This window comes from Halarcobacter mediterraneus, assembly GCF_004116625.1.
GTDB classification, from domain to species: Bacteria; Campylobacterota; Campylobacteria; order Campylobacterales; family Arcobacteraceae; genus Halarcobacter; species Halarcobacter mediterraneus.
In genome coordinates this window covers 346,029-403,699 of record NZ_NXIE01000003.1, presented here as the reverse complement: position 1 = coordinate 403,699, position 57,671 = coordinate 346,029, and the positions used below count along the sequence as shown (strand labels likewise).

The window sequence follows — 57,671 nt, the reverse complement described above, 5'->3', positions numbered from 1 at the left end:
GCTTGTTCTCCCCATAAGTCTTTTACAGTAAATCTTTTTGATAACTCAACCCATTGCCAAGTATCAGACATTGATTCCCCTACAGGTAAAACTTGTTGTCTCCAATGTTGTGTTCTTCTTTCAGCATTACCATAAGCACCCCATTTTTCATAAATCATAGCACTTGGTAAAATAAGGTCTGAAACTTTTGCAGAAATTCCTGGGTAACCATCTGAAGTTACAATAAAGTTATCCATTTGTCTTGCTGCTTTAATCCAGTGTGTTGCACTTGCAGTGTCTTGATAAGGATTACAAACATTAACCCAAGCAAATTTCATAGTTCCATCTTCTAAATCTCTATGAATTTTCATAATATGTTGATGACCTTTAGGATTAATTGTTCCTTGAGGTACATTCCAAACTTTTTCAGTAATACTTCTATGTTTTGGATTTGCAACCATCATATCAGCTGGTAATCTATGGGCAAAAGTCCCTACTTCTCTTGCTGTACCACAAGCACTTGGTTGACCTGTTAAACTAAATGCACCAGAACCTGGTTTTGCTTGTTTATTTAATAGAAAGTGCACATTATAAGCTAAAGTATTTACCCAAGTTCCTCTTGTGTGTTGATTCATACCCATAGTCCAAAATGAAACTACTTTTCTATTTTTTTCAATATAAAGATTTGCTAAAGTTTGAAGTTTTTTCTTAAACTCATTTATATCTTCATCAGGATTACCTTTTGAAATTTCCGCAACATAATCTAAAGTATATGGTTCAAGAAATTTTTTATACTCTTCAAAAGAGATTTCCCAGTGTTTTAAACCAGCAGGGTTATTTTCCATAATATCACCCTCTTTATATCCATATGGAGCTAATGCAGGTGCTTCTTTTTTAGAAACTTCTTTTCTCATTTCTTTAGAAACGATTTCCATCTCTTTATCAGAATATTTCCCTTCTTTTACAGATTTTTCATCTGATCTTCTTAGTCCATATCCCATATTAACTGGACTTGCTGCAAAAACTATATGTTTTTTAACAAAATCCCAATCAATTGATTCAGGATGATTATAAACAATCTCTCTTGCAATATAATTCCAAAGTGCTAAATCAGTATTTGGAGTAAAGATAATTTCAATATCTGCCAAATCAGAAGTTCTATGTCTATATGTTGACATATTTATAATTTTTACATTTTCTGGGTCTGAAAGTTTTCTATCAGTAACTCTTGACCAAAGAATTGGGTGCATTTCTGCCATATTTGAACCCCAAGAAACAACTGTATCTGTAAGTTCAATATCGTCGTAACAACCACTTGGTTCATCAATTCCAAAAGTTTGATAGAATCCAACAACTGCTGAAGCCATACAGTGTCTTGCATTTGGATCAAGAGCATTTGATCTAAACCCTGCTTTCATCATTTTTTGAGCTGCATAACCTTCCATTACAGTATATTGCCCTGAAGCAAATACTCCAACACCTTCTGGACCAGACTCTTTTAATGCTTTTTTAATATGGACTTCCATTTCATCAAAAGCTCTTTCCCAAGAAACAGGGGCAAATTTACCATTTTTATCAAATTCACCTTTTGAGTTTACTCTTAGTAAAGGTTGTTTTAATCTATCTGCTCCGTACATTATTTTTGCATTAAAATAACCTTTAATACAATTAAGCCCTCTATTTACAGGTGCAGCAGGGTCACCTTTTACAGCAACAATTCTTCCATTTTTTGTTGCCATCATAATTCCACAACCTGTACCACAGAATCTACAGGCAGCCTTGTCCCATCTCCAACCTTTTTGTGCATTGTCTGCATTTGCTTGAAGTTGTGAGGGAACACTCATTCCAACAGCAGCTGCAGCTGAGGCTGCGGCAGAACTTTTAAGGAAATCTCTTCTTGAAAGTGACATCTTCTTCTCCTTATTAGATTTTGTTTTAATTTTAAACATTCTAATTCTAACACTAAGAAAAATTATCTTTCTTGACCTATGTCAAAAAAACAGACTTTTTTTAGATTTTACTTAAAAAAATAAATTTAAATTGATATTTAATATTAAAATTATCCTCCAGTATAATAGAACTCTCTTGACGAGATATTTTCCATATCAGTAGAATTATGATTCCATAGATTTTTCTCAGGTCTATTTTCAATAACTTCATTTAAAGTATTTAAAAGCTTTTCATCACTATCAAGTGATTCTTTTATGTTTATTGAGTCTTCATAATATAAACAAGGAATTAAATCTCCTTGTGCAGATAATCTTATTCTATTACAAGTTGAGCAAAAAGAGTCATCATAAGGTTCAATTATTCCAAAAATGAAACCTGTATTATCTTTATATAATTTTGCAGCTGAACTTTTTTTCATTTCAAGTTCTTCTATTGGATATTTTTTTGCAATTTGTTCCAATATATTTTTCCCACTTAAAGTTTTTAGCTTTTCATTTGCCCATTTATTTTGCATATATTCTATAAACCTTATTTGAATTCCTCTTTTTTTAGAATATTCATAAAGGTCTAAAATTTCATCATCATTAATACCTTTGATTACAACTGTATTTAATTTCACTTCAATATTTTGCTCCAAAGCTGCTTCTATTCCATCTTTTACTTTAGATAAAAGTCTTTTTTTAGTCAAATAAGAAAAAGTATCTTCATTTAAGGAATCAATAGAAATGTTTACTCTTTTTAATCCTGCTTCTTTTAACTTTTTAATTTGAGAGCTTAATAAATATCCATTTGTAGTTAAAGCTATATCAATATCATCTTTATATGAAGATATTTTTTCAATAAGTTTATATAAATCATCTCGTACAAGGGGTTCACCTCCTGTAATTCTTATTTTTTTTATTCCTTCATCAATTGCAACTTTTAAAAACTTAAATATCTCTTCATAAGATAAAAGTTCTTCTTTAGGTGTCCACTCAAAAGGTTTTTCAGGCATACAGTACTGACATCTAAAATTACATCTTTGCGTTACAGAAACTCGTATATAGTCAATTACTCTATCATATTTATCAATTAGCATATTCTCTCCTCTTAAGCTAAAATTCTTTATTTTTTAATTATAGTTTAATAAATAAAGTAATCCTTTGATTTAAATCAAAGTAAAAGAGTATGATTAATTTTTAGGTTTAATAATGCAAAAAGTAAAAGATATTTTAAAAAATATAAGTTTGTTTTCCCATTTTGAAGAAGATAAACTTGAAGTACTAACTGAAATTTCTACAATTTCAAACTATAAAAAGGATTCTATTCTTTATTATGAAACAGAATCCACTGATAAGTTATTATTTCTAATAGAAGGGCAAATAAAAGTATATAAAATAGATAAATATGATAATGAGATTTTTCTTTATTATATTTATTCTAATAGTATGATTTCAGAATTATCAAACCTAAATGAAAGTGAGATTCGCTGTTTCTCAAATGCTGAGTTTGTAAAAGATAGTTCTATTTTATCAATAGATTTCACAAAATTTAAGGAGTTGTTTTTATATAAAGATGCTTTATGTTTAAAATTTATTCAAGAGTTAATATATAAAAACCATCAACTTCAATGTATTGTAAATAGAGAACTAGTATTTGATGCAACATCAAAGGTAGCTTTTATGCTAATAAATGATTTAGAAATGTTTAATGAACTAAAAAGAGCAGAGGTATCTTTGTTATTGCATATTCAACCAGAAACTTTGTCCAGAGTTCTAAAAAAGCTTGCTAGAAACAGTTCAATTCTTATCGAAAAAGGTAAAATAAGAATTTTAAATTATGAAGAATTAAAAAGTATTTACTTAGGAATATAAATGAAAACAATTAGTATTAGTCAAAAAATAAAAGTAATAGGTTCATTACTTATTTTATCAATTTTCTTTGTTATTTCAGTGACAATTTTTTTAAATAACAAAAATAAAAAAGATGCAACAATTATTAATATTGCAGGGAAGCAAAGAATGTTAACTCAAAGAATTACAAAAAATATTTTCTATTTGTATCAAATTAAAGAAAATGATTTTTCTGAAATAGAAAAGGCTAGAAAGGAGTTTAATCAAGGTTTATCAACATTAATTAAAGGTAATGATTTATTAAAAATTTCTAAAGCTCCAACAAAAGAACTTGAAACTCAAATGCTAAAAGTAATGAACTTATGGAAAAATTTTGAAAAAAATGTAATTGATTTTCAAAAAGCTCTTTTAGAAAAGGATTCAGATAAACTAAATTCTATTATACTATTTATAGCTTCTTCAAATAATGAACTATTAAAAGAAGTGGATAAAATTGTATCTTTATATACTTCATATATTGAGGAAAAAACTGAATTTATCAAAAAATTCCAATATAGCTCTTTGGCTATAATGTTTTTATTAGCTTTATACTCTATTTTTCAATTAAAAAGAATAGAAAAAAATGCTAGAGAATTTATTGAAAAATCTAAAAAAATAACTTCATCAAATATAGAGGATATCCAACCAATTAATGTTAATACAGAAAAAGAATTTGTTGAAGTTGCTGATAATTTAAACTCTTTTATAAATAAGGTTTCTTCTGCTATGAACTATTCACAAACTGCTTTAGAGCAGTCAAAAAAAGCCTCTAAAAAACTTGAAAGTTTAACAGAAGAGTTTGATAGTTTAATTATTGAATTAGAGAATAAATCAGATGTTATTAAAGATTTAGATAGAAGTGAAGATATTATGATTGAATCAACTGATGATTTACTAAAAACAACTAAAAAATTGCAATCTTTAAAAACACAGCTTGATAATCTTTTAAAAAATTTTAGTAAAGAAAATACAAATTAAATTTTTTTAAATTTTATAATAAAATTTGCTCCTTTATAATTTGTATTTTCATAAATATATTCATCATTCATAACCGTAATTTGAGCATTATGGTGATTTGTTAAAATATCATGGGATAAAGAAAGTCCTATTCCAGTACCTACACTTTGATGTTTTGTTGTAAAGTAAGGTTCAAAAACTCTTGGTATTATCTCTTTTTTTATTCCTCCTGCATTATCTTTTATAGATACAGATAAACCTGTTGATGTCTCTTGTGTTTTAATAAAAATTAATCTAAGCTCTTCTGGTTTAAGATTGGTTTTTATTGCATCAATTGCATTATTTATAATATTTAAGAAAGATTGAACTACTTCATTTTTGAAACAATGTATTTTCATATCTTTTTGGAATTGTGTTTCTACTTTTATATAATTATTTTTTAAAGTAGCTTCACTCAAAGATAAAGTTTTTTCCAAAATTTGCACAATAGTTGTATCTTCTTTTGCTTTATCATTTTTAATATATGCTCTAAAATCATCTATTGTTTCTGATAAATATTTAGATTGACTTACAATTGCATCCATTGCCTTATGAAAATCTTCATCAGATAAAATTCCTAATTCTTTTTGTATTTTTAAACCACTAGCATTTGCAGTAATTACTGTCAAAGGTTGTCTCCATTGATGGGCAATATTACCTATCATTTCACCCATAGAAGCAAGTTTTTCTTGAGATTGGATATTCTTTAACTTTGTAATATCTCTACTTGTAATAATCATTCTTTGTTTATCAGACATTAAAGCAATATTCATACTTGTTTGAACATGTCTTCCATCTTTTACAATACAGATTTTTTCTAAATTTTCAATGTGTCCTTCCTTAAAGACAAGTTCTAATGCTTTTTTTGTAGACTCTATATCATCATAAGAAGTAAGGTCTAAACATGATTTTTTTAATAATTCTTCTTTTGTAAAACCTGTTAATTTTAAATAAGCATCATTAAAATTTAAAAAGTTTGTTTCTAAATCTACAATTGCAATAGCATCATTTGAATTATAAAATATTTTCTGAAACTCTTCTTTTTGTTGCTCAATCTTTTTTTGAGCCTCTTTTTGTAAAGTGATATTTGTATGAAATCCAATAACTCTTATGGGATTACCTTTTGAATCAAAAACTGCCCTACCTCTATCAAGAATCCAAACCCAACTACCATTTTTATGTTTCATTCTATGGATATTTTCATAAAAATCTGTTTCTGCTCTTAAGTGTTTTTGAATATCTTCAAGTGCTTTATCAATTTCGTCAGGATGAACTCTACTGCTCCACTCTTGTAAATCTTCTTTAATTTCATATTCTTCATACCCAAGCATTTCTTTCCAAGCTTTAGAAAAATAAACTTTATTAGTAATAGGGTTCCAATCCCATAGTCCATCTTTTGTAGTATCCATAGCTAATTCAAAGCGTTCATTACTTTTTTGTAGTTTTTCTGCTAAATTTCTTTTCTGCTTTAAAAAATAAATTAAAATTAATATAAAAAGAATTAGTAAAAGAGAACTTGCAATAAAAATTGTTACTATATCTTTTTTAGATTCTTCTATTTGAGATATTTGTAAAGTAACTTGTTCTTGGAGATTTTTATTAAAATTATCTAATAAATATTGATTTTCTAACCTATGAATAGTTGAAAAAAGCATATCTTTATTATTATATATAATAGGATAAGAAAAAACTTGAACTTTTTGTGTTGAACCATCTGCAAATCTGTGGTTGAAAATAAAATGGTCTCTATTTTCATCTTTTGCTTTTTGCATCTCTTCTTGTACTTGATCTTTAGTAAAAGTATTGATTTCTTTGATATTCATTGTTTTTAAAGTTTCTATATTATATCCATAAAAAAGTGCTGCACTTTTATTGACATTTATTATTTCTCCATTTTTAGGGTCAATAATTAACATAGGACTTTTACTATTTTTCATTAAAAAATCAAGATTTACAGTATTTGCATAAACTATCATTATAAAAATAGATAAAAAAAGTATTATTTTCTTCATATTAAAGCCTTTTTACTTTCTTATTACTAAGATTATATATAAAAGAAACTAAAGTTAGAGTTTAATTTCTATTAATTTACAAAAGATATAATTTTGACCATGAGATTTATTATTTTCGCAACAATTTTTTTTAGTGTTATGGCATTACTTACTTTTTTTATTTCAAAAAGATTTGTAGATAAAGTTCATTTTTCAAAAAGTGTAAAAAGATATTTTAATATTTTTTTACTCATCAACCTTTTTGGAGTCTTGGCATATATGTTTGTAAGATATAATCCTTTTGTTCCCAATTGGGTTTATTTTCTTTTATCTCTTCCTATTGGCGTAATCTTTCTTCTATTTATAGCAACAATCATTTATGAATTTTTTTCAAGAATTATTAATAAATCAGTTCCAAATGAAAAAAGAAGAGATTTCTTTAGAAAAAGTCTTGATATAGGTTCAATCCTTATAGCAAGTAGTGTAAATGCAAAAGCTATGTATAATGCTAGACATATAGAAATTGAAAAAGTTCAAATAAAAATAAATAAACTAAAACAAAAATATAAAATTATTCAATTAAGTGATATTCATATTGGAGGACTTGTAAATAAAAACTTTATTCATAATCTAGTAGAAAAAGTAAATAAGCTAAATGCTGACATCGTAGTTATTACAGGAGACTTAGTTGATACAAAATTAGATTATGCAAAAGCTGCTTTAGATGAATTAAAAAATTTAAAATCAAAATATGGTGTATATTTTATAGTTGGTAACCATGAGTACTTTCATGGAGTTAATGAAATTATTACCTATGTAAATAGTTTAAATATTAAAACTTTAGAAAATGAAAATGTGTTTATTGGAGAGCAAGAAGAAGGTTTCTACTTAGCTGGTGTTTATGATATTTTTGGGTATAAAGCTGATGCTTTCAAACCTGATTTAAAAAAGGCTTTAAATAAAACACAAAACTTCCCTAGAGTACTATTAGCACATCAACCAAAGTTTGTGAATGAGATTAAAGAAGATATCGATTTAATTCTTTGTGGGCATACACATGGAGGACAAATTGCTCCTTTTAATTTACTTGTCAGACTACAACAACCTTATATAAAAGGCTTGAACCAGCATACAAAAAACACTCAAGTTTATGTAAATAAAGGAACAGGTTTTTGGGGACCACCAATGAGGTTAGGTGCCAGTTCTGAAATTAGTGAGATAACTTTAACTCCTAACTAAATAGAGAACTTAATGCTTTTTCATCTTTAATTTCAATTTTACCTTTTTTATCATGTAAAATACCCTCTTTTTTCATTTGAGCTAATTTTCTTGAAAGAGTCTCTTGTCTAATATTCAATACTTCTGCAACTTTTACTTGTTTTAGATTTTTTATCTCTTCACTATTATCAAAAATAAATTTTGCAATTTTTGCATCAACATTTTCAACCATATTCGAACTAATAAAAACTTCCAAAGTCTTTATCTTTTTAGTCAAAGACTTTATAAAGATTAATAAAAATTCTTTTTTATTTAAAAAATACTCTTCAAATTTTTGATAATCGATAAAAATTATTTTAGAATCCATTTCACATCTACAGTTTGCAGGGTAATTAATATTTTCATAATTTGCTAACTCTGCTATAAATGTACCTGCTTTAAAGTTATGAATCACAACTTCATTATCTTTAAAATCATGTTTATATACAGTTACACAACCTGATACTAAAAGTAATAAATATTTAGACTTATCACCTTTATAAAATACAATTTCATCTTTTGAAAAACTTTTTTCAAAAGAAATACTCTCTAAAAGCTCCATATCCTTTTCACTTAAACCATTAAAAAGATAGTAGTTTTTTAATTTATTCATTATTGACTCCAGTCAATGTTTTTATAGACATTTTATGCAAAAATCATAAAAATAAATTTAAAAAGGCTTTTTTATGTTAATTAATAAAGAAAACCTACCTCTTGTTGCAGAAGATTTTATGAATGAAGTTCATTATGAAGATATTGATTTAATTAATACTTTACATAAAAACATATTAAAATTCATAGAAGAAGAATCAATTGAAAATAAAATGTTAGTAATAAATACTTATAAACAGTGGTATAGTCATACAGTTAATCACTTTAAAGGAGAAGAAGAAAAAATGCTTGAGCTTAATTTCCCTCCATATATAGTACATAAAAGTGAACATGATAACTGTTTACAAAGGATGGTTTATATTTTAGATTCATTTAAAAAAGACAATAATATAAAACAATTAAAAGAGTATCTTGAAAATGATGTTACTACTTGGTTAATTAATCATATACAAACTATGGATACAGTAACAGCAATGTTTTTTAAATCAGGGGTTAGCCCTTGTCATGCACAACATTAATTTAAAATTGAAACTATTATATTAGAGTTATTTTTTACTTCTTAAGTAAAAATAACCTTCTATAATAACTAAAGATATCATTACAGAAATAGCTATATTAAATAATATATCAATAGTAAAAAATTCTTTCATAATAAATACCTTAATAAATTATACATATTAAATTTTAACATAAGAGTGTCTCAAAACTGTCCCAAAATAAATAAATTTATAAATTCTTGACAATATTATATATATTTTATATAATATAGTAATATTTTATAGAGAAAGGATTATTATGAATGCAAAAGTATTAACAATAGAAAAATATGAAGAAGTAAGAAAAATTAAAAAAAAATATAATGTAAATAGAGTTTTAAATATAAAAGCTAAAAAGAATCTAAAGATTTTAGAAATTATAAGCTCTAATGGAATTTTTAGAGCTTATGGAAAAAGTAAAAAAGAAGCTTTTAAGAACTCTAAAAGAATTTTAAAAAAATATTTTTAGTTTTTAAACTTAATCTCCACGTTTTTTAAGTAGAATATTTTTAGCTTAAAGAAAAATTAATCACTTAGGAATATGCATGAAAAACCTAACAATCAAAAACAAACTTCTAATAATTGTAGTTTCTACAATTATTGCAGTTTCTGTTATACTGGCTTTTGAGGCCATATACTCAATAAATCATCTTAGTAAGAAAAGTATTGAGACTTATACAAAAGATGCCTATAAACACAAAGAAACAAATCTTAAAAATTATGTTTCAATAGCAATGAACACTGTAAAAGAGGAATATAATAAAATCTCTTCAGAAGGTATGGATGAAGAAACTGCTAAACAAAATGCTTTAATTGCAGTTAAAAAAATCAGATACGGTAAAGATGGTTATTTTTGGGTAAATGACTTAAAATTGAATATGTTAATGCACCCTGAATCAAAATCTTTAGAGAACACAAATGTTGCAAATATCAAAGATGCAAAAGGAAAATACTTTTTTAAAGAAATTGAAAAACAAGCTAAAAACAAAGGTTCAGGTCTAGTAACCTATGATTGGAATAAGCCTGGATATAATGAACCACAACCAAAATACACTTATCTTGAAGTTTTCAAACCTTGGGGATGGGTTATTGCCACAGGAAGTTATCTAGATGATGTTGAAGACAGAGTGGCACAAATGAAACAATTAAGCCAAGATGATACTAAAAATAGTATAACTATGATTACAATAAGTGTAATCTTACTTATTATAATCATCTCTTCTATAGTAATTTTTATTTCTCATAGAATGATTGTTAGCCCCTTATCTAAACTTACGGGAACAGTAAAAGCTCTTACAAAATTTTCTAGTGCTGATCAAAAAATAAATATTAACTCTAAAGATGAAATAGGAGATTTGGCAAGATACTTTAATGAATATTTAGAATCAATTAGAAAAGTTACAGCACAAGATCAAAAAATAGTAGAAGAGAGTGAAAAATCTATTGAAATGGTAAGAGCAGGTTTCTTTGAATATAAAGTAAAAGCCCAAACACAAAATAGATCAACTAATGATTTGAAAAATGCTATTAATGTTTTAATTGATGACTTTAAAGAACATTTAGGAGAAGTTAACAAAGCTTTAAATGAATACTCAAAGGGTAATTTTGAATATGACTTCAATGTAAAGAATGTAAGTGGAAATTTAGGTTCTGTTGTAAGAGGAACGAAATCTATTGGAGATAATATTTCTGAGATTTTAGCAACTATTATGGTAAGTGGTGAGCAGCTAGCAGAAAATATTCAAATACTAACAAACTCTGCGAACTCTTTATCAGATTCAGCAAATGCTCAAGCAGCTTCATTAGAAGAAACTGCTGCTGCAGTTGAAGAAATAAATAGTAATATTCAAAATAGTACTGAAAATATGGATAAAATGAAAGAATTAGATGATGTAGTTATGAACTCTGCTCAAAGAGGTCAAGAATTAGCCCATCAAACAGCTACCTCAATGGATGAAATTAATTCAGAAGTTGAATCTATTGCAGATGCAATTACAGTAATTGATCAAATTGCATTCCAAACAAATATACTTTCACTAAATGCAGCTGTTGAAGCAGCAACTGCTGGTGAAGCTGGAAAAGGCTTTGCTGTAGTTGCAGGAGAAGTTAGAAACCTAGCTTCAAGATCAGCAGAAGCAGCAAAAGAAATAAAAGACTTAGTTGAAAAAGCAACTTCAAAAGCAAACAATGGTAAGAATATTGCTGATACAATGATTAAAGGTTATGATGAACTTCAAGGTGCTATTGTTCAAACTAAAGAGATAATTGATAATGTAGCAAATGCTTCTAAAGAGCAAGGTTTAGGTATCTCTCAAATTAATGATGCCATTACAGTATTAGATAAAAATACTCAAGAAAATGCAAGTGATGCTACTAGTATTGCAAGCCTTGCAAAAGAAGTAAAAGATTTATCAGATAACTTAATTGCTGTAGCAAAAAATGCAAAATTTAAAAACTCTGCTAGAGAACAAATTGATGATACAGAATTAGTTCATGAATTAAATAATCTTAAATTACAACATATCCTTTTCAAAGAAAACAACTTTGCAAAAATAGCAGAAAATACAAAATTTACAGTTGTTGATGAAACTCAGTGTAATTTAGGTAAATGGATAATAAATGCAGAAAAAGAAGGAAAAGCCTTTACTAAAACTGAAAATTGGCAGGCACTTAAAGATGCACATAAAAGAGTACATGGTGGAGTTCAAAACTTCTTAGATAAAAACTTAGAAAATGCCTCAAATGATACTTTAATTGAAGTAGGAAATGGTGTAGAAACTGCAACAGCTGAAGTTTTCAAAGCTCTTGATGTTGTAAAAATTGAAAATGCAAAATTGAAAAAGGATTAAAATGAAAAAAATTGCAATTATTGATGATGAAAGTTCTATTTTAGAAATGTTAAAGAAATTTTTATCAAGAAAGAATTTATTTGAGATATCTACATATGATAATCCAGTTACAGCTTTAAATTCATTAAAAAGAAATAAATATGATTTAATTCTTTGCGATATTATGATGCCACAAATGACTGGAATTGATGTTGTAAAAGAGATAAAAAAAGAAATACCCAATCAAAAAATAATTATGATGACAGCTTTCTCAACAGAAGAAAAGATGATTGAGTGTGATGATTTGGAAGTAACAGATTATTTGACAAAACCATTTATTTCTATGAGAGATGTAGAAAATAAAGTTTTAACAAACTTAAATCTATAAAATAAGAGGAAAATTCCTCTTATTTATTATTTTATTTCAATTGTTTTTTTATTATTTTGTTCTTCAAGTTTAGGAATGACTACTTCTAAAACACCATTGTCACTTCTTGCTTCAATATTTTCAATATCTACATTTTCAGGAATTGTAAAACTTCTTGAAAATTTACCAAATGATGTTTCAACTTTATAATAATCTTCTTCTTTAATTTCTTCCTTAGTTTTTCTTTCTCCTGAAATAGTTAAGACATTTTTATTTATATCTACTTTAATATCTTCTTTTTTAACTCCTGGTAAATCCACATCAATATGAAATGCATTTTCACCTTCCCTTGTATTAACTACAGGAACAAAACTTCCTACACCTTCATTTGAAGATGGATAATTATAAAAATTTTTTTCTAACTCTCTCATTTGTTTAAATGGATCAAATTTTGTAAGTAACATTTTGACTCCTTTTTTTAATTTTATTAATTTACTTGATAGTTTAGTTATCAAGTTAATGAAATTATAACAAATATTTTTAGCACTTGTCAAGAATTAGTGCTAATATTTTTAGCATTTTATTTATTTTAGTGCTAATTAACTACTGTAATAAATGTTGTAAATATTGTTAATATATAGATAGTTATTACTATTGCATAATCTTTTTTATTTGTATTTATATTATTCATTTTTTCTCCTTTTAATAGGAGAAAAAATTCTCCTATTTAATTTTTTTAAATTTTAAAAGCCACCTCGACATATCATCGGACATATATTTTTCCCTTTTTTATTTTTTTGTAAAAAAAAGGGGAAGAAGCAAAAAGCTTCTTCCCCTTTCAAATAGATATTTAAAATTAAATTCTATTCGTCTGCGAATTTAGCCTTTTTTGCAGCTCTCTTTCTAACTGTTGGATCAAGTTCTCTTTTCCTTACTCTTACACTTAAAGGAGTAACTTCCACAAGTTCATCTTCTTCGATCCACTCTAAAGCATTTTCTAAGGACATCACTCTTGGTGGAACAAGTTTAATAGCATCATCTGCACCCGAAGATCTAACATTAGTAAGTTGCTTCCCTTTAATTGGATTCACATCTAGATCATTTGATTTTGCGTGTTCTCCAATTACCATTCCATTATAAACTTTATCTTGAGGTTTAATATACATTACACCTCTTTCTTGTAAATTGAAAATTGAATAACCTAAAGCTTCTCCATTTTCCATAGATACAAGTGCTCCATATTTTCTAGATTCAACTGTTCCTGAATGTGGTCTAAAATCTAAGAATGAGTGGTTCATAACACCCTCACCTTTTGTATCAGTTAAAAACTCTGTTCTTATACCAATAAGTCCACGTGCTGGAATTTCAAACTCTAATCTTGTAAATCCAGCACCCATAGGTACCATATTTGTCATATTAGCTTTTCTTTTCCCAAGCTTTTCAATAATTGTCCCAGAATAATCATCTGGAGTATCAATTACTAAATGCTCAAATGGTTCCATAGTTACACCATTTTCTTCTCTTGTAATAACTTCTGGTCTACCAATAGAGAACTCAAAACCTTCTCTTCTCATATTTTCAGCTAAAATAGTAATTTGAAGTTCACCTCTTCCGTTAACTTTAAATTTACCTTCACCAATTTGCTCATAATTCATAGCAATATTAGTATTCATTTCTGCTGCAAGTCTTTCATCAATTTTATTTGAAGTAACAAACTTACCTTCAGTTCCAGCTAATGGAGAATCATTAACAGCAAAAGTAACAGAAAGAGTTGGTTCTTCAATGTGCATTGGGTCTAGTGGCATTGGGTTAGCTGGATCACAAAGAGAGTCACCAACATCAATTGTTTCAAAACCAGCAACTGCACAGATATCACCTGCACCAGCAGTTTTAATTTCAACTCTCTCTAAACCTTTAAAACCAATAAGTTTTGTAACTCTACCTTTAACTTTTTCACCATCTGCTTTACATAAAAGAACTGTTTCACCTTGAGAAATAGTACCATTGAAAATTCTTGCAATACCAATCTTTCCAATAAAGTTATCATAATCAAGAGTAAATACTTGAAGTTGTAAACCTTCTTCTTCGCTTCCTTTTGGTTTTGGAACTTCATTTAAAATAGTTTCAAATAATGGCTGTAAATCTTTCTTCTCATCTTCTAGTGCATGCATTGCATAACCATCTCTAGCTGCTGCATATATTACTGGGAATTCAAGTTGCTCTTCATCTGCACCCATTTGGTCAAATAGGTCAAATACTTCATCAACAACTCTATCAGGTTCACCAGCTGGTTTATCAATTTTGTTTACAACAACAATTGGTCTATGTCCTAATTGAAGTGCTTTTTTAACAACAAATTTAGTTTGAGGCATTACACCTTCTTGTGCATCAACTAGTAATAAAACTGAATCAACCATTTTTAAAACCCTCTCAACTTCTCCACCAAAATCGGCGTGTCCTGGAGTATCAATAATGTTGATTCTTACACCTTCGTAATCAATAGCAGTATTTTTAGAAAGAATAGTAATTCCTCTTTCTTTCTCAATATCATTGCTATCCATAACCCTTTCATCAACCTCTTGGTGAGCTGCAAAAGTTCCAGACTGTTTTAGTAACTCATCAACAAGTGTTGTTTTACCATGGTCAACGTGTGCAATTACGGCAATATTTCTAATATCTCTCATTTACTCTCTTTATGATAATTTTCCGCGATTATACTAAAACTTAACTTAAATTTAGTTCTTTTTAAAATATGAACAAAAATTCATAAACTATTCATAACATGTTCATTAATACTTGATAAATTTCTATAATTAATAAAAAAAGGAAAAAAATGTCATACGCTTTTAAAGCCATAAAAGCAAATAGGCTAAAAACATCTCTTATTATATTAAGTTTGGTTTTATCAATTACTTCTATTTTCTTAATCACTTCTATTTCAAATGGAGTAATTTCTATGTACTCTTCAATGCTAAAAAGTGATGGAGATATCATAGTTACTCAAAAAAACATCTCTGATACTTTTTTCTCAAATGTTAATATAAATTTAATAGAGAAAATCAAAACTTTAGATGAAGTTACAAAAGCCTCAGCTCTTATAGTAGGAGCTTCTATGGTGGAAAAACTTCCTATTGTTGCAGTTTATGGAGTTACAAAAAATAGATTCAAAAACTACAAATTGATACAAGGTACTTACCCAAAAAAAAATGAAGTTCTTTTAGGAAAATCAATTTATGAAAACCTAGATAGAAAAGATGAAATAAAACTTTCAAATAAAACTTTTAAAGTCTCTGGCGTTTTTGAAAGCTCTATTGGTTTTGAAAATGGAGGAGCAGTTTTAAATATAAATGATGCTAGTAAAATCTTTAATAAAAGTGCTTCAATGATTATGGTTAACTGTAGAATTGACACAGATATTGAAAAACTAGCACTGAAAATAGACCTTTTTGATAAAGATATTGAAGCAAAATCAACTAGCAATTTTGTTGACAACTATAATCAATTTAAGATAATCAAAACCTCATCAAATGTGATTTCATTTATCTCTTTTTGTATGGGACTTTTAACTATTGCTTCAATTTTAAGTATCACTATAAATCAAAGAAAAAGCGAATTTGGTATTAAAAGAGCCATAGGAATCTCTATGAAGAAAATCATTTTACAAATAGTTAATGAAGCTGTTATTCTAGGAGTTGTTGGTTTTTTCATAGCTTTAATAATTTCAAACCTTGCACTATTTCTTATAAAAAACAACTCATTTTTACAAGGTTATGTAAATGGTGAGATCTCACTAGAGATAACTATTTTTATCTTCTTTACAACTCTTACAATCTCTATTTTAGGTTCTATTTTTCCTGCTTTAAATGCTTCAAAAACAGACCCAATTGTTTTAATCCAAGGAGATAAAATATGATTACTCTAAAAAATGTATGTAAAAAATATGATAGAGACTTTGCTTTAAAAAATATAAATCTAAATATCAAAAAAGGCTCTTTTGTAGCAATTACAGGAGAGAGTGGTAGCGGTAAAACAACTCTGCTTTCTATTTTATCAACTCTATTAAAACCAAACTCTGGGGAGATTGTTTTTGAAGAGACTCCGTATAAAGAGATTAAAAATATTGATAAGTTTAGACAAGAAAATATTGGCTTTGTTTTTCAATTTCACTATTTAATAAACTATCTAAACGTAAAAGAGAACATTCTTCTTGCAAATGAAAAAGCAAGCAAAGAAGAGATAGATAAACTACTTACTATCTTAGAAATCCAGAAACTAAAAAACTATTATCCAAATGAAATTTCAGGTGGTCAAAGACAAAGAGTTGCTATTGCAAGGGCTTTAATAAACAGTCCTAAAGTGATTTTTGCAGATGAACCAACTGGAAACTTAGATTCAAAAAACTCTTTAAATGTATTTAATCTTTTTAAAACACTTGCAAAAAGTGGTGTAACAATAATTGTTGCAACCCACGATAAAGAACTAGCAAAGCTTGCTGATATAACACTGGAGGTAAAAGATGGACAGCTTTAATATTTTTATAGAAAAACAGTTTAGAGTCTCTTTACTATTTTTCTTTTTAGGACTATTCTTTGGTATTTTATACTCAATAAATCTACTTGGGGTATTTATTGATTCAACAACACTAAACCCAGTAAATATAAGAAGCTTACATATCTCTCTTATGCTTTATGGTTTTATTCCACTTATGCTTTCATACTTACCTTTTTTACTTATAAATAAAGAGATTGGTTCTTGTAAAGATGGGCTTTTTTATTTAAATTTATATACTATTTTTTGGTATATCTTTTTAATATTTATGATTTCTTCACTTCTATTTGGAAATACAAGAGGTTTGGCTTTTTATGATTTTCCCTATGAACTAAATTTTATTTTAAGCCTTGCTGGAGTTTTTTATATCATTGCTTTATATAAATTCATCAAGCAGTACGGAGTAAAACCTTTATGGGTTAAAGTTTCTTTATACATAGTAATGACTGCTCCTTTTGCACTTTTAGTTCTTATGAATCCTACAATTGGTCAAGTTGAAAAAACAGTTACTGGACCACATGGAGACAATACACTTGGAATGAGCTTTGCTTTAATTCCTATTTATTTTTTAATCATCAAACTTCTAAGTAAAAATGAGTTTAAAGCTAGATGGAATATTCTTTGGATTACTCCTTTATTTTTTTATATTATCTCAGTTCTTTATAGAAGTTTTATAGGAGAGTTAACTTATAACCAAGAGTGGTTTTTTCAATATCTTACACTCCTTTATGTACCACTTTTATATAGATGGTATCAAGATGCAAAAATTGAAAGGTTTGCAAAACTAGCACTTCTTATTTCTATTGCTTCTTTTCTTTTTGTAGATATTGAAGGAAATATTCTATTTATTCCAGAAATTAGATGGATATTTCACAGAAATGATTTAATTGTAGCTCATGCTCACGTTGCTATGGGAATTTCAGTTTTCTTTATGGTGATTTCAATGTTTGTTTCTCATATAAAAGAGCTTCAAACATTAAAATTTTATAGCTTTTATCTTTTTGGTCTTATAGGGATTTTCACTGTTTTATCTCTAAGTGGATTTGTTCAAGCAGGAGTTTTAAATGCTTCTATTCATAATTTTTGGATTGCAAGAACTATCTTTGGTATTTTTGCTTTTCTTTCAGTACTAGCTTTTTTAAATATAAAATATCAATTTACTAACTTACAAAAGTATAACCTTTTTGGCTTTTTAAGTGATGGTTTAGGAGGAGTGTTTTTAATTCTTCTTGCTAGCTTTATCTATCCAAGTTTAAACTTTAGTTTTGAAGGAAAATATGAATATATAGTTTTTGCCTTTGTAAGTATGACAGGACTTATTCACTTCTTAGCTTTAAAGTATAAAGAGTATGAATCAATTCTTACAAAACTAACTGTTTTTATTAGAGTTTTTATTAGTTCACTATTTTTCTCTCTTTATACAGCAGGAACATTAGAAATTGTTGCACTATTTATATCAGCCTTTGATATTTCAATGGTGGTTTTTTATCTACTTTATTTTTATAAAAAGGAGCAGTTATGCAAAAATTAGCCCTAGTATTTTTTATTGCTTTTGAGTTATGTTATTACTTACTTATTGCACAAACAGGTATTGTTGAGCATTTAGCCTCAAATATCTTTGTTATAGCACCACTTCCTATTGGAGGTGTTATTGGTTCAATATTAAGTTTTTATATTAAAACCTCAAATAAAAACAAGATATTTTCATTTTTGCTTATTCAATTAGCAGTTAGTTTTTTTTATCCAAATTTAAATGCCCTACTTTTATTTATACTTGGTATAAGTGTTGGAGCTTTAGCACCGTTATTAATAAATGAACTAAAAAAAGCCTCAAATATACAATTAGGTTTTGCCCTTTGTATTTCATATGCTTTAGGAACTTTTCTTTTCACATATGAAGCTTCAAAAAGAGGTTCTATTGCAATAATCTTTACTATAATTGCCCTACTTTCATCACTATTTTTAAATCAAAAAGAGAATAAAGATTTAACAAGCAATAACTATTCATACTCACTATTTGTGATGGTTCTTTGGATTTTCCTTGATTCAACTTTGTTTGAAACTCTTTCAAGGGATTTAAGCACTTCTATTTGGAGAGATGGTTTTACTTTAGAAATAATTGTTTTTCACCTAATTGGAGTTGTTAGTGCTTTTTATATAAAGATAGAGAAAACACAAAAAGAGCTTTTAATTTTAACTCTTTTTGCCCTTTCATACCTACTTTATTTCTTACATGAAGCATTTATCTTATCACTTGTTTATCCTTTTGTAATCTCATTTTACAATGTAGTAATACTTCAAACAATTGTAAAAAAAGAGTTAAAAGTGCTTGGTATTTATATGGTATTTATAGGTTGGGCTGCATCTGGTGCTGGATTATTTGTGGCTTTAGAAAATTTAACGTACTTTGTTCCAGTTATATTCTTAGTATGCATAATCAAAATCTTAGCTACACAACAATCACAAAAAAAGGAGTTACCATGGTTAAATTAGTATATATATTCTTATTTACTGGGATTTTAAGTTTTGTAAATGCCCAAGACTTAAAATTTGTAGATGGAAAGATCAAAACACACACAGAGGTTTTTGGGGATAAAAACATCAATCCATCTACAAAAGATATTATTTCACATCTTACAATGAATGAAAAGTTAAGTTCATTAAAAGGAACTATCTCTTTAACAACTTTTTCACTACATAGTGACAATGAAAAAAGAGACTTGCATATGTATGAGACGCTACATTCAGAAACTTTCCCTCAAATATCATTTAGACTTAATTCTATAGAAAGACTTGATAATAGTTTTTTGATCAAAGGTTTTCTTACTTTAAATGGTTTAGAAAAAGAGATTAGTTCCCTTGCTCAAATAAAAGACAAAGATAACCATTTAGTTTTAGATGGAAACTTCTCTATTAAATTAACATCGTTCAATCTTGAACCACCAACAATGTTTTTTCTAACAGTTAGAGATCAAATAGATATCTCTTATCACTTAGATTATATAAAAGGATAGATTGATGAAAAAAATTATTCTACTTCTTACTTTTGTAATTTGTGCTTTTTCACATGAATTACTTGTAAATGAAAAAATATCTAACTTCTCTTTAGCTAACCAGTTTGATGAAAAGAAAACAATTGATGAAAATATAACTACAATAATTGTCTCTTTTGAAAAAGGAACAGGAAAAGAAGTAAATGAGTTTTTAGCTCAAAAAGACTCTAACTTTCTAAAAGAGCACAATGCTATTTTTATAGCAAATATCTCAGGTATGCCTATGTTTATTACAAAAATGTTCGCTTTACCTAAGATGAAAAACTATAAACATGAAATTCTTTTAATCTATGATGAAAAAGATGATAGATTTAAAGCAAAAGATGGAATGTCAACTCTTTATCGCCTGAAAAATGGTGTAATAAAAAGTATTGAATTTATTTCAAAAGATGATTTAGAAAAAGTTTTTCTATGAAACCAACAAAGTTAGAAATAAAAAATCTTAAAGTAAAAGCTAAGAATTTGCAGGGTTTGCAAATTCTTCACTTAAGTGACTTGCATATAAACAAAAAAACAAAAATAGAAGATATTAAAAAATTAGTAAGCTTTTGCAATGACATAGAATATGACTTTTTAGCTCTTACAGGAGATATTATTGATTGTAAAGCAGACAAAATAATACCTCAACTTGAAGCTTTAAATCTTTTGAAAAAGGTATTTTATATAAGTGGTAACCATGATATATTTTATGGACTAAAGAGATTAAAAACTCTTTTAACAAACTTTACTTTTCTAGATAATAAAACCATTTTTATAAAATACCAAAACAAAGAGATTGCCCTTGCTGGAATAAGTGACAGATTCTCAAAGTTTTTTAAAATACAAAGAGAAGAAAAAAAAGTCTTTGAATTTTTAAAAAACAATGAAGACTCAATCTTACTTGCCCATCAACCAAAAGATTACTCTTTAGCAGTAAATTCAAATACTAAACTTTTCTTATGTGGACATACCCATGGAGGTCAAATCTTCCCTTTTCATTATTTTGTAAAACTTTTCCAACCTTTTTTAGCAGGAATTTTTTATAAAAAAAACACTTGTATTTATGTAAATAAAGGGCTAGGAACTTGGGGTATTGATTTTAGATATAAAGCAGATAGTGAAATAACTCTTTTAAAGTTATGTTAATAGAAATATGAACAAAAATTCATAAAGTGTTAAATCTTTATTAACTCATAATTTCTTATTCATTAATGCTTATTCTATAAAATTTTTTTTAATTTAACAAAGGAACTCAATGAAAAAAATCTCGCAATACAAGCTTATAATTTATATATCTTTACTATTTACAGTTTTCTACAATTTCTCATTTTTTAGAAATTTTTCTTTAGCATATAGTTTTACTGGCATTAACATACTTTATACAATAAGTATATTTTTCACTCTGTTTTTATTTATAAGTTTTGTATTATCTTTACTTAGTTCAAGATATTATATAAAACCCTTTTTAATTATTCTACTAATGGTTTCATCTTTTACCGCTTATTTTATGGATACTTATAATGTGATTATAGATAAAGAAATGATTAGAAATGCATTGGAAACAAATCTAAATGAAAGCCTTGATTTATTTAGTTTCCAGTTAGTTTTATATGTGATATTTTTAGGAATAATTCCAAGTTTTTTAGTTTATAAAACAAATATTGATTATGGTTCATTTAAGAAAGAGAGTTTTAGAAAAATAAAAACTCTACTATTAATTTTACTTCTTATTGTTATTACACTTTTTAGTACAAGTAAATTTTACACCTCTTTTTTTAGAGAACATAAAACACTTAAATATTATGCAAATCCTACATACTGGATGTTTGCCATAGTAAATTATACAAAGAAGACATATTTCACTGGAAAAATTATTGTTAAAAAAACTGGGGATGATGCACTTATTGATGAAACACCTGAACATAAAAAAGAGCTAATTGTAATGGTAGTAGGGGAAGCAACTAGAGCAGATAGATTCTCTTTAAATGGATATAAAAGAGATACAAACCCACTTTTAGAAAAAGAAGAAGTATATAACTTCTCAAATATGTCATCCTGTGGAACTTCTACTGCATACTCTGTTCCTTGTATGTTTTCTAAATTTACAAGAGATAACTATAGTCATAGTAAAGCCGTATCAAATGAAAATTTACTTGATGTTTTAAAACATACAAAAGATGTAAATATATTATGGAGAGATAATAACTCTTCTTCTAAAGGTGTTGCAGTAAGAGTAAAATATGAGGATTATAAATCTAAAGATTTAAATACTATTTGTGAAAACGGCGAATGCAGAGATGAAGGAATGTTAATAGGTTTAGATAAATTTATAAAAGATAGTAAAAGTGAAGATATCTTTATTATCTTACATCAAATGGGAAATCATGGACCTGCATATTATAAAAGATATCCAGAAAGATTTGAAAAGTTTAAACCTATTTGTAAAACAAACCAATTAGAAAAGTGTACAAAAGAAGAAATTTCAAATGCCTATGATAATGCAATATTGCATACTGATTACTTCTTATCACAAGTAATAGATTTTTTAAAACCATATTCAAATAAATATGATACTGCTATGTTTTATATGAGTGACCATGGAGAAAGTCTTGGGGAAAATGGAATATACCTTCATGGAATGCCTTATTTTATGGCCCCAAAAGAGCAAACTCATGTAGCATCACTTATGTGGTTTGGAGATAGTATGAAAAGACAATTGGATTTAAATAGACTAAATAGTATAAAAAATAATGATTTTTCTCAAGATAACTTATTTCACACTATTCTTGGATTATTTGAAGTGCAAACAGATGCTTACAATAAGAAGCTAGATATATTATCAACTATTAGAAAAGAGCAAAAATGAGAAATCAGCCAAAATATAATTTTATAAAAAATACTTCATATGCAGTTAATGGATTAAAAGATTTAATAAAAAGTGAAAGTTCATTTAAAATTGAACTTCTCTTTGCAATTATTCTTTTGCCTACTATATTTTTTGTTGATGAATCAATAACAAATAAACTACTTCTATTTATCACTTTTAGTGGTGTTTTACTAGCTGAAATAATAAATAGCGCCATTGAAAGAACTGTTGATTTAGTAACTTTAGAATTCAATCATATGGCAAAAAGAGCAAAAGATGTTGGAAGTGCCATTGTTTTTATAAGCATCACCATTTGTACAATAACTTGGTTAGTCATTTTATTAAATTAATATGATTATTTGCCAAATTTAACTAAAAGGATTAAACCAAATATTGTCAAAAATATTCCAAATAGACTAGTTACGCTTGGAGCTAAGGCTGATAAGAAAATCATCTCTGCAATCAAGGCAAAAAAAACTTCCCCTGATTGAGAAGCATCTACAATCACAAGTTTTGAGGAACTAGTAGCAATACTTCTAGCATACAAAAATAAAATTGAATAAAAAAATCCAAAACCTATGATTCCACTTATAGTATAAAACCAAAATCTATTTATATAATCTTTTAAAATCTTTTTAAAATAATCAAAGCCCTTAAAAAATATAAAACCTAATGCTAAAAATAAAACAGTGTAAAAAAATCTTAATGATGCAGTCCAATACCAATGACCGCCTTCTAATGATATTGCTCTATTAATAACAAAAGTTGCACTAAAAAATAGTGCTGCAAGTAACCCAATAACTAAAAGATATAAAGGACTTTTTTCATAACTATTCATTGTTTTATAAATTTATTCAAATATTTTCCTAATAAAAATTTTATTTGTTTATTTTTAATCTAAAATAATCGTTCATTTTATATTCATATTATTGTAATATAATTTTGTTATGAAAATTTTAATTATTGAAGATGATGAAAAAATTATTAACTTTTTAAAAAAAGGTCTTGAAGAAGAATCTTATAGTGTAGATTACTCATTAAATGGAGATGAGGGAATTTACCTAGCAAGTGTAAATAGCTATGATTTAATACTTCTAGATATAATGCTTCCTATAAAAGATGGTATAGAAGTATGCAAAACACTAAGAAATAATTCTATATACACTCCTATTATAATGCTTACTGCAAAAGATTCTATAGAAGACAAAATCAAAGGCTTAGATATTGGAGCAAATGATTATTTAGCTAAACCTTTTTCATTTAGTGAACTACTAGCTAGAATAAGAGTGCAACTAAGACCTACTAATCAAAATCAAACAACTCTAAAATTAGCTGATTTAGAATTAGATTTATTAACTAAAACAGCAAAAAGAGGTGAAGATACTATAAATCTTACAGCAAAAGAGTTTGCCCTATTAGAGTTTTTAATAAAAAATAAAAGCAAAGTTCTATCAGAAAGTGTTATTAGTTCTTCTTTAAGTAATATGGATGATATGAACATGAGTAATGTTGTAAATGTATATATTTATAGACTAAGAAATAAAATTGATAAGCCATATGAAAAGAAACTTATCAAAACAATTAGAGGTTTAGGGTTTAAAATAAGTGATGACTAATCTATCAATTAAAAGAAAACTTCTTATTTATAATATCTTTATTCAAGTATTAATTTTAATGCTTTTTTCATTTTCAATTTATAAAACTTTGGAAGTATCCTCAAAGGATAAATTAGAAGCCACATTAAAAGTGATTTTACTTGATATTACAGATGATATTATAGAGCATAAAGAAGAGCTTAATACAAGAGAGTTTGATGAAGAAAAAGAGTATAAGTTTGAACCTTTATATATAAGGCTTTTAAAAAAAGAAGATAGTTATAAAGAGATAAAAAATACAAACTTTCCAAGTGATATTAAAATAAAAAACAAAGACTTAAATGCTCTTACTTTAAATCAAATAAAATTCGAATATAAAGAGCACTATATAATTAGTAGATTAAAAATCCAAATGGATAATAACTATTATATTCTTGAAGTTGCAACAAACTTTTCTACTGTAAACTCTACACTAGAAAACCTAGTTTATATTTTGCTATTTATAGTTCCTATTATTTTAATTTTATCTATTATTGGAGGATACTTCTTAATATATAAATCTTTTTTACCTATTGAAAAACTACTTCAAAATTTAAAAAGTATTAATGCAAGTGATTTATCAAAAAGGTTAGAATCAAAAAATAAAAATGATGAAATAGATTTATTGTCTCAAGAGATAAACAATCTTTTACAAAGACTGCAAATATCATTTGAAAAGATTTCTCAGTTTAGTTCAGATGCTTCCCATGAATTAAAAACGCCCCTTACAATTATTAGAGGAGAAATAGAAATAGCTTTAAGAAAAGATAGAGAATCAAGTGAATATAAAGATACTTTATCAAACTGCTTAGATGAACTTATTACTATACAACAAACAATTGATGATTTACTATTTTTAGCTAAAAATGAACATGAAGTTTTAGAGAAAAAAGAAGAAGTGATATATTTAGATGAAGTTTCTCTTGAAGCCTATAAAGAGATGCAAGCTTTTGCTAAATTAAAAAATATCAACCTTGAATGTCAAATAAAAGAACCTCTACAAATAAAAGGTCATCACAAGCTATTAAAGATAGCCTTAAAAAATATCTTAAAAAATGCCATTACTTTTAGCCATGAAAACTCTATAGTAACCATTTCAATCTATAAAGATAATGATAAACAAATCATTTGCATAGAAGATAAGGGAATTGGTATTTCAAAAAAAGATCAAGAAAAAATCTTTGATAAATTTTATAGAACAGATAAAAGTAGAAATAAAGAGTCTGGTGGAACTGGGCTTGGAATGTCAATTGTTGAAAAGATTATAAAGATTCATAAAGGAGAGATAAAACTTCAAAGTAAAGAGAATTTTGGAACTAAAGTATATTTTATATTTAAAGCTAACTAATAACATTATTTAAACTTCCATTTGAATATAAGAGCAAATAGAGTATAATATTTTAAAAAAGAAGAAGAATGACTCCCTTAGAAATTGCTGATATTATAGGTATTATTTCATTTGCTCTTAGTGGCTTTTTAATTGCTGTTCACTATAAACTAGATATTTTAGGAATATTCATTTCCGCCTTTTTAACTGCACTTGGTGGAGGAATAATAAGAGATGTAATAGCTAATAATACACCTTATGTTTTAAATAATAATCTTCCTATTATTTTAGTCACAATTACTTTATTTCTTGCCTTTATTTTTAAATTTCATAAAATAACTGATCTTGAAGGAAAAACTGGTTTTATTATATCTGATGCTATAGGTTTAGTTTCTTTTGCCATAACAGGAGCACTTATTGGAATAAAAGCTGACTTCAATTTTCTTGGAGTATTAATGCTTGCATTTTTAACTGCTGTAGGAGGAGGAACAATAAGAGATATTTTAATTAATAAGGTTCCATCAATATTAATTTCAGAATTTTATGGAACAGTTGCAATTATTATTGGCTTAATAACATATTTTTTACATTTAGTTGAATTAACTTCTATTTTTACTTTAACTTTAACTTTTATATTTGGAGTTACTCTAAGACTTCTTGCTTATTATAGAAAATGGAGTTTACCAAAGCTATAAAGAACTTACTACTTTATTTCTACCATGTTTTTTAGCAATATATAAAAGATCATCTGCTCTTTGTAAAATTGAAGTAATATCTTCTTCATTTTCTTTATTAAAAGTTGCTACTCCAAAACTAGAAGTCATATTAATTTCTTTTCCATCAACTTCAATTTTTGTATTTTCTATTATTTTTCTGATTTTTTCTGCAATTTTTGTAGCATCTTTTAAAGAAGCATTATTTAATAAAAGAATAAATTCTTCTCCTCCAAATCTTGCAACAATATCACTTTTTCTAATAGTATTTCTTAAAATATCTGAAATAGTAACTAATACCTCATCTCCAATAATATGTCCAAAAGTATCATTTATTGTTTTAAACCTATCAATATCAATTGCAACAATACTTAAGTCATGTTCACTTCTTTTTGCTAACTCAATTGCTTTCTTTGCAAAATCATTAAAATATCTTCTATTATATACTTTTGTTAAATAATCTTTATTTGATAAATCAATTAATTCATCATTTAGTCTCTCAAGTTTTAAATTTATTTCACATAAAGCAGTCTTATCATAAATATATAAACAAACTATTTTTTTATCTATATCATAAGGTACTATCGTAACATCTTGTTGCATATATTCATATACTGAATTAATTGAATGTATTTTAATTTTGATTAAATGTTGATGAGGATCTACATTGTAATAAGAAGGATTTTTTGTTACTAATGCAGCTTTAACTTTTCTTTTTAGTTTTTTATTATCTATATAAGTAAATTTCTCACAAATATTTTGACCTTCAATATCTTTTTCCAAAATATCAGTACGAATTTCTAACCATCTATTCCAAGCTAAAATATTTAAATTTTCATCTAAAATTATAATCCCATTATCTATTGTATTAAATATTGTATTATCAAAATTCATAATCAAAACTCTTCTAATATTTTATTTAATGCTTCTTTTAAATAAATAGTTGCATTATCTTTTGAAAGAATTAATAATTCCCCTCTAATATTCTGTTCTTGAAAAATTATATCAGTAGAAATAATAATTATATGACTATATTCATTTATATAACTTCTATAAAAGCTATTAGAGTCTCTTACAATTTCAATTTGAGGAGGAGAAAAAGAAATACTAGAATCAATTAATCCAGCTAATTTACTTAAAGTTGTTGATGTGATAATATTTGAGATTTCTAAAATAACATCTTTTAATTCATCATCATCTTTAAGTTCTTCTCCTTCTAAATCAAATTCTAAAGCTAAATTTTCAGTAGATTTTCTATCAATTACAAACATTGTTTCACCACAAAAAGAACCACTTATTAATTGATTAGTAATAAAATAATCTACTTGGTTTCCAAGTTTCTCTTTTAAATACTCTTTAAATTGTTTTGTATTTACTGTTTGTATATTAGGAATTGAAAGGGTAGCTTCTTTATTTATTATATCTGCAATTGCTGCTGTTGCTGAACCATAAGATATATTCATTAGTTCCTGTAAACAGTCTCTTTCATTTTCATCAAATTCAATATATTCAGTCATTAAAATAATCCTAATTTTTCTAACATAACTTTTAAATTATCACTATTTACAGGTTTTTTTATAAATCCTAATGCTCCATTTTTTTTTGCTTTTTCCATTGATGTTTCTTGAATATCTGCACTTATAATAATAATTTTTGCTTTTTCATCAAATTTTTTTATATTTAAAGTAGCTTCAAAACCATCAATAACAGGCATTGTTAAATCCATTAAACAAATATCCGGATTATATTCTTTATATAAATTAAATGCTTCTTCACCATTTGAAGCTTGTATTATTTCATCATTTTCGGAAATTAAGTCACTTAAAGCCTTAATAGTCATCCTTCTTGCCATTTTAGAATCATCAACAACTAAACATTTCATACTCTCTCCAAAAAATAATTTAATAAAACATTATCCTATTATACTATATTTATTTTACAATAGTTTTAAATGCTTCAACTATAGTTTCTCTTTCAAGTAATTTAATTTTTTCTTCTAAACTATCAACAGTTTCATTTTCTTTTAAAATCAATTCTTTTTGTAAAATAAATTTACCTTCATCATAGTTTTCATTAACAAAATGTACTGTGCAACCTGATTTTTTTTCACCTGCTTCAATTACTGCTTTATGTACATTTATTCCATACATACCTTTACCACCAAATTTTGGCAAAAGTGCAGGATGAGAATTAATAATTTTATTTTCAAATTTTTTTACTAAATTCTCTTCTATTTTTTTCATATACCCTGATAAAAATATATAATCTACTTTAAATTTTTCCATTAATTGTGTAATCTTTTCATCCAAATTTTCATTTGGAAATTTATTATTATTAACTACAAAATTTGGAATATTTTTTACTTCTGCTTTTTTTAGTACATTGGCATTTGTATTATTTGATATTATTAACACTACTTGTGCATCTAAAATTTTCTCTTCACAAGCTTTTTGAATTGCATCAAACCCACTACCATTATGAGATGATAAAATCCCTATTCTTTTCATTATTAATATCCTAAACTATTTTTTGGAAATTATAATAGAATTTAATAAAAATATCTATTAACTTTGCTTTATTTTTTAAAAGATATAATATATAAAATATTTATTAAGATGGAAAATGAATTATTTTAATGAAGAATTGAATAATATTGGTTTTAAACTTATAGAACCTTGTAAAGAATTAAAACCTTTTTTACAATCTTTTTGGATTGTAAAATTTAAAAAAATACCTTCTTTCTTGCCCTTAAAAATTGTTTCTGATGGAAACTCTGGTTTTATAATTAATTTCTCTTCAGAATTTACATTAACAATTGAAGATAAAACTGAGATTTGTAAAGAAAAATTTTTATATTTTCCACCATCCAAAAATCCTGCATTTGTAAAAGCAAAAAAAGATATTGATATCATTGGTGTTCGCTTTAATGCAGCAGGAGTTTATAGATTTTTTGATAAAGATATTTCAGGCTTTGATAAAAATATACATATTATTGAAAATAGTTCCTCATGGCAAATTGATAATTTATATAAACAATTATTTAAAGAAAAAAAATTAAAAAATAAAATATCTATATTAGAATCTTTTCTTTTAAATAAATTAAATAACTCAAAACAACAAAATTCTCCTTGGATTTTTGATTTTATTAATGAAATAAAATTTAATAAAGGAAATATAAATTTGGAAGAATTATGTGAAGAGTTTTCATTAAGTTTAAGACATGTTCAAAGAAGATTCAAAAAAGAAGTTGGTCTAAGCCCTAAAGTATATTGTCGAATTATTAGAATACAAGATACAAAAAAAACATTGAGTTCTTTAATGATTAATTCTTTTACATCAATATCATATGACAAAGGTTTTTTTGATCAATCACATTTTATTAATGAATTCAAAACATTTATGAAAGAAACTCCAAAACAATATTTTCAAAAAAAACTTGAAATGGCAAAAAAATTTTCATTTAAAAAATATAAAAATTAATGTCGCTTTTTTCCAAGTAATAAATCATCTTTTTTTATATTATTTCATAAAAAAGGATATCCATGACTGACTCAAAATACTATAATTTTTTTAATAAATTTAGTTTTTACCTTATTGTAGTTTTCATTTTTTTCCATTTATTAAATCACTTATTTTTAATGATTTCAATAAATGAACATATTAATTTTATGGAAACAATTAGACTTGTTTATAGAAATGTTTTCATTGAAATAATTTTAATACTTAGTTTTCTTTTTCAACTATTTATAACTATAAAAAAATTATGGAATGAACGACAATTAAAAAAAACTATTATTGAAAAATTTGTTTTTTTCTCAAAAATTTATATTGTTTATTTTTTAATAAACCACATTTTTGCAATTTTAATAGGAAGAATCATATTTAAACTCGATACTAATATTTATTTTGCCCTATCTGGCGTACAAATAAAACCTTTTTCCTATTACTTTATAATTTATTATTTTTTTGCAATTATTAGTTTATTTTTAATAGTAAGTAAAGGAAAAAATATATTTTTATTTTATTTAATAAACATATTAGGTTTTATTTTTGCATGTTTTTTAATATACATATTTCAAGAAGGATTTTATCCTATTAAAATTCCTGATGAATATATTAATATATACAAGTTTTAATTATGAAAACTTCATTTTAATCTTTGACAATGTGTAAGTGCAACTGCAATTGCATCTGTAATATCAAGTGGCTTAATCTCTTTTTTTATTCCTAAAAGTCTTTTTACCATAAAAGCCACTTGTTCTTTTTGGGCTTTTCCATTTCCTGTAACTGCTTGTTTTACTTGTAAGGGGGTATATTCAGAAAAATTTCCAGACTCTTGTAATACTTTTAAAGAAATTGCTCCTCTAAATTGGGCCAATTTAATAACTGTTTTAGGATTAAAAGCATAAAACATATCTTCTATTGCAACTTCGTTTATATCAAATTTTTTAAAAATCATTTCTAAACCTTCACACATCTCAACAATCTGTTCTTGAAGTATTTTTGTTTTTATTTTTATTAATCCTGCTTCAATAAGTTTTATATCTCTTCCATTTTTTTCAATTACTGCATATCCACAATTTCTTGTTCCTGGATCTATTCCTAATATTTTCAACTTTTCACATTTCCTATTTTTTATTTATTCACATATTAAACTGCTTTAATATTGGTCAATTATATATAAATTTTCACTTAAAGAAGATTTTTTTTTCACTTATTTATCAATATTGTATTCACACGTGAAAAACTTTTAATCTACTTTTAGTTATAATCTAACAATTTATATAAAAAGAGTGTTTAATTTAATGACAAGTAAAGAGTTTTTATCAATTATCAAAAATGAAGCTAATCCTTCTGATTATAAAAGATACTTAAAACAATTAACCTATAAAAAAATATCTTCAGATGATAAAATAGCTGTATTTGAAGTATCAAATAAATATATTGCCTCATGGATAAAAAGTAAATTTACCTCTTTAATTCAACAATGTTTTGAAACTTATGATGGAACAAAACCAGATATTGAAATAAAAATTGCTGGTGAAAAAAAGAGTAAAAAAGAAATTATCTCAGAAAAAGCAAAAAACGAAACTGCCGAAAGTACTATATTAAATCCTTCATATACTTTTAATTCATTTGTAGTAGGAAGTTCCAACCAGATGGCATATAATGCCTCTTTAGCAGTTTCAGAAAAACCAGGAGTTCAGTATAATCCTTTATTTATTTATGGGGGAACTGGTCTAGGAAAAACTCACCTTTTACAAGCAATTGGTAATGATGCAATTGAAAAAGGAAAAACTGTTATTTATGTAACAATTGAACAGTTTATGAATGATTTTACTTTTTCAATTAAAAATAAAAACATGGAACATTTTAGAGGTAAATACCGAAAATGCGATGTTTTATTAATTGATGATATTCAATTTTTATCTGGAAAAGAACAAACTCAAGAAGAATTTTTCCATACATTTAATGAATTGCATAATGCTAAAAAACAAATTGTTATGACTTCAGATAGACTCCCTTCACAAATTGCAGGATTAGTAGATAGATTAAAATCAAGATTTGAATGGGGATTAACAGCAGATATCCAAATTCCAGGTCTTGAAACTAAAATTGCAATTATAGAAAAAAAGAGTGAACTAAATGGTATTCATTTAAGTAGAGAGATAATCAACTACATTGCAACTAATTTAGATAATTCTATTAGAGAAATTGAGGGAGTACTTATTAGAATTAATGCAAGTGCTTCTTTACTTAACCAAGAAATCAATTTAGAACTTGCACAAAGTCTATTAAAAGAGCAAATACAAGAAAAAAAGGATAATATCAAATTACCAGATATTATTTCACTTGTTGCAAATGAATTAAATATCAAACCAAGTGATATTAAATCTAAAAAAAGAACAGCAACAGTTGCAAATGCAAGAAGAGTTGTAATCTACCTAGCAAGGGAACTTACACACAATTCTATGCCAGATATTGCTAAGTTTTTAGGAATGAAAGATCATAGTTCTATTTCAAAAAATATTCAAAAAACAAATGAATTAATTGAAACAGATGAAAATTTTAAATTAATCATTCAAAATTTAAAAAATAAAATCATAAATTAAAGGAGTGGAAAAAAAGTTTCAGTACAAAGTGTGAAAAGATGTGAACTATTATCAAAATGTTTTCACTCTATTAAAGTCCCTACTTTTAGAGTCAACGTTAAAGTTTTCATCTTTTCACATTGCCTACTACTTCCACTAATTAATAAAATATAATAGGAGCTAATAAAATGAAGTTCATAATTACAAAAAGTGTATTTGAGAATGTAATCTCATCTATGCAACCATTTTTAGAAAAAAAAGATGCAAGTTCAATTACTTCTCATATTTATTTAGAAGTAAATGAATCATCATTAATATTAAAAGCTACAGATTATGAAATTGGTTTAGAATCAAAAATTGATTCAATTTCTGAAGCTATATATGGAAAAGCTACAGTAAATGGTTCTAACTTATTAGGTATAATTAAAAGATTAAAAGATGCAGATATTATAATTGAAACAACAGATAACTATCTAATAATTAAACAAAATAAATCAACTTTCAAATTACCAATGTATGATGCAGATGAATATCCAAATTTAATTGTAAATGAAAACTTAACAGACTTAAGTATTTCTACAATTAATTTTATTAATTCAATCAAAAAAATTACACCATCAATAGATAATAACAATCCTAAATTTGAATTAAATGGTGCATTAATTGATATAAAAAGTTCAAAAATAAATTTTGTTTCTACAGATACAAGAAGATTAGCAATTTCTTATTTAGAAAATATGTCTAATAATGAAGGTCAAATTATTATTCCTAAAAAGGCAATTATTGAAATACAAAAACTATTTTTAGATAATGCAAAAATAACATATGATGAAAACAATTTAATAGTTTCAACAGAAAATATGAGATTTTTTACTAAGTTATTCAATGGTAAATTCCCAGATTATGAAAGAATTATTCCACCAAGTTTAAAATACAATTTATCAATTCCTAAAAATATTTTAGTAGAATCAATTAAACTTGTAACTTCATTATTCTCAAATATTAAAATTACATTTAAACCACAATCTATTGTATTTGAATCATTAGATGAAGATACAGAATCAAAAACACAAATAGATATTGAATTAAATATTGATCAAGAATTTTATCTTGCAGTAAATGCTAAATATTTATTAGACTTTTTAAGCCAAACAAATAACGAAAATGTTAAAGTAGGCTTTAATGAATCAAATTTACCATTTTACTTAGAAGATGAAAAGTTTTATACAATTGTAATGCCAATTGTTTTAGAAAAATAAATTTAAAGAAGGAAACCTATAATGAGTCAACAAGAGTATGGCGCTAATAATATTAAAGTTTTAAAAGGTTTAGAAGCTGTAAGAAAAAGACCAGGAATGTATATTGGTGATACTAATACAAATGGTCTTCACCATATGGTTTATGAAGTAGTTGATAACTCTATTGATGAAGCAATGGCTGGCTTCTGTAGAAATATCAAAGTTACAATGACAAAAGATCATTGGATTAAAGTTGAAGATGATGGTAGGGGTATTCCTACAGCTATGCATCCTACTGAAAAAATGAGTGCAGCGACAGTTGTTTTAACAGTACTACATGCAGGTGGTAAATTTGATAAAGATACATATAAAGTTTCTGGTGGTCTTCACGGGGTTGGTGTATCTGTTGTAAATGCACTTTCTAGTGAATTAAAAATGACAATTTATAGAGAAGGTAAAATTCATTACCAAGAATTTTCAAAAGGTATTCCAAAATCTCCTTTAGAAGTTATAGGTGATAGTCCAAGAAAAACTGGTACTACTATAGAATTTTTAGCAGATGATTCAATATTTGAAGTAAATGCATATGATTTTGCAACTCTTTCAAAAAGATTTAAAGAAGTTGCATATTTAAATCCATTTATTTCAATTACACTTGAAGATGAAATTAAAAAAGTAAAAGAAGTTTATCATTTTGAAGGTGGAATTAATCAATTTGTTCAAGATTTAAATAAAGATACTCCTATTTGTGATTCTATTTCTTTTTCTGAAAAAGTAGAAGATATAGAAGTTGATATTGCTTTATTATATAATTCAACATATACAGAAAAAACTATTTCTTTCGTAAATAACATTAGAACAATAGATGGTGGTACCCATGAAGCTGGTTTTAAAGCTGGACTTACAAGATCAATTGTTAAATATGTAAATAATAATGCAGCAGCAAGAGAAAAAGATACAAAAATTACAGGTGATGATGTAAGAGAAGGTTTAATTGCAGTAGTTTCAGTTAAAGTTCCTGAACCTCAATTTGAAGGTCAAACAAAAGGAAAACTAGGTTCTTCTTATGTTAAACCAATTTGTCAAAAATTAACTAATGAAATGTTAGATAAATATTTTGAAGAAAATCCTGTTCAGGCAAAAGCTGTTATGGAAAAAGCTTTAATGGCTGCACGTGGTAGAGAAGCAGCTAAAAAAGCTAGAGATTTAACTAGAAAAAAAGATGCTATGACAGTTGGAACACTTCCAGGAAAGTTAGCTGAGTGTCAAAGTAAAGATCCAGAAATTAGAGAACTATACCTGGTGGAGGGAGATTCAGCTGGTGGTTCTGCTAAACAAGGTAGAGATAGAGTTTATCAAGCAATTTTACCACTTAAAGGTAAGATTTTAAATGTTGAAAAATCAAGACTTGATAAAATTTTAAAATCTGATGAAATTAGAAATATGATTACTGCACTTGGTTGTGGTATTGGTGAAGACTTTGATGAAGAAAAAATCAGATATCACAAAGTTATTATTATGACCGATGCGGATGTCGATGGTTCTCATATTCAAACTTTATTATTAACATTTTTCTTTAGATTTTTAAGACCAATTGTTGATAAAGGATATTTATATATTGCTCAACCACCTTTATATAGATATAAAAAAGGAAAGCATGAAAGATACTTAAAGGATGATACAGCATTATCTAATTTTTTAATTGAAAATGGAGTTGAAAATTTTGAATTTGACTTACTTGGAAAAAATGATTTAGTAGACTTATTTAAAACAGTATCTAGATATAGAGGAATGTTAAAACAATTAGAAAAAAGATATTCTCTAATTTCTGTATTAAAACACTTAATAGAAAATTCAGATTTAGTAAAACTAGAACAAAGTGAACTTTATGAAGTAGTTAAAAACTTCTTAGAAAATAAAGGTTATAATATTTTATCTAAAAATATAACTGAAGAAAAAATTCAATTATTTGTTCAAACAAATGAAGGTTTAGAAGAACTTGTAATAGATGATGAATTATTTGCTTCTCCTTATTTTTCTGAAGCAACTTATATTTATAATAGACTAGTTGAAAGAGATATTTCAATGTTTGACAAAGATTTAGTTGAAATTTTAGACGATATTGAAGGATTAGCAAAAAAAGGTGCATATATCCAAAGATATAAAGGTCTTGGGGAAATGAACCCTGAACAGTTATGGGAAACTACTATGACACCTGAAGATAGAAGACTATTAAGAGTAACAGTTGAAGATGCAGAAGTTGCTTCTGATACATTTACTTTATTTATGGGTGATGAAGTAGAACCTAGAAGAAATTATATTGAAGAACACGCAAAAGACGTAGAACACTTAGATGTATAAAAGAGGGAATTTCCCTCTTTATTTTTCCCTTTTATTACATATTTTTATTTGGAGTTTTGATGAGAAAAAAAAGCTTTTTATCATATGAAGCTAAAGTTATCATAGCTATTATTGCTGTAATAGTATTTATTTTTTTACCTTTTTCTTTTTACGATAACTTTATAGAAATTAAAAATAATCTAGTTCTATTTTATGATGAAAAATTTTCTGAAATACCTATTTGGATTCAAGTTTTACCAATAATATTAATAATTATTTTAATTGTTTCTGTTAAATTAATAAGAAAAAATAGATCAAAATATACAGAAGATGTTTTTTATAATATAAAATGGAAATGGAAATGGAATAAAGATAATATTTCAGATTTAGAATGTTTTTGCCCTACTTGTGGTGAGACGCTTTATTATGATGATACAACTTCAAAGTTTACTTTAAAAGTTAGTAAAATAGATTTTATTTGTGATAACTGCCAAAAAGTAATGGGCTCAATACCAAATGAAAATAATAAATTAAAATCTTCTCAATTAGTTAATAAAGAGATTCAAAGACTGATTTTTAAAAAATTAAGTAAAAATCAAAATCTTACAAATTGAAATAAAATTAATATTAATCAAAAAAAAACTCTATAATTTCATAAATTTAAAAAAGGTATTAAATGAAAATTTGTGGAATTGAATTAAAAGCTAATAATATAATATTAGTTGTTTTAGATAATAAAAACTTTTTAGACTTAAAAATAAAAAAGCTTACCCTTGAAGATGATGAAAAACAAGAAGATATTAGAAAATTTTGTAATGAGTTTTTACTATTTTTGGAAAATGAAAATATAGAAAAAGTTGTTATTAAAAAAAGAGCAAAAAAAGGTAATTTTGCTGGAGGAGCTGTTACTTTTAAATTAGAAGGTTTGATCCAACTTAATCCTCTTTGTGAAGTTGAACTAATATCGGCTCAATCTATATCTTCCTTTGAAAAGAAAAACCAAATAGAGTTTCCAAACTCTTTAAAAAAGTATCAAGAGCAAGCTTATTTATGTGCTTTATATAGTTATTAAATAAATTTAAATAGTAGTAAACTACTTGCCATAATAAACATTCCAAAAACTAAACCAGCTATAGTTGTATGAGCATTTCCATATACTCTAGCTGCTGGTAATAATTCATCAAAAGATATATAAATCATAATTCCAGCGACTATTGCAAAGGTTATTCCTAAGGTTGCATCTCCCATTAAAGGTAATAATAAAAAGTATCCTAATATAGCTCCTACAGGTTCTGCAAAACCAGATAGTGTTGCATACCAGAAAGCTTTTTTTCTCTCTCCTGTAGCATGATAAATTGGTAAACTTACTGCCATTCCTTCAGGAATATTATGTATGGCAATTGCAAGGGCAATGGTTGCTCCTAATGTTAAACTATCAAGTGCAGAAATAAAAGTGGCAAATCCTTCTGGAAAATTATGAATACCAATAGCTAAAGCTGTAAAAAGTCCTGTTCTTTTTAAAGCATTAGCATTTATAGTTTTATGATCAGTTTTAAGTTCTTTTAATTCTTGATTAGACTTTGGTTCATGGGGATTTACATCTTCTGGAATTAATCTATCAATAATAGCACTTAATGCAATTCCAAGAAAAAAACAAATTAAAGTTAATAATTCAGCATAGGCTTCATTTGATACAAGAATAGTAAAAGAGTCTTGAGCTTTTTTTAATATTTCCATAAAAGAGACATATATCATAACCCCTGCAGAAAATCCCATTCCCAGTGAAAGGATAGTATAGTTTTTCTTTTTTGAAAAGAAAGCTAAAATAGCTCCTATACTAGTTGAGAGTCCTGCAAATAGTGTTAATGAAAAGGCTATTAGATAATGGCTAAACTCAAGATTTTCCATATTTAGTCTTTAAATAATTGAACTATTGAACAAAAGTCTTCTTCACCTTTTCCATCTTTTTTCATTTTTCCAAATAGTTCCTTTGGTACAGCTGCCGTAAATAAAGGTTGATTCAAACTGTAAGCTAAATCTTGTAAAGTATGAAGGTCTTTGTATATTGCATTATTTGAAAAATGAGGAGAATAATCTTCTTCTAATAATTTTTGTGTTTTAGCTTTTAAAACAAGTGATTGTCCACCACCTACTCCTAAAATTTCTAATAACTTATCCCTTGATATATCACAAGCGTCTCCTAAAGCAGTACATTCTGCAATCGTAGCCATAAATGACCCTAGACATAGATTATTGATTAATTTCATTTTAGAGGCTTTCCCTGGCTCTTTTAAATAGAATATTTCTTTACCAATTTTTTCTAAAATTGTTTTACAAGAATCAAAAGTATCTTTTTTTCCAGAAGCCACAATTGTTACGAGACCTTCTAAAGCTGGTGCAACACTTCCAAAAATAGGTGACTCTAAATATTCTCCACCTTTTTCATCAATTACTTTATGAAAGTTTAATACTTGTTCAAAATGATTTGTTGTTAAATCAATAATTGTTTTACCTTCTAAATCAGCACTTAAAAGTCCTTCTTGCATATTAAAAATATTCTCTACAGCATCTGATTCAAAAAGACATAAAATAACAATATCGCACTTTTCAATTAAATCTTTTGGAGAATTTGCAATTTTATATCCTAAATCTTCAATTTTTGATTTTGTTCTATTAAAAGCTATAATTTCTTCACTCATATCTGTAAGCCTTTTAGCTATAGCTTGACCAAGATTTCCAAGTCCTATAAATCCAAGTGCCATGATAATCCTTTTAGTTTTTTATATTATAGTTAAATTAGTTAAAAATTTAATCAATTATATAAGTAGCTATTAGTATTGAGATTCCTATAAAAAAAAGTATAAAACCAGAAGCTTTTTCAACATAATATGAATATTTTTCTAAGAAAGATTTACTTTTTTTATTTGTAACTAAATATACAATGAATATATCCCAAAAAAGTACAGCAAAAAACATCCAAGCTGCATAAAAACTTTGTACAAAAATTCCAATATTATTTTGTAAGGATATAGAAAACATAGTGAAATAAAAAATGGAATTCTTTGGGTTTAATATTGCGGAAAAAAAACCTTGAGAAAAATATTTTAAAATATCTTTTCTTTTTTGTTTTCTTTCTATTTTTTCTTTAAAAATATCTCTTTTTTTTGATTTTAAGAGTAAAAAACCTAGATATAAAAGATAAAAAGAGCCAAGTGTTTTAATTATTAAAAAAACAGCTTGGTTATCTTTGATTAAAGATATACCAAATAAAGCTAATAAAATATAAACTAAATTTGCAAAAGCAATACCAATTGAGGTTAATATACCACTAAGTCTTCCATATTTTGATGAATTTGAAAGAATAATAAAAAAGTCAGCTCCAGGGCTTAATAAAGCCATAAAATGTGCTAAAGCAAGTGTTAAAAAACCATAAATATAAATTTCCATAAATCCTCTTTTTTATGGAATTATAAATATTTATATTTTTTTAGTCTTGTACAAAATTGAGTTGATATTCTTTTGGTGTTGTTGCAACAATTTTTACAAAATTTCTATGGAAGTGACTTTGGTCTACAAAACCACACTCTAAAGCTGTATCGGCAAGGGGAAAGCCTTTTTTTAAGAGTTTTTTTGCTTCATTAATTTTGAGGTTTATTAAATAAGAATGGGGACTTATATTTAAATTGTTTTTAAATAATCTAATTATATAAAATTTATTTAGATTAAAAGTCTTTGATAGATTTTCTAAAGAAATATTATCTTTATAGTTTTCTTGAATATATATTTTTATCTTTTCAAAAATATTTTCTTCATTTTTTGATAATTTATTATAATCCTCTTTTAAATAAGTTTTAAAGAGTTTTGTAAAAAATATTATTAATTCTTCTTCTTTTTCTTCATTAGTAACATTACTAAAAAGATTTTCACATAAAAGTTTAAATTCATCATAAAATCTTTTATCAGTTATTAATTCTTTTTCAAAAGGTACAAAATCAATTATTTCTTTGCAAATAGTTTTTTGAAGTTCATAGCACCATTTTTGATCTAAATACAGCATATAATATAAGTTTGGTATTTTATCAATAGGATTACAAGAATGAATTTCATTTGGATTTACAAGTGCTAACATACCAATTTCAAAATCATATTTCTTATCTTTATTTGTATAAATAGTTTTACCTTTTATATTCATACCTACTGATAAAGTATCATGTAAATGTTTTTTATAATGTTTAGTATTATTTGAATATCTAAGTTCTAAATAAGGCATTTTTTCATGGGTAAAAATTTTTGTAAAAGTTTTATCTTTCATAATGAAAGTATATTGTAATTAATATTTAGATTCCAATTTTTTTAGTTTTAAAAATGAATTATGTTAAAATAAATAATATATATTATGGAGATAAAAATGAAAAAATTTATTTTAACTTTTTTTATACTTGTAAGTTTTACTTATGGTTTTGATAAAGTGGCTTTAAAATATGGATATAAAGGTAGTGCGAACTTTTATGGAATAGCATTAATAGAAAATTTAAATTATAAGCCCTTTGATATTTTTAATTTGAGTTTTGAATTTTCAGGTGAATATGCAGAATATAAAAATGATGATATGTATATTTTAAGTTTACAACCTTTACTTGATTATAATCTTATTGGTGATTTGTATTTAGAAGGTGGTTTAGGTATTGCATATTTAAGTGAAAAATATTTGGATCACAAAGAGTTTGGTATGCATTTTCAATTTAAAGAAAGTATAGGTTTTTTATATAAATTTAATGATAAAATGGATGCTAGTTTAAAATATAATCACTATTCAAATGCAAACTTAAATAGTAAAAATTCTGGTATTGACTTTATTGGTTTACAGTTCAATTATAAATTCTAAAAATTTTTAATTTGGTGTTTTTTTATAAAGGCTTATAAATATCCCTAGTAAAATTATACTTGTAGATAATATTAAGGTAAATGTTAATTCTTCATTTAAGAAAATTACACTTAATAAAATAGCAAATATAGGGATTATAAGTTGTATTATACTAGCTGTAACTATTCTTATCTTTTTTATTATGATATACCATAAAACATAACCTATTGCAGAAGTAATACTTCCTGATAAAAAGGCTAAGAATAAACCCTCTTTGGTTATAAAAATATCATTTGTAAATAGATATAAAATAGCTAAAAAGGGTAAAGTTTTTATGAAATTAATAGTTGTATCTTCTAAAGGTTTAGTAGTAGCTTTCCCTAGTATTGAATAAAAAGCCCAAGATATACCTGAAATAATCATTAATATAGTATGTGTTATAGATAAAGAAAACTCTTCTTTTGGGTAAAGAAGATAAATAAGTCCTAGAAAAGCAATAATGAGTCCTAAAAAAACTTTCAAAGTAAGTTTTTCACTATTTTTTATAGCACTTAATATCATAGTTAATTGAACTATAGCAAATAAAATTAATGTTCCAACTCCTGCATCCATATTTAAATATGCATAAGAAAAAGTTGCAGCATATATAAAAAGCATAAAAGCATTTAGCCAATTATCTTTTAATTTTATGGTAATATTTTGTTTTTTTATAAATAGCATAATGAGAATTAAAGTTATGACAGCAAAAAATAATCTAAAAAAAGTAAAAGAGTATGCATCAATAGTATTATCTAATAAAGCTAGTCTACATAAAATAGAGTTTGCAGCTAAAAATATTAAAGTTAATACATTAAGTAAAATAAATTGCATAAGAATCTTTTTATTTAATAATAACATAATTTAATGTAAAAAAAATTGTAAGTATAGTTTAGATAAAATATCTATTAATTTAAAAAAATATAGAGGAAAAATTTAAATGAAATATGGTGAAAAAGAGATTGTAGAATTTGATATAAATAAAGAAGAACATTTTTGGCCAAATAAAAATAAAAAAAACTATATTATAGATATAGAGCTTCCAGAGTTTATGGCAAAATGTCCAAGAAGTGGATATCCTGATTTTGCAACTATTAAACTACAATATACGCCAAATGAAAAAGTTATTGAGTTAAAAGCATTAAAACTATATATTAATTCTTTTATGTTTAGAGAAGTGTCACATGAAAATTCAGCAAATGAAATTTTTGATACTTTATATGAAAAACTACAGCCAAGATGGATGAAAGTTATCGCAGACTTTAAACCAAGAGGTAATGTTCACACTGTTATTGAAATAGATAGTGATAAAATGTAAGGAATAATTCTTTGGAGAGATTAGTTACAACAGCACAGGCTGCACAAATACTTGGACTATCCCTTCAAGGTGTTCATTATAGAATTAGAAAAAATCAATTAAAATCAATTAAAAAAGCCGGTAAAACATATGTTTATATTAGTGAATATGTAGATGATAAAGCAGAAGCAAAAGTAGAACTAAAAGAGAGTACAAAAAGTACTTTTGAAGATGTAATAAATGTAAAAAATGAACAAATTGATATTTTAAAAAAATCAATAAAATGGATGAGAAAACAATACTCTTCTGAAATACATAGACTTGAAAAGAATCAAAAAAGAATAATTTCAGTATTTAATAGAGAAATAGAATTACTTCAAAGTGCATTTAATGAGATGCGTTCTATTTATAAACAACCACAAGTTGCCCAATCAATACATAAAGAAGAAGTTGTAAGTGGTGATATAGAAGTTGAAAAAGAAGAGCTAAAAGAAAAATTTATTTCTTTACAAGAGTTTACTTTGTATTTGAAAAAACATCATAAAAATGAAAAAGATATAAAACTTATTATTTTTAAAGCTATTCAAAAACAAGATTCAAGATTTATTTATAATAGAAAAGATAAAAAATTATTGATTTTAAATGAAGATTTCTCAGATTTGATTTGAAAAAAGTGCTAATAGCACTCTTCTCCAGATATCCAAACACACCAAAGATAGAGGTGCCTTGCTATGTTCCCATCCTGGGGCGTTATCTCTAAAAATGATTGTAAGGGTCTAAAGAAGAGCATAAAAAATACTTTTATATTCTTTATGCTCTTCTTTCAAGACTGAAATTATATCTTTAAAAAACTTAAAACTTGTGTAAAAATTTAAGTTATAAGGGTTATAATAGTTTTTAATTATTAAAGAAAGAAATATCTTGACCTATATTGTTTTATTTTTGTCAGCTTTTTTATCTGCTACTTTATTTCCTTTTGGAAGTGAGGCTTTATTAATTTATAATTTACAAGAGGGTTATAATGTTTATTTACTTCTTTTATTTGCAACTATGGGTAATACTTTAGGTTCTTTATTTAACTATATTATTGGTTTAAAAGGTGAAGAATATCTAGAGAATAAAGCTTATTTAAAAAAAGAAAAAATACTTAAATATAAAAAATACTTTGATAAATTTGGTGCTTACTGTCTTCTTTTTTCTTGGCTTCCTATTATAGGAGATCCTTTGACTTTTATTGCAGGAATATTAAAATATAATTTAAAAAAGTTTATTATTTTAGTTGTTATAGCAAAATTCTCAAGGTATGTATTTCTTGTTTTTGTAAGTTTTTATTTCTTAGATTAAAAGAGGCAAAATTGCCTCTTTTTTATTCACTAGGTTTTTCTTTTTTACTTATTTTAGATATAAGAATATAAAATAATGGAATAAATATAATTGCAATAAAAGTTGCAGCTAACATTCCACCTATTACTCCTGTTCCTAAAGAGTGTTTACTAGCAGCCCCTGCTCCACTACTTATTGCAAGTGGCATAACTCCTATTGTAAATGCTAAAGAAGTCATAATAATTGGTCTAAGCCTAATTTTTGCAGCTTCTAAAGCAGCATCAACTAAACTAAAACCTTCTTTTTGTTTTTGTAAAGCAAATTCAACAATTAAAATAGCATTCTTAGCTGCAAGACCAGCAAGAACTAATAAACCTATTTGGAAATAAATATTATTATCTAAACCTCTTAAGTTAGTAGCTATAATTGCTCCAAAAACTGCAAATGGTACAGCTAATACAACTGAAATTGGAAGTAACCATTTTTCATATAAAGCACAAAGAATTAAAAATAAGAATATGATACCAAAAATAAATGCTTGAGCAGAACTTCCACCAATTTGTTTTTCTTGATATGCAGTTCCTGTCCAACTAATTGTGTATCCTTCTGGTAGAACTTCATTTGCAACCTCTTCAATTGCATTTAAGGCATCCCCTGAACTATATCCAGGCGCTGGTTGCCCTGAGACTTTTGCTGCTTGGAAAAGATTAAATCTTTCTACAAGGTCAGCCCCTACAATTTTTTTATAAGAAATAAATGAATTTATTGGTAAAAGTTCACCTTTATTTGATCTCACATAAATATGTTGGAAATCATCAATATTATTTCTACTTTCACTATTGGCTTGTAAGTTTACTTTATATGTTCTTCCATAAAGTGAAAAATCATTTACATAATAACTTCCAAATGTAGCATTTATACTACTATAAATGTCATTTATATTTACACCTTTAGCTTTTACTTTTTCAACATCAATATCAATTTTATATTGAGGAATATTTGCAGATAATGCAGTTCTTGTTCCTACTAGTTCAGGTCTTGTTTTTGCTTTTTCTAATATTTGATTAACAATTTTTCCTAAATCCTCAATTGAACCACCTGTTCTATCTTGAACATACATATCAAATCCACCAGTAACACTCATACCCATAATTGGAGGTGGAATTACTGCAAAAGAGAATCCTTCACTTGTTCCCATTAATTGTTTACTAAATTTTCCTAAAAGTGCTTGGGCTTGTTGTTCTGGATTTGGTCTTTCACTCCAGTCTTTTAATTTAACAATAGTTGCAACTGAGTGAGTTCTTTGTGCAGAAGTAGTAAAGTCATATCCTCCAAGAGTAATGATATTTTTTACACTTGGTTCTTTTTCAATAATTGCATTTATTTCTTCTGATAATTCTAAAGTTTTTGATAATGAATATCCAGGGGGGTTAAATCCGAAAATAAATATTGTTCCTTGATCTTCATCAGGAATAAGTCCTGTTTTCATTGATTTGAACATATCCCATGAAATAAATACTAATCCACCATATAATAAAATAGAAATCAATGAGAATCTAATAGTTTTTTTAACTAAATATGAATATCCTTTTGTAGCATTGTCAAACATATTATTAAACCATTTGAAAAAACCTTTAGGTTCATGTTTTCTATTTTTTAATATTCTTACACAAAGTGAAGGTGTCAATGTTAAAGCAACAAATCCTGAAATAAAAACGGAAATTACAATTGTAATAGCAAACTGTTTATACATTTCTCCAGATAAGCCACCCATAAAGGCAACAGGAATAAATACTGCTCCAAGAACTAAAATAATAGCAATTAATGCTCCCGTAACTTCTTTCATTGCAATAAATGCAGCTTCTTTAGGAGTTTTACCCTCCTCCATATGTCTTTCAATATTTTCAATTACAATAATAGCATCATCAACAACAATACCAATTGCTAAAACAAGACCAAATAAAGTTAATAGGTTAATACTGAAACCTAAAGCATACATACCAGCAAAGGCACCTACAATTGATACAGGAACAGCAATAAATGGAATAATTGTTGCTCTCCAACTTTGTAAGAATAAGAATATAATTAAAATAACTAAAATTAAAGCTTCTGCAAAAGTTTTAACAACTTCTGTTATTGATGCTGTAATAAAATCTGTACTATCATAAGGAATACTATAAGTTACATCTTCTGGAAAGTTCTCACTTGCATCTTTTAAAGCTTTTTTAATTGCATCAGCTGTTTCTAAAGAGTTTGCCCCACTTTGTAAGAATATCCCAATTGGAATTGAAGGAGAATTGTTTAATCTTGTTTGAACACTATAATCACTAGCTCCAAGTTCAATAGTTGCAATATCTTTTAACCTTAAACTACTTCCATTCTCATTTGCTCTAATAATAATATCCCCAAACTGTTCGGGTCTTTCAAATCTATTAGGAGTTTGAATTGTATATGTATACATTTGTTTATTTGCAATTGGTTCTGCTGCAACTTTCCCCGCTGCATATTGTCTGTTTTGTTCTTGTACAGCATTTATTACATCAGTTGTAGCAAGTGAATACTTTGATAATTTTAATGGGTCAATCCAAATTCTAATAGAATAATCTTTTGCCCCAAAAATCATTGCATCTCCAACACCTTTTACCCTTTTTAATGATTCAACTAAGTTTAATAAAGCATAGTTTGATAAATATACTGAATCATATGTATTATTTGGTGATTGAAGCATAGCAAACATCAAAATACTAGGAGATCTTTCTCCTACAACAACCCCTTGTCTTTGAACTTGTTCAGGCATTTTTGATAAAGCAGCTTGAACTCTATTGTTTACATCAATTTTTGCTGAATCTGGATCAGTCCCTACTTCAAAGAATACATTAATTCTTAATCTTCCACTGTCTTCAGCAACAGAGTTCATATAAAGCATATCTTTTGCACCATTGATCTGCTCTTCTAAAGGTGCAGCAACAGTTTTAGCAATAGTATCCGCACTAGCTCCGGGGTATGAAGTACTAACAATTATTTGGGGAGGCAAAACTCTAGGATATTGTTCAATAGGAAGGTTGAACATTGAGATTAAACCTGTTAGAAATATTATGATTGATAAAACCCCAGCAAAAACTGGGTTTCTAATAAAAAATGCAGAAATCATAATTATTTCTCTTTATTTACTATTTGAACTTTTGTATCAGGTCTTAACTTTGCAAAGTTGCTAATAACTATTTGTTCATTTTCTTTAATACCATCTTTTATAACTATACCTTTTTTTACTAAAGCACCTGTAGTTACTGGTCTAACTCTTGCAATATTATTTTCGTCAACAACAAAAACTATATTTGCTTGAGCTGTTTTTAATACAGCATTTTCAGGAATAATAAAAACGTTTCCTAAAGATAGATTTAAAAGTTTTATTTCCGTATAGTTTCCAACAATTAGCTCTTTATTAGGGTTTTTGAATTTTGCTCTTAAAAGTAAAGTATCTGTATTTGAATCTATTGTTGGAGATATAAAATCTATCTTTCCATCTTCATAAGTTTTATTATTCACTTTTAACTTAATACTAATATTTTTATTTTTTATTTGAGGTAAAAAGCTATTCATATCATCTTTTGGTAAAGAAAATTCAGCATGAATAGGGTCAGTATTTGTAATTGTAACTAAGTGTGTGTTATTTGCATTTGTTCCTACTAAGTTTCCAATATCATGACTTTTTAAACCTACAATTCCATCAATTGGAGCAGTTACTCTTGTATATTTAACATTGATTTTTGCTTCATCTAAAGCTGCTTTTGAGCTTTCATATTGATATGTATATTCATCAAAAGCTTGTTGACTAATTGATTTTGATGCAACTAGTGATTTTGCTCTTACATAATCTTTTTTTGCTTTTGTAAAATTAGCTTTTTTCATATTTAGATTTGCTAAATACAAGTCAGGCTCAATTTTATATAAAAGAGAACCTTTTTTTACAAAATCACCTTCTTTAAAATATTTTTTTTCCAGTGTCCCTGAAACTCTTGCCATTACTTCTACTTGTTCATAAGCTTTTAAAATAGTTGGATAAGTTTTATTAGTAGTATTATTTTCTTTTACTACTTTAAAAGTTTGAACTGGTAAAGCTGGCGCTTCATTTGCCATTAAATTATTAAATCCTAATAATAGGAAAGATATTAAACCTAATGATTTCTTTATCATTTTATATACTCCTCTAATTTTTCACCGCTTTGATAAATAATATTTGCTTTTTTTATTTCTAAATCATTAATTGAAGTTTTTAATTGACTAATAGCCTCAAATTTTTCACTTAAACTTTCTAAATAAGCTACATTATCAATTAAGCCATTTTCGTATTTCGATTTGATTACTTCATAAGCACTTTGTGCCGCTTTTAGATTTGCTTTTGCAGATTTAATTTTTGCTTTAGCGATTCTGTAAGCTTTTTGTGCAAGTTGTAAATCTACATTTGCTTTATTTTTTTCATATTCATAATTTGATTTTGAAGCTAGATATTCTTTATATTTTGATTCATATTTATTTTTTGTCTCACCAAAAGAAAAAATATTCCATTGTAAATTTATAGATAAAATATTTTGATGATCAATTGCATTACTTTCGTAAGCTTTGTTATTAAAGTCTGAATCATAATATGAGTAAGTATTATCTAAAATAATTGTAGGTAAATAAGCACTTTTTTCAGCTTTTGAATTACTAAGTTTTGTTTGTAAGTCATACTCTAAAGCTTCAATATCGAATCTTCTTACATCTTCTGAAACTTTCGTTAGTTCTTCAATAGCTGAACCTGCTGTAATATTAACCTTAGAACCTGTAATATATTCTAATTTATGTAAAATAGTAATAATTTCTAATTCAATTTCTTGTAGGTTAACTTTTGCATTTTCTACTCTAGAAATAATTTTTTGAACTTCATCTTCAGTTGTTGTCCCTGCATTAAGAAATCTACTTAATCTTTTCATTTGAGAGTTAAGTTGTTCAATCTCTTTTAATTTTGCATCTTTTTGTGAAACTAATGATAAGTAATTAAAATAGTGATTAATTACTGTTAATGAAATATCATTCTTTAAAGCTTCCACAGATTTTTTTGTACTTTTTATAGTTGATTTATAGCTATCATAGATATCAAACTTTTTCCCACCATCATAAAGTTTATAATTTAAGCTTCCAGAAATATTTCCTGATTTTTTAGCTAAACTTGCTGTTTCTTTATCAGCTATACCATATTTACCAGATACATCAAAACTAGGTAGGTATCCACTTTTAACACTTTCATATTCTTTTTTTACTGAGTCAAGATTATATTCATATGAATTTACCAATTGATTTTTCAATGATAAATCTAATAATTCATTTAGGTTTTGACTCCATAAAAAAACAGGAATAGAAAAAATAATATATAACTTCTTCAAGTTCACTCCTTTATTTTAAGATAAGAATGTAACATAGAAGAACTTAAATGTATCTTACTAGAAAGATATATTCTTTTAATTTTATTTTTGATACAATACCCAAATGGATAAAAAATATATAAATGAATTCTTTAAAAGCATAGATACAATGGAGCAATATGAACTATTTAGTTTAACTTTACCTTTAACTTTAATTTACAAAAGTGCTTTTAATGCAACTGAGCAGTTGGCAAAAGAAAAATATGATTTACTTCATTCTGATATAGATGTTTTAGCTTCTTTATATTTTAATGGAAAAATTCTTTCTCCTACTGAACTATATTCAGCAATGATATTTTCTTCAGGTGGAATGACTAAAATATTAAAAAAACTTGAATGTTTAGGTTATATATCAAGGGTTTCAAATCCAAATGATAAAAGAAGTAATTTAGTTAAATTAGAACAAAGAGGTGAAGAGATTTTGTTAAATTGCTTAGAAGATATCATTGAAGATAGAGAACCTATGTTTGATGTTCTTTCACAGGAAGAAAGAGAAAACTTAAAAGTCATTTTAAAAAAAATAATGTTAAATTTAGAATAGATAAAATACCTTAAAAATATCAAAATATTTTACTTTTAAGCTTTATTATAATAAATTATATGTTTTATAATAAGGATCTTTTTAATGAATGTAATTTATAAATATTTTTTCTTTATAATTATTTTTTCCTCTACATTATTTGCTTCAAATAAAAACTATTTTACTAAAGAAGAATTAGCTTATATTGAAAAGAATCCTGTTATATCAGTTGCTATGCTAAATAATTTTCAACCTTTTTCTTATGGAAGTAATCTTAAACATAGAGGTTTTTCTTTAGAGGTTTTGAAAAGAATAGAAGATTTTAGTGGTTTAAAATTTTATATAAAAACTTCAAAATGGAAAGAGTCTTTAAATAGTTTTAAAAATAAAGATGTTGATATTATTGCAGATATTTCATATACAAAAAAAAGAGAAGAGTTTGCATCTTTTACAAAAGCTTATTATGAAATTCCTACTTTTATTTTTGGTTTAAAAACAGACAAAAATTATGAGAGTAATAAAAGTTTAAAAGGAAAAGTAGTTGCTGTTACAAAAGGTGTTTTTTATATTGATGAATTAAAGGAGAATGGAGTAAAAGTTCTTGAAGTAGAATCAAGCCTAAAAAAAGCCCAAGCTGTTGTAACAGGAAAAGCTGATTATTTTCTTGCTTCTTATACAACAGGACAAAAAGCTATAAGTGATAATACTTTTTATACTTTAAAAGTTATTGATGAGTATTCTTATATAAAGAAAGAAGATTTAAGATTTGGGATTCAAAAAGAGAATTTTTTATTAAAATCAATAATAGATAAATCTTTAAATAAAATTTCTATAGAAGAGTTTAATACTCTTGCTAAAAAATGGATAAATGATAGTTATTATAAAGGTGCAAAAATAAATTTTACTTCTGAAGAGTTAGAATTTATTAAAAAACATCCAATAATCACATATAGTGAAATCAACTGGAAACCTTTATCTATAATAGAAAATAATAAAATGAATGGTATTATGGGGGATTATTTAAATCTTGTGTCAGAACGGACAGGATTAGACTTTAAATATATCCCTTCTGATTCTTGGACAGAGGTTTTAGAACAGTTTAAAAATAAAAAAATTGATATAGTTCCAGGAGCTGGTTCTAGTTCTCAAGAAAAACGTTTAGGCTTAATCAGTAAAAGTTATGCAAAATATCCTTTTGCAATAGTAACATCTGATAAATATAGATATTTAGATAGTCTACTTGATATAGAAGATGGAGTTATTGCCGTTCCTAAATCCTATACTAGTTATAATTTTATTATAGAAAAATATCCTAATATTAAATTATTAACTACAAATGATATTCCAGAAGCACTTTTACTTGTAGAAGAAGGAAGAGCAGATGCTTTTGTAGGTCATATTGCAACTTCTTTGTATTATATTTCACAATTACATTTAAAGGATTTAAAAGTTTCTGGAACCACTTCTTTTAGTATGGAGCACCATTATCTAATACAAGAAAAATACCCTTTACTTTTATCTATTATAAATAAAGCTTTTGAGTCTATTTCAATAAAGGAGACAAAAGAGATAAACTCTAATTGGATTCAAACTACAGTTATAGAAGAAAAGTTAGATTATCAAATAGCTTTTTTAGTTATTTTTATTTTTATAATTATTATTGCAGTATTTATTTATAGACAAATTATTCTTAAAAATTATAATTTACATTTGAAAAACTCTTATAACGATATTCAAAATATTATGAACTCTACAATGGAAGCAATAATAATTACAGAAAATAGAAAATGTATAGATATAAATGATTCTGCAGTAAAACTATTTCAGTATGATTCAAAAGAAGAGATGATAGGACAAGATTTGCTAAACTTTATTTCAAAAGAGTCAAGAAAGTTAGTAAAAAATAAAATACTTTCCACTAGTAATGAACCATATGAACTAGAGATTTTAACTTCAAAGAATACTAAAATCAAAGCTTTAGGTAAAGGTACAAATCTAAAATTAACAGGAAAAAAAGTAAGAATATCTTCTTTAATTGATATTTCTGATATTAAAAATAAAGAGCAGCTTTTAACAGAACAATCAAAAATGGCAGCACTTGGTGAGATGATAGGACATATTGCCCATCAGTGGAGACAACCTTTAAGTGTAATCACTACTATTGCGACTAGCTGGGAAGTTTATGATGAGTTTGGTACTTTTAATAAAGATAAAGTTTTAGATGAATCAAAAGTAATTCTTTCTAATGCAAAATATTTATCCCAAACAATAGATGATTTTAGACTTTTTGCAAAAAAACAAGATAGTATTTTAGAATATAATATAAAAGACTTAATTGATAATTTAATTAGACTAGAGAATTCTTCTATTATAAATGAAAGAATAGAGTTAGTATTAGAAAATAAAATTGAGAAAAAAGTAAAAGGTAGTCAAAATGAAATGTTACAAGCTCTAATAAATATTGTAAATAACTCAATAGATGCTTTAAGAAAACAAGAAAATAAAATACTTTTTATAAAGGTGAAAAGCTTTAATGATAGGATTTTATTGGAGTTTAAAGATAATGCAGGTGGAATAGATGAAAAAATTATTAATAAAATCTTTGAACCTTATTTTACAACAAAACATCAATCAAAAGGTACAGGTTTAGGCTTATATATGGCATATAAAATCATAAAAAAAGTTCATGCTACAATAAAGGTAGAGAATGATACTTATATCTATAATGGAACAACTTATAAAGGTGCAAAGTTTACTATTTTAATATAATTTTATTACTTGTTTAAATTTATTAAGATAAAATTTATTTATTTGTAATAGGAATTGCTAATTGAAATCACTAAAAATATTATTTCTTCTTTTTTTAACACTTCATTTAAATGCAGAAGATAAAAAGAAATTAATATATCTGAACCCAGATGCTTCTATACCTTTTTGGCAAATAATGACAAAAGGTGTTGATTTCTCAGCAAAAAAATTAGGTTATAAGTTAGAAATCTTTTCTGCATATAATAGTTCAAAAAAAGAGTTAGAAAATTTAGTGAAAGCTATTAAGGAGAAACCTCTAGGTTTAATAATCTCCCCTACAAATTCTTTTCAATGTGTAACTCTTTTAAGACTTGCAAAAAAAGCTAATATTCCAGTGATTATTTCAGATATTGGAACAAACTCAGGAGAATATGTTTCTTTTATCTCTTCCGATAATAAAAAAGGTGCCTATAAAATAGGACAGGTTCTTACAAGAATAATGAATGAAAAAGGATTAGTAGATTCAAGTGTTGGTATTATTTCAATTCCTCAAAAAAGGACTAATGGGAAGTTAAGAACAGCAGGTTTTTTGAAGGCATTAAAGGAAAATAAAATAAAAACAGCTGATATTAGACAGCAAATAGACTTTTCTTTAGAAGAAACATATACATATTCAAAAGAACTTATTAAAGATAATCCTAATATGAAAGCTTTATGGTTACAAGGCTCAGATAAATATAAAGGAGCTTTGAAAGCTATAAAAGAATCAGAAAAAGAGATACTTTTATTAACTTTTGATGCAGAACCAGAATTTTTAGATTTAATTCCTCAGGACATTCTTGTTGGGGCTGCTATGCAACAACCTTTCTTGATGGGAGAAAAGGCTGTAGAAACTTTAGATAAATATTTAAAAGGAAAAAAAGTAGAAAAAAATATACAATTACCTATTTTAGCTATTTCAAAAGAGAATATTAAAAAAGAACTTCCTTTAATAAAGAGAAATGTATTAGGATTAACAGTTGAAAAATAGAAATTCAATATATATAATCTTATTTCTTACTATTGTTTCTACTGTAATATTAGTAACAGGAGCTTATTCTACATATAGATATATTTCTGCTAAGAATGAGATGATTGAAGAAGTAAAATATAAGTCTGATTCAACTTTAGCAAAATTAAATAGAAATATTAAAAATTTTATACTTTCCTATTCAATTCATGAGTACAATCATCTAATCTCAAATGAAATTAATAATCCAAATGTTATAGCAATAATTGTTAATGATTATAAAATGGCTGAAATAATAGGTGAATCAAACTTTTTTAGTGGAAAAATCAAAGTAGATAGTGAACTAATTGTAGACTATGATAATGAAAATTTGATACATAAGGAACTTTTAAAAAATAGTTATTATACAAGTAGAGTTGATGTTATAAGTGATAGTGAAGGTGTAATAGGCAGTATTACTATGTATAATTCTGATAAAGAAGTGGAAAAAAGATTAAAAGAGATTATAATTGAGAATATAAAAAATGCAATTGTTGTTTCAACTTTTTTGACAATTTTCTTATTTATGGCAATTAGAATCTTTTTATTAAAATATATATTTAGAATAGTTAGAAGCTTGGAAAAAAGAGATAAAGAAGGGATACCAATTTCTTTACTAAAAGTTAGTGGTCCTAGTGAAATTGCTGCATTAAGTTTAACTATAAATAAAATGATAGTAGGAATAAGAAAGTCAAATACTCAATTAAATGACTTAAAAGAAAGATTACTTTTAGCTTGGGATGGTGTTAATGATGGGATCTGGGATTGGCACATAAAAAATGATAAAGCTTATTTTTCAAAAAATTGGAAAGAAATTCTTGGATATAAAGAAGATGAGTTAGAAGATATACCAGAATCTTTTTTTAATCTTTTACATGATGATGATAAAATTCTTGTACAAAATCATTTAGAAAGGCACTTTAAAGACCCAGAAAAAAATATCTATGCATTAGAGGTTAGGATGCGTTGCAAAGATGGTTCTTATAAATGGATTCTAACAAGAGGAAAAGCAAACTTTGATGAACACCATAATCCAATTAGAATGGTTGGTTCTCATACTGATATTACTGCAAGAAAAGAGTTTGAAAAAATTTTACATGATCAGAAAGAAGAGTTTGAAACAATTTTTCATTATGCAAAAGATGGATTAGCTATTTTAGATTTAGAAACAAACTTTTTAGAGTTTAATGAATCCTATTTAAAAATGACAGGTTATTCTAAAGAAGAGCTATTAAAAAAATCATGTATAGAATTAATTATAAATGAAGAAAAACATAATGCAAAAAAAGCTTTGGAAGAAGTTCTTGAAAAAGGTTTTATTTATGATTTTGAAAAGCCTTGTGTATCAAAAGATGGAAAAATAGTTATAACTAATATGTCAATTGCATTATTGCCTGATAGAAATAGATTAGTAATAAGTGCAAAGGATGTCACAGATAGGAAGCTTCTTGAATCTCAAGCTAAGCTTGCTTCAATGGGAGAAATGATAGGTAATATTGCTCATCAATGGAGACAACCTTTAAGTGCAATTTCTACTGTTGCAAGTGGAATTAAAGTTAAAAATGAGTTTGGTATGTTAGATAATACAGATGAGATTATTAATGATATGGATATAATTATTGCTCAAACTCAATATTTATCAAAAACAATTGATGACTTTAGAAACTTTATTAAAGAAGGTGATAAAAAACATAATATATTAATTTCAACAATTTTAGATAAAGTTTTTTCTATCGTAAACTCTACAATTACAAACAATAATATCACAGTGATTTTAGATACTAAAGAAGATTTTTATATTGATGCTTATGAAAATGAACTTATTCAAGCACTTATTAATATATTAAATAATGCAAAAGATGTATTAAAAGATAAAAAAGAAGAAGATAGGTTAATTTTTGTGTACACTAAAAAGCTTGATGATAAAAATATATTAAGTATAAAAGATAGTGGTGATGGTATTGATGAAAAATATTTTGATAAGATATTTGAACCATATTTTACTACCAAACATAAAAGTATAGGTACAGGAATAGGTCTATCAATGGTTTATCAGATTTTAACAGAACATCACAATGCAAGTATAGCAGCCTTTAATGAAAGTTTTATATATAAAGATAAACAGTATAAAGGTGCTAGATTTGATATAGTTTTTAAAAAATAATTAGTCGTTAAAATATTTATATATATCTTTGTTCTTTGAATAGATTTTATAATTTATTTTTTGGTAAATAAATTCTAGATAATTTGCTTGTAACCATAATCTAAAAGAACCACTTTCTTCTAACCTTTCTTCTTCTTTTAATGTTTTATTTAAATAATCCTCAGCAACTTTGTCTTTAACTCCATAAATAGGGTCACCTAATATTGTATGCCCTATTGAGTGTAAATGAATTCTAATTTGATGTTGTCTTCCTGTAATAGGATTTACCTCTACTAAAGTTATATCTTTTTTTTCATTGTACCTTAGTGGTCTAATTTTTGTTATTGATTCTTTCCCCTCTTCTTTTGAGCATGTTGTCATTCTAACACCTATTGCTTTTCCTTCTTTTTTTAAGTTTTTGTCAATAATAATTTCTTTTTTTAAGTTACCTTTTACAATTGCTATATATGACTTTTTATACTCTTTTTTTTCAAACATTGTTGCTAAAGCATTGGTTGTTTTATTATTTTTCCCTACTAAAACTAAACCTGATGTTTCTGCATCTATTCTATGTGCTTGATTTGCTTTTTCTCCAAAATGAAAACGAATTTCATCTAAAAGTGAATATTTTGTATCTTTAGATATTGGATGAATCATTAAGCCAGAGGGTTTATCAAAGATAGCAAAATCTTTAAATGTAACAAGAGGTTTTAGACCTCTTGAGTAGCCCTCAAAAACAGCCATATATATGTAATCTTCTTCTATTATTTGTGAAATCTTGTAAGGTATTTTATTACTATTAAATACCCTACTCTTACTTAGCATACGACTCGATATTTTGGGCTTTAGAGTTAGGTCTTGCAATAATGCAATTTGAATCTTTTTCCCTTTTGTTACTGGAAATTTCTTTAAAATAAATGGCAAAAATTATTCCTAAAATTTTAGTTAAAATTTAGACAAATTTTAATGATATCTTTTGCCTAAATTGGATACGATATCATACATAAATTAAGAGAAAAATTTAATAAATTTATAAATATAGATAATAGGGGATTTTTAGATGGTTGAAAGGTATGCAAGAGAAGAAATGAGCAGACATTGGACTCAACATGCTAGATACGCAGCATGGCTTGAGGTTGAAAAAGCAGCAGTTAAAGCTTGGAATAAAATAGGGCTTATCCCTGATGATGATTGTAAAAAAATTGTAGAAAATGCAAGTTTTTCAGTAGAAAGAATAGAAGAAATAGAAGCAGTTACTAAGCATGATTTAATTGCATTTAACACAAGTGTATCAGAATCACTTGGGGAAGAATCAAGATGGTTCCATTATGGAATGACTTCTTCAGATGCTGTTGATACAGGTGTTGCAATACAAATGAGAGATTCTTTAAAAATTGTTATTGAAGATGTAAAAATGTTAATGGAATCTATTAAAAAAAGAGCTCAAGAACATAAATTTACACTAATGGTAGGAAGAAGTCATGGGATTCATGGTGAACCTATCACTTTTGGTTTAACTTTAGCAGTTTGGTATGATGAAGTTGCAAGACATCTTAAAAATCTTGAAGAGACTATGGAAGTAATCTCTGTAGGTCAAATCTCTGGAGCAATGGGGAATTTTGCCCATGCACCCCTTGAACTTGAAGAATTAGCAATGGCTGAATTAGGATTAAAACCTGAACCTTGTTCAAATCAAGTAGTTCATAGAGATAGATATGCAAGATTAGCAACAGCTTTAGCCTTATTAGCTTCTTCTATTGAAAAATTTGCAGTACAAGTAAGACATTTACAAAGAACCGAAGTTTATGAAGCAGAAGAGTATTTTGCGAAAGGTCAAAAAGGTTCTTCGGCAATGCCACATAAAAGAAATCCTATTTTAACTGAAAACATAACTGGACTTGCACGAACAATAAGAGCATATGCTGCTCCTGCTATGGAAAATGTCGCTTTATGGCATGAAAGAGATATTTCTCACTCATCAAATGAAAGATTTTGGTTACCTGATGCTTTTATTACAACTGATTTTATGCTTCATAGAATGAATAATGTAATT

General features: G+C 26.1%; 55 protein-coding genes and 1 other RNA gene (2 of these 56 cut by a window edge). 34 read left to right on the top strand and 22 right to left on the bottom strand.

What is annotated here, in order from left to right; translation table 11 throughout:
- Both napA and moaA read right to left on the bottom strand, forming a co-directional pair.
- Nucleotides 1-1,889, bottom strand: partial view of a nitrate reductase catalytic subunit NapA gene (napA, locus tag CP965_RS09450; RefSeq protein ID WP_129061847.1) — the 5' portion only. 931 nt of this gene lie to the left of the window's left edge; 1,889 of the gene's 2,820 nt are visible here — the first part of the coding sequence; the start codon lies at nt 1,887-1,889; its stop codon lies off the left edge, out of view.
- Nucleotides 1,890-2,038: 149 nt separating this feature from the next.
- Nucleotides 2,039-3,007 carry a GTP 3',8-cyclase MoaA gene (gene moaA / locus CP965_RS09445; RefSeq protein WP_129061846.1) on the bottom strand — a complete coding sequence of 323 codons (969 nt, stop codon included), beginning with the start codon at nt 3,005-3,007 and terminating at the stop codon, nt 2,039-2,041.
- Nucleotides 3,008-3,119: 112 nt separating this feature from the next.
- On the opposite strand from moaA, the gene CP965_RS09440 reads away from it, so the two are divergent.
- Together CP965_RS09440 and CP965_RS09435 are read left to right on the top strand one after the other, a co-directional pair.
- Entirely contained in the window at nt 3,120-3,782 is a 663-nt protein-coding gene (locus tag CP965_RS09440) for a Crp/Fnr family transcriptional regulator (RefSeq protein WP_129061845.1), read from the top strand.
- On the top strand, nt 3,783-4,778 hold the full coding sequence (locus tag CP965_RS09435) for a type IV pili methyl-accepting chemotaxis transducer N-terminal domain-containing protein (protein WP_129061844.1): 996 nt from the start codon (nt 3,783-3,785) through the stop codon (nt 4,776-4,778).
- Here CP965_RS09435 and CP965_RS09430 read toward each other — a convergent pair.
- The gene (locus CP965_RS09430) at nt 4,775-6,808 is read right to left on the bottom strand and encodes a PAS domain S-box protein (RefSeq protein WP_129061843.1); all 2,034 of its coding nucleotides are present in this window, start codon (nt 6,806-6,808) and stop codon (nt 4,775-4,777) included. The two genes, CP965_RS09435 and CP965_RS09430, sit on opposite strands and share 4 nt — an antisense overlap.
- A 99-nt stretch (nt 6,809-6,907) precedes the next feature.
- On the opposite strand from CP965_RS09430, the gene CP965_RS09425 reads away from it, so the two are divergent.
- A complete protein-coding gene (locus CP965_RS09425) occupies nt 6,908-8,026 on the top strand; it encodes a metallophosphoesterase (protein WP_129061842.1) in 1,119 nt (372 codons plus the stop codon).
- Here the strand turns inward: CP965_RS09425 and CP965_RS09420 are convergent.
- Complete coding sequence (locus tag CP965_RS09420; RefSeq protein WP_129061841.1) at nt 8,019-8,657, bottom strand: Crp/Fnr family transcriptional regulator; 639 nt, start codon at nt 8,655-8,657, stop codon at nt 8,019-8,021. The genes CP965_RS09425 and CP965_RS09420 overlap by 8 nt on opposite strands.
- A gap of 73 nt (nt 8,658-8,730) precedes the next feature.
- Here CP965_RS09420 and CP965_RS09415 point away from each other — a divergent pair, with 73 nt between their 5' ends.
- The 4 genes from CP965_RS09415 (at nt 8,731) to CP965_RS09400 (ending at nt 12,408) form a co-directional block, all read left to right on the top strand.
- Complete coding sequence (locus CP965_RS09415; RefSeq protein WP_129061840.1) at nt 8,731-9,174, top strand: bacteriohemerythrin; 444 nt, start codon at nt 8,731-8,733, stop codon at nt 9,172-9,174.
- A 277-nt stretch (nt 9,175-9,451) separates the two neighbouring features.
- The gene (locus tag CP965_RS09410) at nt 9,452-9,661 is read left to right on the top strand and encodes a hypothetical protein (RefSeq protein ID WP_129061839.1); all 210 of its coding nucleotides are present in this window, start codon (nt 9,452-9,454) and stop codon (nt 9,659-9,661) included.
- 76 nt (nt 9,662-9,737) lie between these two features.
- On the top strand, nt 9,738-12,041 hold the full coding sequence (locus CP965_RS09405; protein ID WP_129061838.1) for a methyl-accepting chemotaxis protein: 2,304 nt from the start codon (nt 9,738-9,740) through the stop codon (nt 12,039-12,041).
- Nucleotide 12,042: 1 nt separating this feature from the next.
- Nucleotides 12,043-12,408 carry a response regulator gene (locus CP965_RS09400; protein WP_129061837.1) on the top strand — a complete coding sequence of 122 codons (366 nt, stop codon included), beginning with the start codon at nt 12,043-12,045 and terminating at the stop codon, nt 12,406-12,408.
- A 26-nt stretch (nt 12,409-12,434) separates the two neighbouring features.
- Here the strand turns inward: CP965_RS09400 and CP965_RS09395 are convergent, their stop codons facing one another.
- Both CP965_RS09395 and typA read right to left on the bottom strand, forming a co-directional pair.
- On the bottom strand, nt 12,435-12,851 hold the full coding sequence (locus CP965_RS09395; RefSeq protein WP_129061836.1) for an Hsp20/alpha crystallin family protein: 417 nt from the start codon (nt 12,849-12,851) through the stop codon (nt 12,435-12,437).
- Between the two features lie 399 nt (nt 12,852-13,250).
- The gene (typA, locus tag CP965_RS09390) at nt 13,251-15,071 is read right to left on the bottom strand and encodes a translational GTPase TypA (protein WP_129061835.1); all 1,821 of its coding nucleotides are present in this window, start codon (nt 15,069-15,071) and stop codon (nt 13,251-13,253) included.
- 149 nt (nt 15,072-15,220) lie between these two features.
- On the opposite strand from typA, the gene CP965_RS09385 reads away from it, so the two are divergent.
- From CP965_RS09385 to CP965_RS09345, 9 genes are all read left to right on the top strand, one after another.
- The gene (locus CP965_RS09385; protein ID WP_129061834.1) at nt 15,221-16,300 is read left to right on the top strand and encodes an ABC transporter permease; all 1,080 of its coding nucleotides are present in this window, start codon (nt 15,221-15,223) and stop codon (nt 16,298-16,300) included.
- Nucleotides 16,297-16,917, top strand: coding sequence for an ABC transporter ATP-binding protein (locus CP965_RS09380; RefSeq protein ID WP_129061833.1), 621 nt, complete (start codon nt 16,297-16,299; stop codon nt 16,915-16,917). The genes CP965_RS09385 and CP965_RS09380 overlap by 4 nt, the downstream gene beginning before the upstream one ends.
- Entirely contained in the window at nt 16,904-18,466 is a 1,563-nt protein-coding gene (locus tag CP965_RS09375) for a hypothetical protein (RefSeq protein ID WP_129061832.1), read from the top strand. Before CP965_RS09380 ends, CP965_RS09375 begins: the two co-directional genes overlap by 14 nt.
- Nucleotides 18,454-19,428 (top strand): hypothetical protein, encoded by a 975-nt coding sequence (locus tag CP965_RS09370; RefSeq protein ID WP_129061831.1) that lies wholly within the window; start codon nt 18,454-18,456, stop codon nt 19,426-19,428. Before CP965_RS09375 ends, CP965_RS09370 begins: the two co-directional genes overlap by 13 nt.
- Nucleotides 19,416-19,949, top strand: coding sequence for a YceI family protein (locus tag CP965_RS09365; RefSeq protein ID WP_164971013.1), 534 nt, complete (start codon nt 19,416-19,418; stop codon nt 19,947-19,949). The genes CP965_RS09370 and CP965_RS09365 overlap by 13 nt, the downstream gene beginning before the upstream one ends.
- Nucleotides 19,950-19,953: 4 nt before the next feature.
- On the top strand, nt 19,954-20,403 hold the full coding sequence (locus CP965_RS09360; protein ID WP_206732283.1) for a hypothetical protein: 450 nt from the start codon (nt 19,954-19,956) through the stop codon (nt 20,401-20,403).
- Entirely contained in the window at nt 20,400-21,113 is a 714-nt protein-coding gene (locus CP965_RS09355) for a metallophosphoesterase (RefSeq protein WP_129061828.1), read from the top strand. The genes CP965_RS09360 and CP965_RS09355 overlap by 4 nt, the downstream gene beginning before the upstream one ends.
- 109 nt (nt 21,114-21,222) lie before the next feature.
- Nucleotides 21,223-22,833 carry a phosphoethanolamine transferase gene (locus CP965_RS09350; protein ID WP_129061827.1) on the top strand — a complete coding sequence of 537 codons (1,611 nt, stop codon included), beginning with the start codon at nt 21,223-21,225 and terminating at the stop codon, nt 22,831-22,833.
- A complete protein-coding gene (locus tag CP965_RS09345; protein ID WP_129061826.1) occupies nt 22,830-23,183 on the top strand; it encodes a diacylglycerol kinase in 354 nt (117 codons plus the stop codon). The genes CP965_RS09350 and CP965_RS09345 overlap by 4 nt, the downstream gene beginning before the upstream one ends.
- Before the next feature lie 5 nt (nt 23,184-23,188).
- Here the strand turns inward: CP965_RS09345 and CP965_RS09340 are convergent, their stop codons facing one another.
- Nucleotides 23,189-23,671, bottom strand: coding sequence for a multidrug resistance efflux transporter family protein (locus tag CP965_RS09340; RefSeq protein ID WP_129061825.1), 483 nt, complete (start codon nt 23,669-23,671; stop codon nt 23,189-23,191).
- A 109-nt stretch (nt 23,672-23,780) separates the two neighbouring features.
- On the opposite strand from CP965_RS09340, the gene CP965_RS09335 reads away from it, so the two are divergent.
- From CP965_RS09335 to CP965_RS09325, 3 genes are all read left to right on the top strand, one after another.
- Nucleotides 23,781-24,449, top strand: coding sequence for a response regulator (locus tag CP965_RS09335; RefSeq protein ID WP_129061824.1), 669 nt, complete (start codon nt 23,781-23,783; stop codon nt 24,447-24,449).
- A complete protein-coding gene (locus CP965_RS09330) occupies nt 24,442-25,815 on the top strand; it encodes a sensor histidine kinase (RefSeq protein WP_228712704.1) in 1,374 nt (457 codons plus the stop codon). The genes CP965_RS09335 and CP965_RS09330 overlap by 8 nt, the downstream gene beginning before the upstream one ends.
- 68 nt (nt 25,816-25,883) lie before the next feature.
- The gene (locus tag CP965_RS09325; RefSeq protein ID WP_129061822.1) at nt 25,884-26,489 is read left to right on the top strand and encodes a trimeric intracellular cation channel family protein; all 606 of its coding nucleotides are present in this window, start codon (nt 25,884-25,886) and stop codon (nt 26,487-26,489) included.
- On the opposite strand, the gene CP965_RS09320 is transcribed toward CP965_RS09325, so the two are convergent.
- The 4 genes from CP965_RS09320 to purN are packed head-to-tail and all read right to left on the bottom strand — an operon-like array spanning nt 26,484 to nt 29,014.
- Nucleotides 26,484-27,401, bottom strand: coding sequence for a diguanylate cyclase (locus CP965_RS09320; protein ID WP_129061821.1), 918 nt, complete (start codon nt 27,399-27,401; stop codon nt 26,484-26,486). The genes CP965_RS09325 and CP965_RS09320 overlap by 6 nt on opposite strands.
- Before the next feature lie 2 nt (nt 27,402-27,403).
- On the bottom strand, nt 27,404-28,024 hold the full coding sequence (locus tag CP965_RS09315; protein ID WP_129061820.1) for a chemotaxis protein CheX: 621 nt from the start codon (nt 28,022-28,024) through the stop codon (nt 27,404-27,406).
- Nucleotides 28,024-28,389 (bottom strand): response regulator, encoded by a 366-nt coding sequence (locus tag CP965_RS09310; protein ID WP_129061819.1) that lies wholly within the window; start codon nt 28,387-28,389, stop codon nt 28,024-28,026. The genes CP965_RS09315 and CP965_RS09310 overlap by 1 nt, the downstream gene beginning before the upstream one ends.
- A 49-nt stretch (nt 28,390-28,438) precedes the next feature.
- Complete coding sequence (purN, locus tag CP965_RS09305; protein ID WP_129061818.1) at nt 28,439-29,014, bottom strand: phosphoribosylglycinamide formyltransferase; 576 nt, start codon at nt 29,012-29,014, stop codon at nt 28,439-28,441.
- Between the two features lie 115 nt (nt 29,015-29,129).
- On the opposite strand from purN, the gene CP965_RS09300 reads away from it, so the two are divergent.
- Nucleotides 29,130-29,987, top strand: a complete 858-nt coding sequence (locus CP965_RS09300; protein WP_129061817.1) for a helix-turn-helix domain-containing protein — start codon at nt 29,130-29,132, stop codon at nt 29,985-29,987.
- Between the two features lie 667 nt (nt 29,988-30,654).
- On the opposite strand, the gene ruvC is transcribed toward CP965_RS09300, so the two are convergent.
- On the bottom strand, nt 30,655-31,122 hold the full coding sequence (gene ruvC / locus CP965_RS09295) for a crossover junction endodeoxyribonuclease RuvC (RefSeq protein WP_129061816.1): 468 nt from the start codon (nt 31,120-31,122) through the stop codon (nt 30,655-30,657).
- Between the two features lie 190 nt (nt 31,123-31,312).
- On the opposite strand from ruvC, the gene dnaA reads away from it, so the two are divergent.
- From dnaA to CP965_RS09270, 5 genes are all read left to right on the top strand, one after another.
- Nucleotides 31,313-32,620, top strand: a complete 1,308-nt coding sequence (gene dnaA / locus CP965_RS09290) for a chromosomal replication initiator protein DnaA (protein ID WP_129061815.1) — start codon at nt 31,313-31,315, stop codon at nt 32,618-32,620.
- Between the two features lie 167 nt (nt 32,621-32,787).
- Complete coding sequence (gene dnaN / locus CP965_RS09285) at nt 32,788-33,858, top strand: DNA polymerase III subunit beta (protein WP_129061814.1); 1,071 nt, start codon at nt 32,788-32,790, stop codon at nt 33,856-33,858.
- 21 nt (nt 33,859-33,879) lie between these two features.
- Complete coding sequence (gene gyrB / locus CP965_RS09280) at nt 33,880-36,198, top strand: DNA topoisomerase (ATP-hydrolyzing) subunit B (protein WP_129061813.1); 2,319 nt, start codon at nt 33,880-33,882, stop codon at nt 36,196-36,198.
- Nucleotides 36,199-36,257: 59 nt separating this feature from the next.
- Nucleotides 36,258-36,791: a hypothetical protein gene (locus CP965_RS09275; RefSeq protein WP_129061812.1), complete on the top strand. Its 534-nt coding sequence runs from the start codon at nt 36,258-36,260 to the stop codon at nt 36,789-36,791.
- A gap of 62 nt (nt 36,792-36,853) precedes the next feature.
- A complete protein-coding gene (locus CP965_RS09270) occupies nt 36,854-37,249 on the top strand; it encodes a DUF3010 family protein (protein WP_129061811.1) in 396 nt (131 codons plus the stop codon).
- Here CP965_RS09270 and zupT read toward each other — a convergent pair.
- From zupT to CP965_RS09250, 4 genes are read right to left on the bottom strand one after another with little or no spacing between them, the layout of a single operon-like run.
- Nucleotides 37,246-38,085, bottom strand: a complete 840-nt coding sequence (gene zupT, locus CP965_RS09265) for a zinc transporter ZupT (protein ID WP_129061810.1) — start codon at nt 38,083-38,085, stop codon at nt 37,246-37,248. The genes CP965_RS09270 and zupT overlap by 4 nt on opposite strands.
- A 2-nt stretch (nt 38,086-38,087) precedes the next feature.
- Entirely contained in the window at nt 38,088-38,939 is an 852-nt protein-coding gene (locus CP965_RS09260) for an NAD(P)-dependent oxidoreductase (RefSeq protein WP_129061809.1), read from the bottom strand.
- Nucleotides 38,940-38,985: 46 nt separating this feature from the next.
- Nucleotides 38,986-39,624 (bottom strand): LysE family translocator, encoded by a 639-nt coding sequence (locus tag CP965_RS09255; protein ID WP_129061808.1) that lies wholly within the window; start codon nt 39,622-39,624, stop codon nt 38,986-38,988.
- Between the two features lie 40 nt (nt 39,625-39,664).
- Nucleotides 39,665-40,489, bottom strand: a complete 825-nt coding sequence (locus tag CP965_RS09250; RefSeq protein WP_129061807.1) for an AraC family transcriptional regulator — start codon at nt 40,487-40,489, stop codon at nt 39,665-39,667.
- Between the two features lie 96 nt (nt 40,490-40,585).
- Between CP965_RS09250 and CP965_RS09245 the strand changes: the two genes are divergently transcribed.
- Nucleotides 40,586-41,062: an acyloxyacyl hydrolase gene (locus CP965_RS09245; protein WP_164971012.1), complete on the top strand. Its 477-nt coding sequence runs from the start codon at nt 40,586-40,588 to the stop codon at nt 41,060-41,062.
- Between the two features lie 6 nt (nt 41,063-41,068).
- On the opposite strand, the gene CP965_RS09240 is transcribed toward CP965_RS09245, so the two are convergent.
- The gene (locus CP965_RS09240; RefSeq protein WP_228712703.1) at nt 41,069-41,911 is read right to left on the bottom strand and encodes a DMT family transporter; all 843 of its coding nucleotides are present in this window, start codon (nt 41,909-41,911) and stop codon (nt 41,069-41,071) included.
- A 106-nt stretch (nt 41,912-42,017) separates the two neighbouring features.
- On the opposite strand from CP965_RS09240, the gene queF reads away from it, so the two are divergent.
- Both queF and CP965_RS09230 read left to right on the top strand, forming a co-directional pair.
- Nucleotides 42,018-42,395, top strand: coding sequence for a preQ(1) synthase (queF, locus tag CP965_RS09235; protein WP_129061804.1), 378 nt, complete (start codon nt 42,018-42,020; stop codon nt 42,393-42,395).
- Between the two features lie 11 nt (nt 42,396-42,406).
- Nucleotides 42,407-43,042, top strand: coding sequence for a MerR family transcriptional regulator (locus CP965_RS09230; RefSeq protein WP_129061803.1), 636 nt, complete (start codon nt 42,407-42,409; stop codon nt 43,040-43,042).
- A gap of 18 nt (nt 43,043-43,060) precedes the next feature.
- Here the strand turns inward: CP965_RS09230 and ffs are convergent.
- Nucleotides 43,061-43,157: signal recognition particle sRNA small type (gene ffs / locus CP965_RS09225), an RNA gene on the bottom strand.
- A 138-nt stretch (nt 43,158-43,295) separates the two neighbouring features.
- Here ffs and CP965_RS09220 point away from each other — a divergent pair.
- On the top strand, nt 43,296-43,718 hold the full coding sequence (locus CP965_RS09220) for a YqaA family protein (RefSeq protein WP_129061802.1): 423 nt from the start codon (nt 43,296-43,298) through the stop codon (nt 43,716-43,718).
- Nucleotides 43,719-43,740: 22 nt separating this feature from the next.
- On the opposite strand, the gene CP965_RS09215 is transcribed toward CP965_RS09220, so the two are convergent.
- Genes CP965_RS09215 through CP965_RS09205 form a run of 3 tightly spaced genes read right to left on the bottom strand, consistent with a single transcriptional unit; the run spans nt 43,741 to nt 49,126 of the window.
- A complete protein-coding gene (locus CP965_RS09215; protein WP_129061801.1) occupies nt 43,741-46,848 on the bottom strand; it encodes an efflux RND transporter permease subunit in 3,108 nt (1,035 codons plus the stop codon).
- A gap of 2 nt (nt 46,849-46,850) precedes the next feature.
- Complete coding sequence (locus CP965_RS09210) at nt 46,851-47,891, bottom strand: efflux RND transporter periplasmic adaptor subunit (RefSeq protein WP_129061800.1); 1,041 nt, start codon at nt 47,889-47,891, stop codon at nt 46,851-46,853.
- Nucleotides 47,888-49,126, bottom strand: a complete 1,239-nt coding sequence (locus CP965_RS09205) for a TolC family protein (RefSeq protein WP_228712702.1) — start codon at nt 49,124-49,126, stop codon at nt 47,888-47,890. Before CP965_RS09205 ends, CP965_RS09210 begins: the two co-directional genes overlap by 4 nt.
- 97 nt (nt 49,127-49,223) lie before the next feature.
- On the opposite strand from CP965_RS09205, the gene CP965_RS09200 reads away from it, so the two are divergent.
- The 4 genes from CP965_RS09200 to CP965_RS09185 all read left to right on the top strand — a co-directional run bounded on the left by CP965_RS09200 (nt 49,224) and on the right by CP965_RS09185 (nt 55,639).
- Complete coding sequence (locus tag CP965_RS09200) at nt 49,224-49,700, top strand: MarR family winged helix-turn-helix transcriptional regulator (protein ID WP_129061798.1); 477 nt, start codon at nt 49,224-49,226, stop codon at nt 49,698-49,700.
- Nucleotides 49,701-49,784: 84 nt separating this feature from the next.
- Nucleotides 49,785-52,448: a transporter substrate-binding domain-containing protein gene (locus CP965_RS09195; protein ID WP_129061797.1), complete on the top strand. Its 2,664-nt coding sequence runs from the start codon at nt 49,785-49,787 to the stop codon at nt 52,446-52,448.
- Nucleotides 52,449-52,509: 61 nt separating this feature from the next.
- Nucleotides 52,510-53,457 carry a substrate-binding domain-containing protein gene (locus tag CP965_RS09190; RefSeq protein ID WP_129061796.1) on the top strand — a complete coding sequence of 316 codons (948 nt, stop codon included), beginning with the start codon at nt 52,510-52,512 and terminating at the stop codon, nt 53,455-53,457.
- Nucleotides 53,447-55,639 (top strand): PAS domain-containing sensor histidine kinase, encoded by a 2,193-nt coding sequence (locus tag CP965_RS09185; RefSeq protein WP_129061795.1) that lies wholly within the window; start codon nt 53,447-53,449, stop codon nt 55,637-55,639. The genes CP965_RS09190 and CP965_RS09185 overlap by 11 nt, the downstream gene beginning before the upstream one ends.
- Here the strand turns inward: CP965_RS09185 and CP965_RS09180 are convergent, their stop codons facing one another.
- Entirely contained in the window at nt 55,640-56,542 is a 903-nt protein-coding gene (locus CP965_RS09180) for an RluA family pseudouridine synthase (RefSeq protein WP_129061794.1), read from the bottom strand.
- 136 nt (nt 56,543-56,678) lie between these two features.
- Between CP965_RS09180 and purB the strand changes: the two genes are divergently transcribed.
- Nucleotides 56,679-57,671, top strand: partial view of an adenylosuccinate lyase gene (gene purB / locus CP965_RS09175; RefSeq protein ID WP_129061793.1) — the 5' portion only. It continues 339 nt past the right edge of the window; the window shows 993 of its 1,332 coding nt (coding positions 1-993); it begins with the start codon at nt 56,679-56,681; the stop codon falls past the right edge of the window.

Bases quoted from the DNA above. Each gene is read 5' to 3' on its own strand.
- moaA (WP_129061846.1), bottom strand. From the start codon at position 3,007: ATGCTAATTGATAAATATGATAGAGTAATTGACTATATACGAGTTTCT.
- CP965_RS09440 (WP_129061845.1), top strand. From the start codon at position 3,120: ATGCAAAAAGTAAAAGATATTTTAAAAAATATAAGTTTGTTTTCCCAT.
- CP965_RS09435 (WP_129061844.1), top strand. From the start codon at position 3,783: ATGAAAACAATTAGTATTAGTCAAAAAATAAAAGTAATAGGTTCATTA.
- CP965_RS09430 (WP_129061843.1), bottom strand. From the start codon at position 6,808: ATGAAGAAAATAATACTTTTTTTATCTATTTTTATAATGATAGTTTAT.
- CP965_RS09425 (WP_129061842.1), top strand. From the start codon at position 6,908: ATGAGATTTATTATTTTCGCAACAATTTTTTTTAGTGTTATGGCATTA.
- CP965_RS09420 (WP_129061841.1), bottom strand. From the start codon at position 8,657: ATGAATAAATTAAAAAACTACTATCTTTTTAATGGTTTAAGTGAAAAG.
- CP965_RS09415 (WP_129061840.1), top strand. From the start codon at position 8,731: ATGTTAATTAATAAAGAAAACCTACCTCTTGTTGCAGAAGATTTTATG.
- CP965_RS09410 (WP_129061839.1), top strand. From the start codon at position 9,452: ATGAATGCAAAAGTATTAACAATAGAAAAATATGAAGAAGTAAGAAAA.
- CP965_RS09405 (WP_129061838.1), top strand. From the start codon at position 9,738: ATGAAAAACCTAACAATCAAAAACAAACTTCTAATAATTGTAGTTTCT.
- CP965_RS09400 (WP_129061837.1), top strand. From the start codon at position 12,043: ATGAAAAAAATTGCAATTATTGATGATGAAAGTTCTATTTTAGAAATG.
- CP965_RS09395 (WP_129061836.1), bottom strand. From the start codon at position 12,851: ATGTTACTTACAAAATTTGATCCATTTAAACAAATGAGAGAGTTAGAA.
- typA (WP_129061835.1), bottom strand. From the start codon at position 15,071: ATGAGAGATATTAGAAATATTGCCGTAATTGCACACGTTGACCATGGT.
- CP965_RS09385 (WP_129061834.1), top strand. From the start codon at position 15,221: ATGTCATACGCTTTTAAAGCCATAAAAGCAAATAGGCTAAAAACATCT.
- CP965_RS09380 (WP_129061833.1), top strand. From the start codon at position 16,297: ATGATTACTCTAAAAAATGTATGTAAAAAATATGATAGAGACTTTGCT.
- CP965_RS09375 (WP_129061832.1), top strand. From the start codon at position 16,904: ATGGACAGCTTTAATATTTTTATAGAAAAACAGTTTAGAGTCTCTTTA.
- CP965_RS09370 (WP_129061831.1), top strand. From the start codon at position 18,454: ATGCAAAAATTAGCCCTAGTATTTTTTATTGCTTTTGAGTTATGTTAT.
- CP965_RS09365 (WP_164971013.1), top strand. From the start codon at position 19,416: ATGGTTAAATTAGTATATATATTCTTATTTACTGGGATTTTAAGTTTT.
- CP965_RS09360 (WP_206732283.1), top strand. From the start codon at position 19,954: ATGAAAAAAATTATTCTACTTCTTACTTTTGTAATTTGTGCTTTTTCA.
- CP965_RS09355 (WP_129061828.1), top strand. From the start codon at position 20,400: ATGAAACCAACAAAGTTAGAAATAAAAAATCTTAAAGTAAAAGCTAAG.
- CP965_RS09350 (WP_129061827.1), top strand. From the start codon at position 21,223: ATGAAAAAAATCTCGCAATACAAGCTTATAATTTATATATCTTTACTA.
- CP965_RS09345 (WP_129061826.1), top strand. From the start codon at position 22,830: ATGAGAAATCAGCCAAAATATAATTTTATAAAAAATACTTCATATGCA.
- CP965_RS09340 (WP_129061825.1), bottom strand. From the start codon at position 23,671: ATGAATAGTTATGAAAAAAGTCCTTTATATCTTTTAGTTATTGGGTTA.
- CP965_RS09335 (WP_129061824.1), top strand. From the start codon at position 23,781: ATGAAAATTTTAATTATTGAAGATGATGAAAAAATTATTAACTTTTTA.
- CP965_RS09330 (WP_228712704.1), top strand. From the start codon at position 24,442: ATGACTAATCTATCAATTAAAAGAAAACTTCTTATTTATAATATCTTT.
- CP965_RS09325 (WP_129061822.1), top strand. From the start codon at position 25,884: ATGACTCCCTTAGAAATTGCTGATATTATAGGTATTATTTCATTTGCT.
- CP965_RS09320 (WP_129061821.1), bottom strand. From the start codon at position 27,401: ATGAATTTTGATAATACAATATTTAATACAATAGATAATGGGATTATA.
- CP965_RS09315 (WP_129061820.1), bottom strand. From the start codon at position 28,024: ATGACTGAATATATTGAATTTGATGAAAATGAAAGAGACTGTTTACAG.
- CP965_RS09310 (WP_129061819.1), bottom strand. From the start codon at position 28,389: ATGAAATGTTTAGTTGTTGATGATTCTAAAATGGCAAGAAGGATGACT.
- purN (WP_129061818.1), bottom strand. From the start codon at position 29,014: ATGAAAAGAATAGGGATTTTATCATCTCATAATGGTAGTGGGTTTGAT.
- CP965_RS09300 (WP_129061817.1), top strand. From the start codon at position 29,130: ATGAATTATTTTAATGAAGAATTGAATAATATTGGTTTTAAACTTATA.
- dnaA (WP_129061815.1), top strand. From the start codon at position 31,313: ATGACAAGTAAAGAGTTTTTATCAATTATCAAAAATGAAGCTAATCCT.
- dnaN (WP_129061814.1), top strand. From the start codon at position 32,788: ATGAAGTTCATAATTACAAAAAGTGTATTTGAGAATGTAATCTCATCT.
- gyrB (WP_129061813.1), top strand. From the start codon at position 33,880: ATGAGTCAACAAGAGTATGGCGCTAATAATATTAAAGTTTTAAAAGGT.
- CP965_RS09275 (WP_129061812.1), top strand. From the start codon at position 36,258: ATGAGAAAAAAAAGCTTTTTATCATATGAAGCTAAAGTTATCATAGCT.
- CP965_RS09270 (WP_129061811.1), top strand. From the start codon at position 36,854: ATGAAAATTTGTGGAATTGAATTAAAAGCTAATAATATAATATTAGTT.
- zupT (WP_129061810.1), bottom strand. From the start codon at position 38,085: ATGGAAAATCTTGAGTTTAGCCATTATCTAATAGCCTTTTCATTAACA.
- CP965_RS09260 (WP_129061809.1), bottom strand. From the start codon at position 38,939: ATGGCACTTGGATTTATAGGACTTGGAAATCTTGGTCAAGCTATAGCT.
- CP965_RS09255 (WP_129061808.1), bottom strand. From the start codon at position 39,624: ATGGAAATTTATATTTATGGTTTTTTAACACTTGCTTTAGCACATTTT.
- CP965_RS09250 (WP_129061807.1), bottom strand. From the start codon at position 40,489: ATGAAAGATAAAACTTTTACAAAAATTTTTACCCATGAAAAAATGCCT.
- CP965_RS09245 (WP_164971012.1), top strand. From the start codon at position 40,586: ATGAAAAAATTTATTTTAACTTTTTTTATACTTGTAAGTTTTACTTAT.
- CP965_RS09240 (WP_228712703.1), bottom strand. From the start codon at position 41,911: ATGCAATTTATTTTACTTAATGTATTAACTTTAATATTTTTAGCTGCA.
- queF (WP_129061804.1), top strand. From the start codon at position 42,018: ATGAAATATGGTGAAAAAGAGATTGTAGAATTTGATATAAATAAAGAA.
- CP965_RS09215 (WP_129061801.1), bottom strand. From the start codon at position 46,848: ATGATTTCTGCATTTTTTATTAGAAACCCAGTTTTTGCTGGGGTTTTA.
- CP965_RS09210 (WP_129061800.1), bottom strand. From the start codon at position 47,891: ATGATAAAGAAATCATTAGGTTTAATATCTTTCCTATTATTAGGATTT.
- CP965_RS09200 (WP_129061798.1), top strand. From the start codon at position 49,224: ATGGATAAAAAATATATAAATGAATTCTTTAAAAGCATAGATACAATG.
- CP965_RS09195 (WP_129061797.1), top strand. From the start codon at position 49,785: ATGAATGTAATTTATAAATATTTTTTCTTTATAATTATTTTTTCCTCT.